A 56767-nucleotide genomic window follows, 5' to 3' on the forward strand; every position below is an offset into this window, starting at 1 on the left:
GGCGCGGCCTCGCCTTCGGGGGATGTGGGAGTCGTGGCAGTGCCGTCGCTCTTCGCCATCTGCAGCCTCAGGAAGCAGCCGTCACGGCCGCGCGGGCCGAGCGGATCGCCGCGCGCACGGCGGCAAGGTCGAAACGCAGGCCACGCGGCTCCATCACGCGCTCGCCGAGCCACACGAGTGCATCGTCGGCATCGGCGAAGGTGCTGGCGGGCACGCCGAAGAGTTTCTCGACATTCATCTTGCGCATTTTCTCGTACTGGTCGGCGGGCACCACGCTCGCCATGCCCATCATATGGCGGCGGATGTCGGCCCCGCGCTCCTGCAGCCACTGCTTGGCGTTCTGTGCGCTGCCCTCGGGATGGACCAGCGCGTCGGCGTCCGCGAACACCCGCAGGGACGCGAAGGGTTCGCCGCGGTCGAGCCAGCGGTTCCAGTCGTCGGTGAAGGCGCGCATGTCTTCGAGTGTCTGAAGCCCCGCCGAAACGCTGATGACGAGAGGCCATTGACTGAGTTCGTGATGGATCATGGAAAGCTCCTTGGAAAAAACCGAACGAAGGCGCGCGCGAAAGCGCACCACCGGCACACGGGCGGCGGGCATGGCGGAACGGAGCCTCAGGTCGTGCGGACGGGCAAGGCGGCGGCGCGAGGCCGCACGCTGACAAGCAGCCCCGCGGCCAGCAGGCCGAAGATGCCGGCGCAGGCCATGGCGGCATGGAAGCCGCCGGCCAGCGCTGCGGCCAGGAGATCGCGAGCGGTGGTTGGATCGAGCGAGGCCAGCGCACCCAGGTCGTGCCGTCCGACCGCGGCAACCGCCGCCTGCCGGGCGTCGTGAAGCCCGGCCTGCGCCAGCGCGTCGGCCAGCAGCGAGGTGGCGCGCGTGCTCATCAGCGTGCCGAGCAGCGCGATGCCGATCAGCATGCCGGCCTGGCGCAGCGCGTTCATCGTGGCCGAGGCCATGCCGGAGCGCTGCGCCGGTACCAGCGCCATCACGGCAGTGCTCGTCGCCGGCACGGCCAGGCCGGTGCCCGCGCCGAGGAACACGAACAGCAACGCCAGGAAGACGTAGGGCGTGCCGGCGGAGAACAGCGTCAGCAGCAGCATCGCGCCGCCGATGAGGCCGTAGCCGGCGATCATCAGCGCGTGCACGTCGAAGCGTCTCGCCAGGCGGCCGAACTGCGAGGCCACGATGCCAGTCGCGACGAACTGCGGCACCAGCCGCCAGCCGGTGTCGCTGGGCGACCAGCCCTGCACCTGCTGCAGGAACAGCGAGAAGAAGAACAGGCTGGCATACGCCGAGAACCCGAGCACGAACGAAGCGAAGTTGGCGGCCGAGAAGCGCGCGTCGCGGAACAGCCCCAGGGGCAGCAGCGGCCGCGCCACGCGCGCCTCCACCATCAGGAACAGCGCCAGGCCGACGGCCGCCGCAACCAGCGCGCTCGCCGCATGCACCGAGCCCCATCCATGCTCGCCGGCGGCGATCAACCCGTAGGTCAGCGCACCGAGCCACAGCACGCTGAGCACCTGCCCGACCGGGTCGAGCGCCGCATGCTCGGGGTGCGAAGTCTCCCGGATGCCCCAGAGGCCCAGCCCCACCGTCAGCACGCCGATCGGGATGTTGATGAGAAAGATGCTCTGCCAGCCCGCGTGGTCCACCAGCAGCCCGCCGAGCAGCGGCCCGAGGATCAGCGACAGCGCCGTGAAGGACGACCACCCGCCGATGACCCGCGCCCGCTCGGCCGGGTCCGGAAACGCATGCGCCAGCAGCGACAGCGCGCCCGGGATCATCAGCGCGCCGGCCACTCCCTGCACCGCCCTGCCCGCCAGCAGCGTCGGCAGGCTACCGGCCATGGCGCACATCGCAGAGCCGAGGGTGAACACGGCCACGCCGGCCAGCCATGCGCGCTTGCGGCCATAGCGATCGCCCAGCGGGCCGGCCGACAGCATGAAGGCCGAGAGGCACAGCGCATAGATGTCGATCACCCACTGCAGGCCGGCGAGGTCGGTGGACAACGCGCGCTGCAGCGTGGGCAGCGCGACGTTGACGATGCTCACGTCGAGCGTGGCGATGAAGCTGCCGAGATACACCGCGGCAACCAGCGCAAGGCGGCGGCGCGGGTCGGCCGCTGCCTGGGCCTGAACAAGGGAGTCCATGGACGCCTTCAAGGTCGTTGAGGAAGGCGCCGATACTGACTTTGAGTCAGTAAATTGTCAATCAGATGAGAATTACTCTTATCTGAAACGTGGATTTCACGCTCCGGTCAAACCTTCAGTCCCCAGGTCGCCCTCGCCCCGAGAGCCACGACGCCCCCCACCACCCAGAACACGCCGGCGATGCCGATCAGCGCGCCGAGCGAGCCGAACAGCATCGGCATCGCCACGCTCGACGCGTTGATGGTCATCAGCCGCAGGCCCAGCGCCTCGCCGTGCCGCGTGTGCGGCGTGATCTGGTGCAGCATGCTCATCACCATCGGCTGCACCGCGCCCAGCGCGAAGCCGAGCACCACCGAGCAGATGCCCATGGTCCAGGCCGAGTCCAGCAGCGGATAGACCGCGAACACCAGCGCCGTGACCGCCGTCGAGATCAGGATCACGTTGCGCTCCGAAGCGCGCGAGGCGATCACCGGCAGGATCACGCGGATCACCGCCGCCGCGATGGCGAAGGCGCCGAGGATCGAGCCGATCACCGAAGCGCTGATGCCCCGGTCGTGCCCGAGGATGGGCAGCACGAAGGCGTGCACGTCCCAGCTCGACGACTGCAGCCAGTTAACGAAGAGCAGCCGGCGGAACATCGGCTCGCGCAGCAGTTCCCAGGCGCGCGTCGGCTTGGCGCCCGCCACGGGCGGAGCGGGCGGCGATTCGTGCGCGCCGCGCGCGAGCATCCAGCAAAGAATGGGCAGCGCCGCCATCACGCCGAAGGAAATGCGGAACGCGAGCATGTCGGCGGGCGTGCGGCCCGCGTGGTCGATCAGCATCCCCGCCAGGAACGGCCCGACGAAGTTGGCCACGGCCGGTGCGATGGCGAGCCAGCTGAACACGCGCTTGAGCTGCGTCGCGTTGGTGGCGGAGCGGCCCACATGCCGCTGCAGCGCGATCACCGTCGCGCCAGTTGCGCCGCCGGTCAGCAGCGCCGCGAGGCACATCACCGGGAACACCGGGAAGATCACCACCAGCCCCGCGCCGACGACTGCAGCGATCACCGAAAGCCAGAGCGGCCGCTTGAAGCCATACCGGTCGGCAAAGCGCCCGGCCGGCAAGGCGAGGAAAACCTGGGTCAGCGCGAACAATGAGATCAGCACGCCGACCGCGGCCGCGCTGTACCCCTGTTGAAGCGCCAGCAGCGGCGTGGCGAGCCGCATGCCGGCCATGGTCGCGTGCAGGCACACCTGGGCGCCGATGACACGCAGCAGTTCGGAACCTTTCACGGGGAGTTTTCGCCCTCTTCTTTCTCGTTGTTGTCGGCTTCGGTGCCGGAGGTGGTGGGTGGCAGCAGCGCCTGAGCCTGCGCCTCGGGCAATGCTTCGACCTTGCGCAGCGCCAGGCGCATCTGCCGGGCGCGCGTGTCGGCCTTGTCGATGGTGTCGGAAGCCTTGGCCACCTGCTCCTTGATGCGGGCGACCCATTCGCCGTAGCGCTCGAATTCGGTCTTCACCGCGCCCAGCACCTTCCAGACCTCGGAGGCCTGGCGTTCCAGCGCCAGCGTGCGGAAGCCCATGTGCAGGCTGTTGAGCATCGCGAGCAAGGTGGTCGGGCCGGCCAGCGTCACGCGGTGCTGGCGCTGCAGCGCGTCCATCAGGCCGGGCCGGCGCAGCACTTCCGCATAGAGGCTTTCCACCGGCAGGAACAGGATCGCGAAATCGGTGGTGTGCGGCGCCGCGAGGTAGTTGTCGGCGATCGACTTGGCCTCGGTGCGGATGCGCGCCTCGAGCGCCTTGGCGGCCAGATCGGCGCCCGCGGCGTCGGCGCGTTCGTGCGCGTCGATGAGTCGCTCGTAGTCGTCGCGCGGAAACTTGGCGTCGATGGGCAGCCACACCGGTGCGCCATCGTCGCCGCGGCCCGGGAAGCGGATGGCGAAATCCACGCGCTGCCCGCTGCGCGGCTTGGTCTCGATCTGCCGGGCGTACTGCTCGGGCGTGAGCACCTGCTCGAGCAGCGCCTCGAGTTGCACTTCGCCGAACAAGCCGCGCGTCTTCACGTTGGTCAGCACGCGCTGCAGGCTGCCGACGCCCACGGCCAGCGTCTGCATTTCGCCCAGGCCCTTGTGCACCTGCTCCAGCCGGTCGGCCACCTGCCTGAAGCTCTCGCCCAGGCGGGCCTCGAGGGTGCTTTGCAGCTTCTCGTCGACGGTCTTGCGCATCTCGTCGAGCTTGGCGGCATTGGTCTGCTGCAGCTGCGCGAGCTGCGTTTCCATCGTGGCGCGCACTTCGGACAGGCGTTGCGCGTTCGATTCGCTCAGGCCCTGCAGCTGGTTGTTGAGGGTGTCGGCCAGCGTCTTCTGCAGCGATGCGAGCTGCAGCGCGAAGGCATCGAGCTGGGCGTTCTGCGTTCGCGTGGCTTCGGCGCCCTGCTGCACCAGCGCCTGCTGGAAGGTGGCGAAAGCCTGCGAGGTCTCCTGTCGGGCGCCGCGCGAGCTTTCAGCGATCTCGCGGCGCAGTTCGCGCTCGGTGCGCTCGTTGGCCGCGCCCAGCGTGGCCAGCATGCGCGACACCTCGCTGAGGTCGGGCGGAGGCTGCCGGCGGGCCAGCAGCCAGATCACCAGCACGAGCTGGATGGCCGCGAGCACGGCCAGTCCGACGAGGATCAGCGAGGCGTCCAAGGTTGCGGTGCTGCCTCTCTGCTTACTTGCTGGCCGCCGGAACCGGCGTCACGGGCGTCAGCGGGCCCTTGCCGCCGAAGTACGCGATGAGGTTGTCGGCCGCGAGGTCGGCCATGGCGCGGCGCGTGGGCACGGTGGCGCTGGCGATGTGCGGCGTCAGCACCACGTTGGGCACGGTCAGCAGGTCGGGATGCACCTTGGGCTCGCCCTCGAACACGTCCAGGCCGGCGGCGGCGATGCGCTTCTCGCGCAGCGCCACGGCCAGCGCCGCGTCGTCGACGATGCCGCCGCGCGCGATGTTGATCAGCGTGGCGGTCGGCTTCATCAGCGCGATCTCGGCCGCGCCGATGGTGTGGTGCGAGGCCGGCGAGTAAGGCACCACCAGCACCACGTGGTCGGCCGTCTTCAGCAGCTCTTCCTTGCCCACGTAGCTGGCCTTGCATTCGGCTTCGAGCGCGGCGTCTAGCCTGGAGCGGTTGTGATAGACCACCTTCATGCCGAAGCCGTGCGCGCCGCGTTTGGCAATGCCCTGCCCGATGCGGCCCATGCCGATGATGCCCAGCGTCGAGCCATGGATGTCGGAGCCAGCGAACATGTCGAAGCTCCACTTCTGCCACTTGCCCGCGCGCAGGAAGTGTTCGCTCTCGGCGATGCGGCGGGCCGTGGCCATCAGCAGCGCGAAGCCGAAATCGGCCGTGGTCTCGGTCAGCACGTCGGGCGCGTTGGTGCCCAGCACGCCGCGCGCGGCCATCGCGTCGACGTCGAAATTGTTGTAGCCCACGGCCATGTTGGCGCAGATCTTCAGGTCGGGGCAGGCGTCGAGCACCGCGGCGTCGATGCGCTCGCTGCCGGTGGTGAAGGCGCCCTGCTTGCCCTGCAGCTTCGCGATCAGCTGCTCCTTGCTCCAGCTCTCGTCCGACTGGTTCGACTCGACCTCGAACTGCTGCGACAGGCGCTCGATGGTCTCGGGAAAGATCGCGCGCGCGACCAGGATCTTGGGCTTGCTCATGATTTGTCTCTCAGCGGAAGAAGAGGAAGGTGGAAAGGACGAACAGCGGAACCAGGATGACGACGGACCACGCCATGTAGCCGAAGAAGCTCGGCATGCGCACGCCGCGGCTTTCGGCGATGGCCTTGACCATCAGGTTGGGCGCGTTGCCGATGTAGGTGTTGGCGCCCATGAACACGGCGCCGGCCGAGATGGCGGCCAGCGTGCTCGCGTAGGTGGTCATCAGCGCCGCCGGGTCGCCGCCCGCGGTGTTGAAGAACACCAGGTAGGTCGGCGCGTTGTCGAGGAAGGAGCTCAGCACGCCGGTGGCCCAGAAGTACATCGCCGGGTCGGGCTGGCCGTCGGCGCGCGTCACGGCCGAGACGATGGCGCCGAACGGCCCCTGCGTGCCCGCCTTGAGCATCGCGATCACCGGGATGATGGTCAGGAAGATGCCCGCGAACAGCTTGGCCACCTCGGCCATCGGGCCCCATTCGAACTGGTTGTCGGCATGCACCTTGGGCGAGGTGAGCTTGTACGAGACCACCGCGATCACCGCCAGCCCCACGTCGCGCACCAGCCCCGGCAGGCCGACCTCGGTGCCGAACACGTCGAAGACCACGGGCGACTTCCAGAAGCCGCTCAGCAGCACCAGCGCGACCACCCCGCCCAGCAGCCAGAAGTTGGCGGCGCCGTCGAAGCCGATGCCCGGCGTGTCGGGCGTGGGGTCGAACGGCAGCACGCCTTCCTTGCGGTAGTAGTGGCGGTCGACCGCGTAGAAGAGCGCGAGCAGCACGGCCAGGATGAAGAGCGTTTCGAACAGGATGTTCTGCGCGGTCCAGAAGAAGCCCACGCCCTTCAGGAAGCCCAGGAACAGCGGCGGATCGCCCAGCGGCGTGAGCGCGCCGCCCGCGTTCGACACGATGAAGATGAAGAACACGATCACGTGCACCTTGTGCACGCGGTTGTCGTTGGCGCGGATCAGCGGCCGGATCAGCAGCATCGACGCCCCCGTGGTGCCCATGAAGCTCGCGAGCACCGCGCCGATGGCGAGGATCGCCGTGTTCAGCCCCGGCGCGCCGCGCAGGTTGCCGCGGATGTGGATGCCGCCCGCCACCGTGAAGAGCGCGGTCAGCAGGATGATGAACGGGATGTATTCGGCCACCAGCGCGTGCACGAACTGCACGCCGGCGAACTGCACGCCGAAGGCCGCCGCGAAGGGCACCAGGAAGGCCAGCGCCCAGGCGGCCGAGACCTTGCCGTAGTGGTGGTGCCAGAACGCCGGTGCCAGCAGCGGCAGCAGCGCGATCGACAGCAGGATGCCCGCGAAGGGCACGCCCCACAGCGGAGAGAGGCTGGCGCCGTCGAACTCGGCGGCCGAAGCCAGGGCGGGGAACAGGAACAGCAACGGCAGCGCGGCCGCCTTCGGTCGGATCTTTTTTTGCATGGGGAGGCCGTACCGTACCAGACAGGTCAGTACAGCCTTCACGCCGGGGGTTGTTCGATCTCGAAGACCTGGCGCAGGTAGGCCAGGTATTTCTCGTCCTCGCACATGTTCTTGGACGGCGTATCCGACAGCTTGGCCACCGGCTGGCCGTTGCACTCGATCATCTTGATGACGATCTGCAGCGGCTCGTAGCCCAGGTCGTTGGTGAGATTGGTGCCGATGCCGAAGGCCAGCTGGCAGCGGCCGCGGAACTGCTGGTAGAGCTCGATGGTGCGCGGCACCGTGAGGCCGTCGCTGAAGATCAGCGTCTTGGTGCGCGGATCGACCCGGTTGGCGATGTAGTGCGCCAGCATGCGCTCGCCCCAGACGAAGGGGTCTCCGCTGTCGTGGCGGGCGCCGTCGAAGAGCTTGCAGAAGTACAGGTCGAAGTCGCGCAGGAAGGCGCTCATGCCGTACACGTCGGACAGCGCGATGCCCAGGTCGCCGCGGTACTCGCGCGCCCAGCTCTCGAAACCGAAGATCTGGCTGTCGCGCAGCCGCGGGCCGAGTGCCTGGCAGGCCTGCAGGTATTCGTGGGCCATGGTGCCCAGCGGGATCATGCCGAGCTTCATGGCGTACAGCACGTTGCTGGTGCCCGCCAGCTGCGGCAGCCGGGCGCCGGGCGGCGCCTGCACCGGCGGCGAGGTGACGGCGCCTAGGCGGGCGGCCGCGGTGCGCAGCACTTCCTCGTGCCAGTCCTTGGAGAAGCGGCGGCGCGTGCCGTAGTCGGCGATCTTCAGGTCGCCGAGGCCGGCTTCCTGCAGCTGGGCGATCTTGGTCTCGAGCCGCCGGCGGCCTTCCTGGAAGTTGGGGTTCTTCTGCGTGTTGCGGAAATAGACCTCGTTGACGATGGCCAGCACCGGGATCTCGAACAGGATGGTGTGCAGCCACGGTCCCTTGATGCGGATCTCGAGCTCGCCCGAGGGCTGGGGAATGATGTTGATGTACTTCTCGTTGAGCCGGAAGAGCCCCAGGAAGTCGACGAAGTCGCTCTTGATGAAGCGCATGGAGCGCAGGTAGGCCAACTCGGCGTCGCGGAACTGCAGCGAGCACAGGCCCCGCACCTCTTCGCGGATCTGCCCGGCGAACTGGGCGAGGTCGACGCCCGGGTTGCGGCACTTGAAGCGGTACTCGACCCTGGCCCCCGGGAAATGATGCAGGACCACCTGCATCATCGTGAACTTGTAGAGGTCGGTGTCGAGCAGGCTGTGAATGATCATGGTGCTGGGCGCGTTGTCTCAATCTTTCGGCGGCCGTTCGATTATCACGGCGCGCGTCGGCCTCTGCCTACGGGGGCCGGACAGCACGTCCTACCGGCAGGGCGAATACCCCGGGCGACAGTGATTTCACGGCGGCGGACGAAGCCCCGCCGAGTCAACAGCCCCAAAGGAGATTCGCATGAACAAGGACACCATCGAAGGCAACTGGAAGCAGCTCAAGGGCAAGGTCAAGGAGCAGTGGGGGAAGCTGACCGACGACGACTTCGACGTCATCGCCGGCAAGCGCGACCAGCTGCTCGGCCGCATCCAGGAGCGCCACGGCATCAGCCGCGACGAAGCCGAGAAGCAGGTCAAGGACTGGGAAACGCGCGACGGCCGCTCGCCGGACGCGCTCTGGTTCGAGCGCTACTGAGCGCCGCCGGACTCTGTCCTGCCGAATCCGATCCGATCCCATCCATCCAATCCCCGAAGGAGAACATCCCATGAAAAAGCACCTTCTCATGCTGGCCCTCGCCTCCACCTGTTTCATCGCGACGCAGGCCAGTGCCATGACCAAGGACGAATACAAGGTCGCCAAGGAAAAGATCGAGGCCGACTACAAGGTCGCCAAGACCCAGTGCGGCACCATGAAGGACAACGCCAAGGACGTCTGCATGAAGGAAGCCAAGGGCAAGGAAGATGTCGCCAAGGCCGAACTCGAGCAGCAATACCAGCCCAGCGACAGCCACGCCCGCAAGGTGGCCGAGGAAAAGGTGAAGGCCACCTACGAAGTCGCGAAGGAAAAGTGCGACGACCAGAAGGGTGAAGCCAAGACCGCTTGCGAGAAGCAGGCCAAGGCTGACGAAGCCCAGGGCAAGGCCGAGATCAAGGCCATGAAGAAGACCATGTAACGGTCTTCCGGGCATTCGCAGCATCGACGGCGCCCTCCGGCGCCGTCTTTCGTTGGAGCCCGAAAACGGGCGGCCCGATCAGGCCTTGAGCGAATCGACCACCTGCTGCAGCGCCTCGGGCAGCGGCACCGGCCGCTGCGTGGCGCGGTCTACATAGACGTGGATGAAGTGGCCCTGGGCCGCGGCGGTATCGGAGCCCTCGGCGAAGAGCGCGATTTCGTACCTGACGCTCGACCGCCCCGCCTGGGCGACCCGCACGCCCGCCTCCACCGTCTGCGGGAACGCGATCGGCGCGAAGTAGTTGCACTGCGTCTCCACCACGAAGCCGATGGTCTGGCCCTGGTGGATGTCGAGCGCGCCGCGCTCGATCAGCAGCGCATTCACCGCCGTGTCGAACCAGCTGTAGTAGACGACGTTGTTGACGTGACCGTACATGTCGTTGTCGGCCCAGCGCGTCGGAATGCTGCGGAATGCGCGATAGCCGCTGCGCGCATGGGGGGTGGGTTTGGTGGTCGGGGCGCTCATCGCGCGGCATTTTGCCAGCGGCTCCCAAGGCGGAAAGCCACCTTGGAGACCGGCCCGGCAACCGAATTTAGATGACGGCTTCTAAATTGCTGCGGAGCAACAAAAACCCCTTGATCGCAAAACCCAGCTGCCTATACTTGAGCCCATGCTGCACCGCAACATTGACGGCGAGACAGCGCAACGTGAACCGACCACCCACCATCCCTTCTTGGAGATCTCAAATGGCCCTGACCGCTGACCAAATCCTCGCCGCTCAAAAAGCAAACCTCGAAACCCTCTTCGGCCTGACCACCAAGGCTTTCGAAGGCGTCGAGAAGCTCGTCGAACTGAACGTGACCGCTTCGAAGGCCGCCCTGGCCGAAGCCCAGAACACCGCCCAGGCCGCCCTGAGCGTGAAGGACGCGCAAGAACTGCTGACGCTGCAAGCCAGCCTGTTCCAGCCCCTGGCCGAGAAGACCGCCGCCTACAGCCGTCACCTGTACGACATCGCCCAAGGCACCGGCGCCGAGTTCACCAAGGCCTTCGAAGCCAAGGCGACCGAAGCCCAGCAAGCCTTCGTCGGCCTGGTCGACAGCGCTTCCAAGAACGCTCCCGCCGGTTCGGAAACCGCCGTTGCCGTCCTGAAGAGCGCCGTGGCTGCCGCCAACAACGCTTTCGAATCGGTCCAGAAGGCCGTCAAGCAAGCGTCGGACGTCGCCGAAGCCAACTTCAACGCCGTGTCGACCCAAGCCGTCGCCGCTGCGAAGACCGCTACCGCTTCGCGCAAGCGCTAAGCAACCGACCACCACCAGTTGTCTCCTTGGGTCCTCACGGATCCAATTCAGGGCCTCATCCTCGGATGAGGCCTTTTTTTTCGCCCCTCGGCGTCTTCGATAATGCAGCGTTCATTCAGGAGACTTCAATGCAGATCGATGGCAAGGTTTTTATCGTGACCGGCGGCGCTTCGGGCCTCGGCGAAGGCACGGCGCGCATGCTGGCGGCCAACGGCGGCAAGGTGGTGATCGCCGACATGCAGGCTGAAAAGGGCGAAGCCGTTGCCAAGGAAATCGGCGGCGTGTTCGTCAAGTGCGACGTGAGCCAGGAAGCCGACGGCCAGGCCGTCGTGGCGGCGGCGCTCAGGCTCGGCAAGCTGGTCGGCCTCGTCAACTGCGCCGGCATCGCGCCCGCCGAGAAAACCGTGGGCAAGAACGGCCCTCACGCGCTGGCCACCTTCAGCAAGACCGTCACGGTCAACCTGATCGGCAGCTTCAACATGATCCGCTTGGCGTCCGACGCCATGGGCAAGAACGAGCCCGAATCCACCGGCGAGCGCGGCGTGCTGATTTCCACCGCTTCCGTCGCCGCCTACGACGGCCAGATCGGGCAGGCTGCCTACAGCGCCTCGAAGGGCGGCGTGGTCGGCATGACGCTGCCCATCGCCCGCGACCTCGCGCGCAGCGGCATCCGCAACATGACCATCGCCCCCGGCATCTTCGGCACGCCCATGCTCTTCGGCATGCCGCAGGAAGTGCAGGACGCGCTGGCCGCCAGCGTGCCCTTCCCTTCGCGCCTTGGTACGCCCGAGGACTACGCCAAGCTCGCCAAGCACATCATCGAGAACGACATGCTCAACGGCGAGGTGATCCGCCTGGACGGAGCGATTCGACTGGCTCCCCGCTGACCCTTTCGGATTCCGGCAGCTTCGTGCTGCCGGTGCGGTCCAGGCGCTCGTACTGTGCGATCACCTGGGCTCCGAGCAGCACGAGCGTCGCGGCGATCTCCAGGCTCAGCAGCACGACGATGGCCGTGGTGAGCGAGCCGTAGACCACATTCACCTGCGACAGCGTCGAGAAGTACCAGATCAGCACCCGCCGCGTGGCCTCCCACAGCAGCGCGGCCGTCACGCCGCCCAGCAGCGCGTGGCGCAGCGACATGCGCCCAGCCGGCATCACGAGGTACAGCGAGGTCAGCATGAAGATCTCGCCGCCCAGCCCCAGCAGGTAAAGCAGCAGCCCCGAGACGCCCGAAAGCGACCAGCTGCGCCCCAGCAGGTCGACGCTTTCCTGCCCTACCAGCTGAAGCGCCCCCGACACCAGCGTGACCAGCAGCAGCCCCACGCACAGGCACAGGATGTAGACGTAGGGCATGGCCACCGACACCAGGAAGTGCCGCTTGTGGTCCGCCTTGCGGTGGTGAAAGATCACCGCCATCGCGCTTTCGAGCACGCTGAAGGCCAGCGAGCTGAAGAAGATCATCGTCACCAGCAGCACCGGCCCGAGCACGTCGCGGTGGTCCAGGAAGCTCGACAGTTCCGCCACGATGGCCTTCGACTGCCCCGGCAGCAGCCATTCGAGGTACCGCCCGATGGTGCGCAGCAGCTCGGCCTGCTCGATGACATGAGACAGCGCGATCACGCTCACGATCAGCAGCGGCACGATGGACAGCAGCGCGTAGTACGCCACCGCGCCCGCGAGCAGCAGGCCCTGGTTGGCGCGGAATTCCTTGAGGGCGTCCCAGAAGAATCTGAGGGGATGGCGCAGCAGCGGCGCGACGTGTTGCAGCGGTTTGGGCGTCGTCATGCGTGGATTCCGGTCGCTTTCAGTATGCCGCCCGGCGGTGAACCTTCGGCTGCTTGCGTATGATTTGCCGCTCTTCGCCTACATGACCATCCCCGCTTCATTCATCCAGGAACTCATCGCGCGCGCCGATGTGGTCGAGATCGTCGGCCGCTATGTGCAGCTCAAGAAGGCCGGCGCCAATTTCATGGGGCTGTGCCCGTTCCACGGCGAGAAATCGCCCTCTTTCTCCGTCAGCCCGACCAAGCAGTTCTATCACTGCTTCGGCTGCGGAGTGCATGGCAACGCCATCGGCTTCCTGATGGAACACGCGGGCATGGGTTTCGTCGAGGCGGTGCACGACCTCGCCGGCCAGTACGGCATGCAGGTGCCCGAGGACGACGTCTCCCCCGCCGAGCGCGCCCGCGCCGCCAGCCAGCGCCAGAAGCAGGCCACGCTGACCGACGTGCTCGAGAAGGCCGGCGACGCCTATCGCAAGCACCTGCGGCAAGCCCCCGGCGCCATCGAATACCTGAAGGGCCGCGGCGTCTCGGGCGAGGTGGCCAAGCAGTTCGGCATCGGCTATGCGCCGGCCGGCTGGCGCGCCCTGGCGAGCGTGTTTCCCGACTACGACGACCCGCTGCTCGCCGAGAGCGGCCTGGTAATCGTCAACAACGAGGAAGGCAAGCTCAGCGAGGAGGAAGCCAAGCGCTACGACCGCTTCCGCGACCGCGTGATGTTCCCCATCCGCAACGTGAAGGGCGAATGCATCGGCTTCGGCGGCCGCGTGCTGGGCGACGAGAAGCCCAAGTACCTGAATTCGCCCGAGACGCCGGTGTTCAGCAAGGGCCGCGAGCTCTACGGCCTCTACGAAGCCCGCTCGGCCTTCCGCGACCGGGGATATGCGCTCGTCACCGAGGGCTACATGGACGTGGTGGCGCTGGCGCAGCTGGGCTTTCCGAACGCCGTGGCCACGCTCGGCACGGCCTGCACGACGGAGCACGTGCAGAAGCTCTTCCGCTTCACCGAGTCGGTGGTGTTCAGCTTCGACGGCGACGCCGCCGGACGCCGCGCCGCCCGCAAGGCCCTCGACGGCGCGCTGCCCTATGCCACCGACGTGCGCAGCATCAAGTTCCTGTTCCTGCCGGCGGAGCACGACCCCGACAGCTTCATCCGCGAGCACGGCGCCGAGGCCTTCGCCCGCTTCGTCAACGAAGCCACGCCGCTGTCGCGCTTCATGATCGAAGCCGCCCGCGAAGGCTGCGACCTGACCACCGCCGAAGGCCGCGCCCACATGACGAGCAACGTGCGCCCGCTCTGGGGCGCGATGCCCGACGGCGCGCTCAAGCGGCAGCTGCTGAGCGAGATCGCGACGCTGGTGCAGCTCGACGCATCCGCGCTGTCGGAGCTGTGGGCCTCCACGCCCGGCCCGCGCAAGGCCGGCGGCGCTCCCGCGCAGCAGCGGCGCCACGACGAGCCCCCGAGCTACGGCGACGCAGGCGGAGACGACTACTACCCGGACATGCCTCCGCCGCAGGACTATGAGCCGCCCCGCTATGAAAGCGATAGCAAGCCCAAGTTCCAGCAGCGCAAGTTCACGGGCAAGGGCGGCAAGCGCTGGGGCGGGAAGTTCGAGGAGCCCATCGAGCCGCTGCGCGGCCGTGGCGCACCGCCGAGCCGTCCTGACGTGGCGGTGCGGCTGCTGCTGTCGAACATGGCCCAGTGGGAAGCGCTGTCGCACGAGCTCCACGTGATGCTGTGCGACCTGCCCGGCCAGCACGGCGCCCTCTTCACCTGGCTCGACAGCCAATTGCACGAGCACGGCGTCCAGCCTTGGGCGGCCTTGCGCGAAGGCCTGCGTGGGCTCGAATTCGAAGCCCTGGCCGAGCGGCTGATGTCCGTCGCCGAAGCCGGCCCCATTCCCGAGGGCGAGGAAGCGCAGCACCTGGCCGACGCCGCCCGGGAGCTCGCCAGCGTGCTCGATTTCATGCTCGAGGAGCTCTTGAAAAAGCAGGAGAACGAGGCAATTGCAGCTTTCGGGAAAGACCCCGACGCACCTGATCGTTTCAGGGCAATCCAGGCGCGGCGGCTCGAATTGCGTGCCCGATTGCGCGCGTCGGGATCAGAAACTGCTTGAAATTTGCGCAACACGCTATAATGTAGGGCTTCGCAACTGGCGAAATTAGGCAAGAGCGACAGCAGCACCTCCGGGCCGGCCCCTAGCGCAACGCACTCCAACGGTAGATTCCGGCGGAAAGGGCCAATAACCGCAAGGACTGCACACCAAATGTTCGCCCGACATCTTGCCTGTTGAGGAATTAATTCCTCTTTCCCAATTGTTTCCAGTCCATGCCTGTGCATGGGCTCGGTGGCGCTGTCCGCGTGACGGTGCGCCTGTGATTCCGCTTGTCTTTTCTTGCCGTAACGAGGTCGTATGCCCAGTTCAAAGAAGCCTGCTCCTTCACTTGCCAAAAGCGTCGCCACCAAGCCCGCAACAGAAAAACCGTTGAAAGCCAGCGCAAAGCCGGCAACCAAGACGGCTGCCGCCGCATCCAAATCGGCCGCCGCTACGAAAGTGAAAACCGTGCCCACGAAATCGACCTCCCTCGAAGATCCCAAGAAAGCAGCCGCTCCGGCAGCCAAGAAGGTCGGCCGCCCGCCCAAGGCCGCCGGCGCCGCCTCGACCACCACCGGCGCCAAGCGCGGCCGCAAGCCCAAGGCCGACAAGGAAGCCCCCGAGAGCGACGTCGACCTGTCGGACATCGAGGACGATCTGGCGGGTGACGAGCCCGCGGCCGCTGCGACCGAGGAAAAGGTCAAGCCGCTTCGCATGAAGATCAGCAAGGCGAAGGAACGCGCCTTGATGAAGGAGTTCGGCCTCGACGAGACCGTGCTCTCCGAAGAAGACCTGGCCAAGCGCCGCTCGCGCCTGAAGACCCTGATCACGCTGGGCAAGACGCGCGGCTACCTGACGCACGGCGAAATCTCCGACCACCTTCCCGACAAGCTGGTCGACGCCGAGACCATGGAAGTCGTGGTCACCATGCTCAACGACATGGGCGTGGCGGTGTACGAGCAGACGCCCGACGCCGAAACCCTGCTGCTGAACAACACCGCGCCCACCGCCACCACGGTGGAAGAAGCCGAGGAAGAAGCCGAAGCCGCGCTCTCCACGGTGGACAGCGAATTCGGCCGCACCACCGACCCGGTGCGCATGTACATGCGCGAGATGGGCACGGTCGAACTGCTGACGCGCGAAGGCGAAATCGAGATCGCCAAGCGCATCGAAGGCGGCCTGATGGCCATGATGGAAGCCATCTCGGCCTCCCCCGCCACCATCGCCGAAATCCTGCGCCTGGCCGGCGAGATCCGTGAAGGCAAGGTCGTCATCTCGACCATCGTCGACGGCTTCTCGAACCCCAACGAGGCCGACGACTACGTGGCCGAGGAAGACTTCGACGAATTCGACGAGGAAGACGACGACGACGGCAAGGGCGGCTCCAAGGCCCTGACCAAGAAGCTCGAGGAACTCAAGAACGAGGCCCTCTCGCGCTTCGACCGCATCGCCGAACTGTTCGAGAAGATCCACAAGATCTACGAGAAGGAAGGCTACGGCACGCCGGCGTACGCCAAGGCCCAGCAGGCCGTGTCCGACGAGCTGATGACCATCCGCTTCACCGCCCGCACCATCGAGAAGCTGTGCGACCTGGTGCGCACGCAGGTGGACGACGTCCGCAAGAAGGAGCGCGAGCTGCGCCGCATCATCGTGGACAAGTGCGGCTTCCCGCAGGACGAGTTCATCCGCGACTTCAGCGGCTACGACAAGAACGGCAACCGCATCGCCTCCAACCTGCTGAACCTGAAGTGGGTCGAGAAGCAGGCCGCCGCCGGCAAGCCCTGGAGCATGGTGCTGTCGCGCAACATCCCGCCGGTGCAGGAACTGCAGCAGAAGCTCGCCGACATCCAGTCGCGCGTGGTGGTGCCGCTGTCGGAGCTGAAGGACATCAACAAGCGCATGAACGAGGGCGAATCGTCCTCGCGCGACGCCAAGAAGGAAATGATCGAGGCCAACCTGCGCCTCGTGATCTCCATCGCCAAGAAGTACACGAACCGCGGCCTGCAGTTCCTCGACCTGATCCAGGAAGGCAACATCGGCCTGATGAAGGCGGTCGACAAGTTCGAATACCGTCGCGGCTACAAGTTCTCGACCTACGCGACGTGGTGGATCCGCCAGGCCATCACCCGCTCGATCGCCGACCAGGCGCGCACCATCCGCATCCCGGTGCACATGATCGAGACGATCAACAAGATGAACCGCATCTCGCGCCAGCATCTGCAGGAGTTCGGCTTCGAGCCCGACGCGGGCATCCTGGCCGCGAAGATGGAGATCCCGGAAGACAAGATCCGCAAGATCATGAAGATCGCGAAGGAGCCGATCTCGATGGAAACCCCCATCGGCGACGACGACGATTCGCACCTGGGCGACTTCATCGAGGACAGCAGCAACACGGCTCCCATCGAAGCCGCGATGCAGGCCGGCCTGCGCGACGTGGTCAAGGACATCCTCGACTCCCTCACGCCACGCGAAGCCAAGGTGCTGCGCATGCGCTTCGGCATCGAGATGAGCACGGACCACACGCTGGAAGAAGTCGGCAAGCAGTTCGACGTGACCCGCGAGCGCATCCGCCAGATCGAGGCGAAGGCCCTGCGCAAACTCAAGCATCCGTCGCGTTCGGACAAGCTGCGCAGCTTTATTGATACGCTCTGATCCGGTCTCCCGGTATTTCCCCGACGAGGAGGCGCCCGCAAGGGCGCTTTCTTTTTTGGTACTCGCAAGACTCGCATAAGAAGAATGGAGCAAACCTCACCATGAATCCCGATGCAGACAAACTCTGGCAGGCCCCGCGCTGGGCGCTTGCCGTGCTGCTCGCGGTGCTCGGCATGCTCGGGCCCTTCTCCATCGATACCTACATCCCGGCCTTCTCGGGCATCGCGCAATCCATCGGCGCGACGCCGGCCGAGATGCAGCAGACGCTCTCGGCCTACCTGTTCGGCTTCGCGTTCATGAACCTGTTCCACGGCGCGCTGTCCGACAGCTTCGGCCGTCGCCCAGTGGTGCTGTGGGGCCTGGCGGTGTTCACGCTGGCATCGCTGGGCTGCGCGCTCTCGCAGAACATCACGCAGCTGGTGCTCTTCCGCGGCCTGCAGGGGCTGTCGACCGGCGCCGGCATCGTGGTCTCGCGCGCGGTGATCCGCGACATGTTCCCGCCCGCCGAGGCGCAGCGGGTGATGAGCCAGGTCACGATCTACTTCGGCGTGGCTCCGGCCATCGCGCCCATCGTGGGCGGTTTTCTCTTCGTGCACGCGGGCTGGCACGCGGTGTTCTGGTTCCTGGTGGCGGTGGGCGTGGTGCTGTTCGCGGCCAACTACAAGCTGCTGCCCGAGACGCTGCACAAGGACCACCGCCAGCCTTTCCAGGTGCGGCACCTGATGCGCGGCTACTGGGACCTGTGCTCCGACCCGCGCTTCCTGCTGCTGGCCTTCGCCAGCGGCGTGCCCTTCAACGGCATGTTCCTCTACGTGCTGGCCGCGCCCGCATTCCTCGGCGACCACCTCGCGCTGCAGCCGCAGCAGTTCTTCTGGTTCTTCCTGCTGACCATCGGCGGCATCATGCTCGGCGCGCGCGCCAGCGGGCGCATGGCCGGCAAGGTGGCGCCCAAGCGGCAGATCCGCGACGGCTTCGTGATCATGCTGGTCACCTCGGTGGTCAACGTGGTGGCCAACACCTTCTTCCAGGCGCACGTGGCATGGGCGCTGTGGCCGCTGGCGGTGTTCGCCTTCGGCTGGGCGCTGATGGTGCCGGTGGTCACGCTGCTGGTGCTCGACCTGCACCCCGAGCGCCGCGGCATGGCCTCGTCGCTGCAGGCCGTGATCGGCTCCACCGCCAACGGCATCGTGGCCGGCGCAGTGGCGCCGCTGGTGATGCATTCCACGCTCGCGCTGGCGCTCACCTCCATGGGCATGCTCGGCATCGGGCTGGTCGCCTGGGTGTGGCTGCACGACCGCTGGCCCGACATCGGGCGCAAGGTGGCGCACGAAGGCTGAGGCAGACATGGCGATGCGCTTCCCGGCAATCCTGACCCACGCGCGCGCCTGGCTGCCGGCGCGCACCACCGTCGATGCCCGTGAGCGGCTGCGCGCCGTCATGGGTGCGGGCATCGGCCTGCTGTTCACCGCGCTGCTGTGCCGGTGGCTGGCCGGTCCGCTGGCCGCCTCGGTCTGGCTGATCGCGCCGCTGGGGGCCAGCGCAGTGCTGGTGTTCGCGGTGCCGGCCAGTCCGCTGGCACAGCCGTGGTCGGTCATCGGCGGCAACACGCTGTCGGCGGTGGTCGGCATCGCGGCCGCCAACTGGATTCCCGACCCCGCGCTGGCCGCCGCCGTCGCGGTGGCTGGCGCCATCGGCCTGATGTTCAGCGCGCGCTGCCTGCATCCGCCCGGCGGCGCCGCGGCACTGCTCGCGGTGCTGACGCACACCACGCATTTCTCGTCGGCCCTCTTCCCCTTCTTCACCAATTCGCTGCTGCTGGTGCTGGCGGGCGTGGCCTACAACACGCTCACGGGTCGCCGCTATCCGCACGTACAGGTGGCGCAGCGACCGCCCGGCTCGGACGCACGCTTCAGCCAGGCCGACATCGACGCGGTGCTGGCCCGCTACAACCAGGTGCTCGACATCAGCCGCGACGACCTCGAGTCGCTGATCCGCGAGACCGAGCTCGAGTCGTACAAGCGCCGCCTCGGCACGCTGAGCTGCGCGGACATCATGTCCAGGGTGCCGATCTCGGTGGAGTTCGGCACGCCGCTGCAGGAAGCCTGGGCGCTGATGCACGAGCGCCGCATCAAGGCCCTGCCCATTACCGACCGCACGCGCCGCGTGGTGGGCATCGTCACGCAGGCCGACTTCTTCCGACAGCTCGACCTGCAGCACCACGAGGGCATCGCGGCCAAGCTGCGCGACCTGATCCGCGCCACCCGCACGGTGATGTCGAACAAGCCCGAGGTGGTGGGCCAGATCATGACGCGCCAGGTGCGCGTGGCCAGCGCCGACCGGCCCGTGGTCGACCTGGTGCCGCTGTTCTCCGAGGGCGGCCACCACCATATCCCCATCATCGACGCTGAAAAGCGGCTGGCCGGCATGATCACCCAGTCGGATTTCGTGCGCGCCCTCTACCGTGCCGTGCGGCCGGAAAGCTAGAGAGAACCTTTCATCCAAGGAGAAGGAGCGCACATGGCGTGGATCGTGTTGTTCATCGCAGGCCTGCTCGAGATGGGCTGGGCCATCGGCCTCAAGTACACCGAAGGCTTCACCAGGCTCTGGCCGTCGATCGGCACCGCGATCTCGATGGTGCTCAGCGTGGTGCTGCTGGGCTGGGCGATGCGCACGCTGCCGGTGGGCACGGCCTACGCGGTGTGGACCGGCATCGGCGCGGTCGGCACCGTGGCGCTGGGCATCGTGCTGTTCGACGAGCCCGCGAACGCCGCGCGGCTGGTGTGCGTGGGGCTGATCATCGCGGGCATCCTGGGGCTCAAGTTCACGAGCGCGGCCTGAGCCTGCGCTATTCCAGCGTCACGTTCGCCTTCTTCACCAGCGCGGCATAGCGCGCTGCCTCGCTGCGGAAGAAGCTCGCGGCCTGCTCCGGCGTCGTGGGCCTGATGACATTGCCCTGCCTGTCCATCGCCTCGCGCACCTCCGCGCTGCCGAACGCGGCAACCACGGCGCCGTGCACGCGCTGGACATCGGCCGCCTGCATCTTCGCCGGCCCGATCACCGCGAACCAGCCCTCGACAGCGTAGTTGGGCAGCCCCTGCTCGGCGATGGTCGGGATGTCGGGCGCGGCCGGCGAGCGTTGCGCGCCGCACAGGCCGATGGCGCGCAGCGCGCCGCTCTTGATGTGCTGCTGCACGGCCGGCAGCGCGATCACGCCCATCTCGACCTGCCCGCCGATCATGTCGGTCATCATCGGCCCGGTGCCCTTGTAGGGAATGTGCCGCGCCTTCACGCCCGCCTCGTCCAGGAACATCTCGTCGGCCAGGTGCAGGATGGTGCCGTTGCCCGACGAGGCGTAGTTGTAGCCGCCCGGCTTCGCGCGCAGCAGCGCGATCAGTTCCTGGACGTTCTTCGCGGGCAGCTTCGGGTTGGCCACCAGCACCAGCGGCGTGGCGCCGATCACGCTGATCGGCGTGACATCGTTGATCGCATCGAAGGGCATCTTCCTGAACACCGCCGGATTGATGACGTGGTTGTTCGACACCATGCCCAGCGTGAGGCCGTCCGGCGCGGCCTTGACGATGGCCGCCGCACCGGTGATGCCGCCTGCGCCCGGCAGGTTCTCGATCACCACCGGCTGGCCGAAGGCCTTGCCGAGCGCCGGCGCGGCCGCGCGCACGATGGCGTCGACGCCCGAGCCCGCGCTGATCGGCAGGATGAAGCGGATGGGCTTGTCCGAGCCCTGCGCGAGCGCGGGGCATGCGGCCATCGCGGCGGCGCATGCGCCGAGGCCGAGCAGCGCGCGGCGGTTCATCTTCAGGGGAAGTGCGTTCGTCATGGTCTTGTCTCTCTTCTTTATGGTTCTGGGAAATAAGTGCGTCGCTCAGGCCACGGCCGATCCGGCGTGCAGCGCATCGATCTCCTCGTGCGCATAGCCCAGCCCGGCCAGCAGCTCGCGGGTGTGCTCGCCCAGCATCGGCGGATGCAGCCTCACGCCGAGGCGCTCGCCGTCGAGCGTGATCGGGAACAGCGTGGTCTGCGCCATCTCCCCGGCACGCTCGCCGTCGGGCAGGCGTATGTCGGCGAGCCCGCCCGTGGCCTTCAGGTGCGGATCGGCGTACAGGTCCTCGGGCCGGGTGATGGGCGCGAACGGCAGTCCGCTGGCCTCGAAGATCGCCGACAGCTCCGCCGCCGAGCGCTGCGCGAGGCGCTCGCGCAAATCGGCCAGCAGCGTGGGCCGCAGGCGCACGCGGTCGTTGTTGGTGCGCAGGGCCGGGTCGGCCTTCAGGTCATCGAAGCCCAGCGCCTCGCAGAAGGTCTTCCACTGCGCATCGCTCACGGCAGCGAGGAAGATCTGCTCGCCGTCCTTCACGGTGAACACGTCGTACAGCGCCCAGGCCGAGATGCGCTCGGGCATCGGCGCCGCCGCCTGTCCGGTGATCGCGTACTGCAGCATGTGCTGGCCGACCAGGAACACGTTGTTCTCGAACAGCGCCGACTTCACCTCCTGGCCCTTGCCGGTCTCGGTGCGCTGCATGAGCGCGGCGATCGCGCCGATGGCGCCGAACATGCCGCCCATGATGTCGTTCACGCTGGTGCCCGCGCGCAGCGGATCGCCGGGGCGGCCCGTCATGTAGGCCAGCCCGCCCATCATCTGCACCACCTCGTCGAGCGCGGTGCGGTGCTCGTAGGGACCGGGCAGGAAGCCCGTGTGGTTCACGTACACGAGCCGTGGATTGAGCTTGCCCAGCGCGGCGTAGCCCAGGCCGTACTTGTCCATGGTGCCGGGCTTGAAGTTCTGCGCCACCACGTCGGCGGTAACGCACAGCCGCAGCGCGGCCTCCACGCCCTGCGGATGCCGCAGGTCGAGCGCGATGCTCTTCTTGTTGCGGTTGAACATCGGGAAGAAGCCCGCGCCCGCGCCCAGCAGGTGCCGCGTGCGGTCACCCTCGATGGGCTCGACCTTGATGACCTCGGCGCCAAGGTCCGCCAGCACCATGCCGCAGGTCGGCCCCATCACCATGTGCGTGAACTCGACCACACGGATGCCGGCGAGCGGCAGGCGCTTTTCTTCGGTGCCTGCCGTGCTCATGCCGCGACGCCTTCCATGGCTGTGAAGGTCTTCGGAAAGCCCGCTCGCCACACCGTGCCCTGCAGGGTCTCGCCCTCGAGCCAGCCCGCCACGCGGCGGCGCAGGTCGAGCAGCTTCGGCAGGTCGACGCCGGTGGCGACACCCATGCTCTCCAGCATGAAGACCAGATCTTCGGTGTCGACATTGCCGCTGGCGCCCGGCGCATGCGGACAGCCGCCGATGCCGGCCAGGCATGCGTCGAAGCGCGTGATGCCGACTTCGAGCGCCGCATACGCATTCGCGAGCCCCATGCCGCGCGTGTCGTGGAAATGGCCGCACCAGAGCCGGTCGCCCGCGATGCGCAGCGCGCGCTCGAACAGGCTGCGCACCATCGCCGGATCGGCGTAGCCGACAGTGTCGGCAAGGCTCACGCGGTCGGCGCCTGCGTCGAGCAGCGCCTGCATCAGCCGCAGCACCTCTTCGGCGTCGACGTGGCCTTGCAGCGTGCAGCCGAAGGCCGTGCCCACGCCGCCGTCGATCAGCGTCTTCGAGCCCGCCGCGTCGCGCGCCGCGCGGATGCGGCCGACCTCGGCCACCACCTCATCGGGCGTCTTGCGCAGGTTGGCGAGGCTGTGCGCGTGACTCGCCGAGAGCGGCACGATCATCAGGTCGGCCCCGCCGGCGATGGCCCGCTCGGCCCCCTTGAGGTTGGGCACCAGCACCGAGGCGAAGAGCCCCGGCAGCGTCTTCGCATAGGCCAGCAGCTCGGCCGTGTCGGCCAGCTGCGGCAGCAGGTGCGCGGGCACGAAGGAGCCGACCTCGATCTCGCGCTGCCCGGCGGCGTGCGCGTCGCGGATCCATTCGAGCTTGCGTTCGGTGGGAAGCACGCGCGCGATGCTCTGGAGGCCGTCGCGCAGGCCCACTTCGCGGACGACCGCGCGCGGCGGCAGGAAAGCGTGAATCAAGTCTTGTCTCCGTCGTGAGTGAAAGTACCTGACGGATGGTAGAAGTTCCGAATCGATCCAGAAGCTATATTTTGGAAGTCATCTGATTCCAGAACGGAACACCATGAGAGACCTCGACCTGACCACCCTGCGCCTCTTCGTCGCCGTCTGCGAAACGCGCAGCATCGCGCGCGCCGGCGAGCAGGCCAGCATCGTCGGCTCGGCCATCAGCAAGCGGCTGGCCCAGCTGGAAGAAACCGTCGGCACGCCGCTGCTGCTGCGCAAGCGCCGGGGCGTGGTGCCGACGCCGGCGGGCGAAACCCTGCTGGAACACGCCCGCGCGATGCTCGGCAGCGTGAACCGCATCGAGCGCGACATGGCGGCGTACGCCGGCGGCGTGCGCGGGCACGTGCGCATCCTGGCCTCGGCCTCGGTCATGGCCGAGTCGCTGGCCGAGGACGTGGCCGACTTCCTGCAGGACCCGGCGCACCGCAACATCCGCGTCGACATGGAGGAGCGCGTGAGCCCGGAGATCGTGCGCGGTATCCGCGAGGGCACCGCCTCCATCGGCCTGTGCTGGGACGCGGCCGACCTCGAAGGCCTGGAGCGGCGCGACTACCGCAGCGACCATCTCGCCATCGTGGCGCATCCGTCCCACCCGGTGGCGCAGTGCGAGAGCGTGCGCTTCGAGCAGGTGCTCGACCACGAATTCGTCGGCATGCCTGCGCTGAGCGCGGTGCAGCTCATGCTCGCGCGCGAGGCGGCCGTGGCGGGCAAGCCGCTGGTGTACCGGGTGCTGGTGTCCAACTTCGACGCGGCGCTGCGCGTGGTGCGCGCCGGGCTGGCGATCAGCGTGGTGCCTGCCGAGGTGGCCCGGCCCTTCGCCGAGGCCTTCGGGCTGCGGCTGATGCCGCTGACAGACCCGTGGGCGCGGCGGCGGTTCGCGATCTGCTTCCGGGGCGACACGGAGCTTTCGCCCTCGGCGCAGCTGCTGGTGGCGCATCTGGAGCGGCGTGCCAGCGACTGATTCGTCCGAATTCGTCTAGATTCGTCCGGATTTGGAAACTATCCGTTGTGGATCGTCGGGTTTTTGTTTCGATTCGCGCAACCTAATATTCGAGGCATTCAGCGCTGTCACCCATCCACCCCGAGTCGAACCACGCACAGAAAGATCGCCGCCATGTTCCGCAGAGCCCTCCTCTCCTCCGCCCTCGCCGTCAGCTTCGGCCTCGTCGCACCGCTCGCTGCCCAGGCCGCGCAGCCGCTCAAGCTCGACGTGTACAACCCCGGCGCGAAGTCGATGTTCCCGGTCTCCTCGGAGATCGTCACCGGCCAGACCGATGCCGTGCTGATCGACGCCCAGTTCCAGCGCAACGACGCCGAGGCGCTGGTGCAGAAGATCAAGGCCACGGGCAAGAAGCTCACCACGGTCTACATCAGCCACAGCGACCCCGACTACTACTTCGGCCTCGACGTGATCCAGGCCGCATTCCCCGACGCGAAGATCGTCGCCACGCCGCAGACCGTGGCCGCCATTCAGGCCTCGAAGGACGGCAAGCTCGCGCACTGGGGTCCGATCCTGAAGGACAACGCGCCCAAGGCGCTGGTGGTGCCGCAGCCGCTGGCCGGCGACAGCATCGAGCTCGAGGGCCGCAAGATCCAGGTCGTCGGCCTCGACGGCCCCACGCCCGAGCGCAGCTTCGCGTGGATTCCCTCGCTGAAGGCGGTGGTCGGCGGCATCCCCGTATCGGCCAACATCCACGTGTGGGTGGCCGACACGCAGACGCCCGAATCGCGCCGCGACTGGATCAGGACATTGGGCCGCATCGAGGCGCTGCATCCGAAGACCGTGGTGCCCGGCCACTACCTGCCGAACGCGAACGGCAGCGCGCCCTACTCGCTCGCGTCGGTGAAGTTCACGCGCGACTACCTCAAGGCCTTCGAAGTCGAAGCGACCAAGGCCAAGGACTCGGCCGCGCTCATCGCCGCGATGAAGAAGCGCTACCCGAAGCTGGAAGACGCCTCGTCGCTGGAACTCGGCGCCAAGGTCATCAAGGGAGAGATGAAATGGCCGCAATGAACGACGCCGTGAGCAACGGCGCCACGCTGCACTACATCTTCGATCCGCTGTGCGGCTGGTGCTACGCGGCCGCGCCGCTGGTCGACGCGGCGCGCGAAGTGCCGGGCCTGAAGGTCGAGTTCCACGGCGGCGGCATGATGACCGGCGCCAACCGCCGCTCGATCACGCCCCAATGGCGCGACTACGTGATGCCGCACGATCACCGCATCGCCGAGATGACGGGCCAGCCCTTCGGCGAGCGCTACTTCGAGGGACTGCTGCGCGACACCGGCGCGGTGATGGATTCCGAACCGCCGACCACCGCCATCCTCGCGGCCGACTCGCTGCGCACCGGCGGCGGGCTGGACATGATTCATCGCCTGCAGCAGGCGCACTACGTCGAGGGCCGCCGCATCGCCGACGTGGAAGTGCTGAAGGCGATCGCCGCCGAACTCGGCTTCGATGCCACGGCCTTCGCATCGGCCTTCGATAGCCAGTCGGGGGAAGCGACCGCACGGCACATCGCGCAGAGCCGTCAGTTCCTGCAACGCGCGGGCGGCCAGGGCTTTCCGACCTTCGTGCTCGCGCAACCCGATGGCAGCGCGAGCCGCGTCGACATCGGCCCGTGGCTCGGCCGCGCGAACGAGTGGAAGGCTCAGCTCGGCGCGTTCGTTGCGCCGCCGCAGTCGCCCTCCGCGGAGCCGAACGCGTGCGGGCCGGACGGCTGCGCGATCTGACTCGTCAGAAGCTTCGCGCTACCTGCTGCACTGGAAGCTCGCTGCCTGCGTGGCATCGCCGCTCACGTAGCGCGGCCACATCGGCCACTCGCACAGCGGACGCGCACGCGTGACCTTGAACGGCGGCTGCACTTCCTGCTCCACCAGCTGCAGGCCGCCCGGCGCCTTGCCGCGCTCGACCCAGTCGGCCAGCGCGCCGAGCATGTCGACATTGGCCGGAGCGCCGCTTCCCACGTGGTCGACGCCGGGCGCGGTGTACAGGCGCATGAAGCGGTCCACGTTGTCGCGGCCCAGGCGCGCGACCACCGACTCGTAGTAGCGAATGCCGGCGAACGGGCTCTGCGCGTAATCGGCCATGTGCTCCAGCATCAGCAGCTTGCCGCCGCGGGCGTTGAATGCGCTCAGGTCGGGGTTGGTCGAATCCATGAGCTGCGACACCGTGGCGATGCGCGCGGCATAGTCTTCCGCGCGGTAGTTGCGCACGTCGAGCGAAGGATTGCGTGCATAGAAATACTGCAGCGCGCCGCTGCCGTAGAACCAGGCGATGCCGTTACTGGGCTGCGGCGGCACCGTCGGCGCGGCGGTGCCGGTCCACCATGCGTTCCAGCCCCCCATCGAGGCGAAGGCCGGCGTCGCCTCGCCGCCGATGCCCCAGCCGGGGTATTCGTTGATGCCGTTGGCCAGCGGCACCGGCGCGCGCCACGGCGTGCGCAGCGTGCGCATCGCCTGCACCTGCGCATCGTTGAGGCAGTTGTCGCCGCTCGTGCCCGCTGCGCAGCGCAGCGTGGCCGGATCGAAGCGCTGCAGGCAGGCCACCGGGTTCGACACGATGCGGTCGGCCACGCCGTCCGCCGCGTCGCACGACGCGAGCACCGCGTCGTGCACCAGCTGCACCTGCGCCGGCCGCAGCCAGCCCTCGCCGAAGGTGGCGATGCCGTTGCGCGTGCCGGCGTGCTGCAGCCCCGTCCAGTTGATCACCGGCACGCGGCTGAAGATGCCGTCGAAGTCCTGCGGATAGCGCTGCGCCATCGTGAGCGCCTCGCGTCCGCCTTCGGAGCTGCCCATGAAGTACAGCTTCTGCGGCGCCTGCCCGTAGGCGCGCTGCATCAGAGCCACGGCCACGTCGCGCACCTTCTTGTACGAGGCGTGCGCGAAGTTGGCCAGCGCCTCGTCGTTGAGCGCGAAGGCCTGCGGCGGCTGGCCCGCCACGCTCTGGTGGCCGGAGTCGGTGCCGTAGGTCACGTAGCCCTGCGCCAGCGGCGTGGGCAGGTCGAAGCGCGCGGCCGGCACCAGCGAGAGGCCGGTGATCAGCACGCCGTTGAAGCCGCCCCCGCCGTACTGCACGCTGCGCCCGTTCCACGCGAGCGGCAGGTTGACCTGGAACAGGATGGGCGGGGCGCTGGCATCGACAGGCGCGATGCGGCCCAGCACCTTGCAGTACGAGGGCATCGCCGGCGTGATGCGTGCCGCGGGGCTGGGCCCGCGCTCGGCCACCGCGAGCGCGGAGGCCGGCACCAGCGTCGCGGAATCGATGGTCGCCGCGCCGCTCGGCAGGCCTATCGCCGACGCAGCGACCGGCGCGACAAGCGCCGCGCAGGCCGTCGCCGGATTGCCGCCGAGCGAGAAGCTCTTCGGGCCGGTGGTGGTGCCGCACGCGGCGAGCAACAACGCGGCGGTCGCCAGCATGGCGCCCCCGCTGAACACTGTCTTCGGGGTCGCCATCTGTCTGTCTCCTTTTTTGGTTTGTCGTGTCTGTCTGCTACCGCGCCACGCCCAGCAGCCGGTCGAGCACCTGCGGCTGGCTGCGCAGCGCGGCCGCGCTGTCGGTGTGGACGATGGTGCCGTGGTCGAGCACCACCGCCTCGTCGGAGATCGCGAGGATCGCCTGTGGATGCTGCTCCACGATGATCGCGGCCAGCCCCTCGTCCTGCGTGATGCGGCGGATGGCGCGCAGCAGCTCTTCCACGATGATGGGCGCGAGGCCTTCGAGCGGCTCGTCGAGCAGCAGCAGCTTGGGGTTGAGCACCAGCGCGCGGCCCACGGCCAGCATCTGCTGCTCGCCGCCCGAGAGCTGCGTACCGAGGTTGGTCTTGCGCTCGGCAAGGCGCGGGAACATCTCGTACACGCGCTGCGGATTCCACTTGCCGGGCCGCTCCACCGCGGTGAGGTTCTCATGCACCGTCAGCGACTTGAAGATGTTGCGCTCCTGCGGCACCCAACCGATGCCGGCCGCCGCACGCAGATGCGGCGCCAGCTTGTGCAGCGCCTGGCCGCCCAGCGAGATGCTGCCGCCGTGCTGGCGCGTTGCGCCTGCGAGCGTGTTGATCAGCGTGGTCTTGCCCGTGCCATTGCGGCCCAGCAGCGCGAGCGTCTGTCCCTCGCCGAGCGCGAATGCCACGTCGTGCAGCACCACGGCCTCGCCGTAGCCGGCACTCAGGTTCTCGATGCGCAAAAGCTCAGACATGCGCGCTCTCCCCGTGGCCCAGATAGACCTCCTTCACCTTCGGATCGTTGGCGATGGTCTCAGGGTCGCCTTCGGTCAGCAGGGTGCCGTTGACCAGCACCGTCATGCGGTCGGCGAAGCTGAACACCAGGTCCATGTCGTGCTCGATCAGCAGCACCGACACGTCGGCCGGCAGCGCGGCCACGGTCTGCAGCAGCTCCTCGCGCTCGCCTGCGGGCACGCCCGCCACCGGCTCGTCGAGCAGCAGCACGCGCGGCTCGCAGGCCAGCGCGATGGCGATTTCAAGCAGGCGGCGCTTGCCGTAGGCCAGGTGCTTCACCTGCTGTTGCGCCACGTCACTGAGGTGGAACTGCTCCAGCAACTGCGCCGCACGCTCGGCAATGGCCTTGCTCGAACCCAGCGGCTTCCACCACTGCGCGCCGATGCCCTGGTGCTGCGACACCACGAGCGCCAGCGTTTCGAGCGGCGTCATCGAGTCGAACAGCTGGTTGATCTGGAAGGTGCGCACCAGCCCGCGCGCCACGCGCTTGTGCGGTGCGAGCGAGGTGATGTCCTCGCCCATCAGCGTGATGCGGCCCTCGGTGGGCGTGAGCACGCCCGTGAGCTGGTTGATGAGCGTGGTCTTGCCCGCGCCGTTCGGGCCGATGAGCGCATGGCGTGCGCCGCGCCTGAGCTCCATCGTCACGTTGTTGGTGGCCGTGATGCCGCCGAAGCGCATCACCAGGCCGTGGGTGGAAAGCACGGTGTCGGTCATACCGCACCGCCCTTCTTGCCCTTGCTCGCGCCGAACCACGCCCACGGCTTGAGCAGGCGGTCGCGCCCGACGAGCACCAGCAGCACGAGGATCAGGCCGATCCAGAACATCCAGTACTGCGGCGTCACGGCCGACAGCCAGGTCTGCAGCAGCTTGAAGACGATGGCACCCGCCACGCCGCCGTAGAGCCAGCCCACGCCGCCGATGACCAGCATCAGCAGCACGTCGGCCGAGCGATCGAAGGCCAGCACGTCGAGCGAGGCGAAGCCGGTGGTCTGCGCCAGCAGCGCGCCGGCAGCGCCGGCGATGCCCGCCGCCACCGTGTAGATCACCACCAGACGCGACACCACCGGGATGCCGATGGCCATGGCGCGCAACCGGTTGTCGCGAATGGCCTTCAGCGTGGCTCCGAAGGGCGAATGCACGAGGCGGCGCATCACGAGGAACAGCACCAGCATCACCGCCAGCGAATACCAGGCTGCCGTGCGGCCGTACAGGTCGAACTCGAACATGCCGAGCACCGGCCCCATCACCACGCCCTGCAGGCCGTCGGCGCCGCCGGTGAGCCAGTCGAGCTTGTTGGCGAGTTCGAGCAGCAGCAGCGCGGTGCCCAGCGTGACCATCAGCCGCGTGAGGTCGCTGCCGCGCAGGATCGTCACGCTGGCCACCAGGCCCAGCAGCGCGGCCAGCACGGTCGCGAACAGCAGGCCCACGGTCGGGTCGGGCATCACGAGCTTGGCGAAGAGTGCCGCCGCATAAGCTCCGAAGCCGAAGAAGGCCGCATGGCCCAGCGACACGATGCCGGTGTAGCCCAGGATCAGGTCCAGCGACATCGCGAACAGCGCGACGATGGCGATCTCGTTGACCAGCAGCGAGTGCGATGGCATCACGAGCGGCAGCGCGAAGGCCGCGGCCCAGACGACGAACTCGAGCGGACGCCAGCGCGCCTTGCGCAGCAGGGCCGACTGGAAATCGGCAACGACGGGAGGCGTGCTCATTCAGCGGCCCCCTTTGCGCGTGAACAGGCCCTGCGGGCGCCACATCAGGATCAGGATCATCAGCAGGTAGACGGTGAACGCGCCCATCTTCGGAATGAAGTACTTGCCCGCCACGTCGGCGATGCCCAGCAGCAGCGCCGCGGCGAGCGGCCCGGTGATCGACGAGGTGCCGCCGACCGAGACCACGATCAGGAAATAGATCATGTACTTGAGCGGGAAGGTCGGGTCGAGCCCGAGGATCTCCGCGCCCAGCGCGCCACCCAGCCCCGCGAGCCCGGAGCCCACGGCGAAGGTCAGCAGGAACACGACGTTCACGTTGATGCCCAGCCCCGCCGCCACGCGCGGGTCGTCGACCGCGGCGCGCAGCCGGCTGCCGAAGCGCGTCTTCGAAAGAATGAGCTGCAGCACCACCGTGAGCACCGCGCACACGCCGATGATGAAGAGCCGGTAGTGCCCCATGCCCAGCAGCAGCGCGCCGTCACCGATCTCGGTGCGACCGCGCAGCCATTCGGGCAGCTGCACGTTCTGCTGCGACGAGCCCACGAAGTAGTCGACGGCAGCCACGGCCATGAAGGCCAGGCCGATGGAAAAGAGCACCTGGTCGAGGTGCGGCTTGCCGTACATCGGTCGGTAGAGCGTTCGCTCCAGCAGCGCGCCGGCCAGCGCGACGACGATGAACGCGAGCGGCAGGCAGGCCAGGAACGGCACGCCCAGCTTCTGCATCGCGAACACCGTGAGATAGCCGCCCGCCATGGCGAAGGCGCCGTGCGCGAGGTTGATGAAATTCATCAGCCCCAGCGTCACGGCCAGCCCGACGGCGAGCACGAAGAGCAGCATGCCGTAGGCGATGCCGTCGAAAAGGATGGTCAACATATGAGCGACTCAGCAGCTTGCCGCACGGCGCGACTCCTTCGGGAAACACCCAGGAACCGGCTTTGCCGGGCCTGCGGTGTTGCCCCCGGTAGGGGGTTGGCGAAGCGACACGAAGTGCGCGCAGCCTGGGGGCGAGCTATTTTTTTATTTTGCTTTGCCCGGGTCCTTCACGCCCTTGATCACGTCGAACTCGACGTTGTAGAGCTGCCCGTCCTTCTTCTCGACCTTGCGCAGGTACACGTCCTGCACGATGTCGCGCGTCTGCGCGTCGATCAGCACCTGGCCGCGCGGGCTCTCGAAGACCTGGCCCTTCATGGCCGCCAGCAGCGCCTCGCCGCCGCCCTGGCCCTTGGTGGCCTTGAGCGCCTCGTAGATCACGCGCATGCCGTCATAGCCGCCCACGGCCATGAAGTTGGGGCGCATCTTGGGGTTGGCCTTCTCGAAGGCCTCGACGAACTTCTTGTTCATCGCCGAGGGGTGCGCCGCCGAGTAGTGGTGCGAGGTGACCACGCCAAGCGCGCCGTCGCCCATGTCGTTGAGCTGGTCGTCGTCGGTCACGTCGCCGGTGGCGATCATGCGGATGCCGGCCTTGTCCATGCCGCGCTCCAGGAACTGCTTCATCACCGCCGCGCCCGCGCCCGAGGGCACGAAGACGAAGAGCGCATCGGGCTTCACGTCGCGCACCTTCTGCAGGAAGGGAGCGAAGTCGGGGTTGCGCAGCGGCACGCGCAGCTTGTCGAGCACCTTGCCGCCGTTGAGCTGGAAGCGCTCGGTGAAGAACTTCTCGGCGTCGTTGCCCGGGCCGTAGTCGGCCACCAGCGTCACGACCGTCTTCACGCCGTTCTTCGGAGCCCAGTCGCCCATGGCCACCGACACCTGCGGCAGCGTGAAGCTCGAGCGGATGATGTAGGGCGATGCCTCGGTGATGCTCGACGTGGCTGCTGCCATCACCACCTCGGGCGTCTTCGACTGGGTGGCGATGGGCGCCACCGCGAGGGCCAGCGGCGTCAGGCCGAAGCCGGCCAGCACGTTGACCTTGTCGTTCACCACCAGCTCCTGCGCGAGGCGCTTGGTCACGTCGGGCAGGCCGGTGTCGTCCTTGACGATCAGCTCCACCTTCTTGCCGGCCACGGTGTCGCCGTTCTGGGCCATGTACAGGCGCGCGGCGGCTTCGATCTGACGGCCCGTGGAGGCCGACTGGCCCGTCATCGGAAGGATCAGGCCGATCTTGAACTTGTTGTCCTGGGCGCTGGCCAGCGACATCGAAAGCGCAAGAGCCGACAGGGCGGCGGTCTGGATGAGATGGCGTCTTTGCATGTTTTTTCCTTTGAGGGGCTGAACGCGAACCGGGGCTATTTTGAACACTTTGCAACATCCGGCGGGGCAGGCAATCACCTAGCCGGTCGCCGTCGCCGGCCTTTGTTGCGCGATTGACAAATTAACTGCGCGATCATCGCGCAGGGTGTATTCCGAGGCGAACGGATCAGCTGTCGACGCGATAGGCGGAGTCGAGCGTGAGCGTACCCACGGCGCGTGACACGCAGGCGCAGATGCGCGTGACCGACTTCTTCTCGTGCTCGCTGAGGAACACGTCGCGATGGTCGATCTCGCCGTCGACGGAGATCACGTCCATGGCGCACAGACCGCATTCGCCGCGCTTGCAGTCGGAAAGCGTCTGCACGCCCGCCGCGTCGAGCGCCTCGAGCAGCGTGCAGTCGGCCGGCACGGTGATGGCCAGGTCGTGCCGTGGAATGCGCACCTGGAAGGGCTGCGTGGCCAGGCGGCCGCTGCTGCCGAAGGTCTCGAAGCGCAGGTCCTCGATGGCACGCCCGGCAGCGTGCCACGCGCGCTTGACGGCTTCGAGCATCGGCACCGGGCCGCAGGTGTAGAGCTGGCCGCCAGTTGGCAGCGCGGCGATGGCGGCGGCGAAGTCGATCGGCGTCGCGCCTTCGTGGGCTTCGACACCGCTCTCGCCCAGCGCCTCGCGCAGGTGCGGCAGGTAGCCGAACTCGCCCGCATTGCGCGCGCCATAGAGCATCTTCACCGGCACGCCGGTGCGCTTCGCATGCGCGCCCAGCCGCTGCGCCATCAGCACCAGCGGCGTGATGCCGATGCCGCCGGCCACCAGCAAATAGCCCGGCGCGGAGAGGTCGAGCGGAAAGTGGTTCTGCGGCGCGCTCACCTGCAGGCGATCGCCCACCGCGAGCCGCCACATCGCGAGCGAGCCGCCGCGGCCGTCGTCGAGCCGCTTGACGGCGATGCGCCAGCACTTGCCGTCGCCCTCGCCTACCAGCGAGTACGAGCGGGTCTGCACGCGCCCCTGCGCCGTCATCACCTGCACCTGCAGATGGGCGCCGGGTTCATGGGCGGCGGCGAATCCGCTCTCGGGGCGCAGTTCGAACTCGCGCACGGTGGGCGTCACGTCGCGCAGCGCGACGACCTGCGCCTGCATCCATTGAAGATCGCTTTTCATCGGGGAACAACAGGAAGGAGAAATGGGAGAAAGATGGAATCAGCCGCGCCTGCGGATCAGCTGCACGCCCGGCAGCGGACGCTGTTCCGCCGTAGGCGTGCCATGCAGCGCCTCGCGCAGGTTGCGTCGCGCGATGCGGCTGTGCTCGCGCATCAGCGCCTCGGCGCGCGAGCCTTCGCCGGACTCGATGGCGTCGAGCACCTGCACGTGCTGGTCCTGCGCGACCACGAGCATGTCGCGCGCGGCCGGCGAGTTGGCCTGCACCACGACGAAGCCCGAGGGCGAGGCGAACGGCAGGTTGACCACGCGCTCCAGCTGCTGCGCGATGACGGGGCTGCCCGCCATCTCGCACAGCAGCGCATGGAAGCGCTCGTTGTGCGTCACGTAGCGCGAGAAGGCCGCGTCGTCGAGCGCGGGCTCGCGCAGCAGTTCATCGATGCGCTGCAGGCAGGCGCGCGCCTCGCGCAGCACCACCGGCGCCGCGCCGCGCTCGGCTGCGAGCCGGGCCACCAGGCCTTCGAGCGTGCCGCGCAGCTCGATGGCATCGGCCACGTCGCGCTCGGAGAAAGTGCGCACTGCATAGCCGCCGTTGGGCAGCGCCTCGAGCAGGCCTTCCTGTTCCAGCCGCATGAGCGCGGTGCGCACCGGCGTGCGCGACACGCCGAGCTGCTCGGAGATGGCCACCTCGGCAATGCGCGCACCGCCGGGCAGCTCGCCCGCGAGGATCATCTCGCGCAGCCTCAGCTGCGCCTTCACGGCCTGCGAACTGCCGCTGTCGCCAGGCTCGGCGGCGTTGGACACTGCCGCGACCTTCACGCGGTTCACGCGGCCTCCTTCTCTACCGGCCGGATCGGGATCGCCGCGCGCGCGGGCTTCTCCTTCTCGACCATGCGGTCGATCAGCTTGCGCGCCCACATCGAGCCTGCGTCGATGTTGAGGTTGTAGAACTGGTGGTCGGGGTGCTCGTCGATGGCCTTCTGCTGCGCCTCGAGCACGAGCTCGTCCTCGCGGAAGATGCCCGACACGCCCTCGCGCAGCTCGTGCGTGAGGCGCTGCTCGCCCAGGCAGTAGTTGCGCGCGAAGGCCCAGAAGTAGAGACACGTCTTGTCGGTCTCGGGCGTGATGGTGTTGAGCACGTAGCCGTTCACGCCCTTGCTGCGGTCGCCGGGGTTGCCGTCGGCCGGCACCGCGCCGCTGCCGGCCTCGGCCACGCCGACGTCGATGTTCACTGTGCACGGACCTTCGAAGCGGATGATCTGCCAGCGGTCGACCTTGCCGGTGTAGCCACGCGCATGGCGGATCTGGCTGCCCCAGAACGGCGGCGGATCGATGTTCTCCATCCAGCGCGTGACGGTGGCCGAGCGGTCGCCGTGCGTGGCGACGAAGGGGGCCTCGGCGACTTCGCGGTTGCCGATGGAGGAGCCGTGCACGAAGGTCTCGTGCGTCAGGTCCATGAGGTTGTCGACCACGAGGCGGTAGTCGCAGTTGACGCGGATCATCTTGCCGTCGCCGGCCCAGGCGGGGTCGTCGTTCCAGTGCATGTCGGGAATGAGCGCCGGGTCGGCCTTGGCCGGGTCGCCGGGCCAGATCCACACGAAGCGGTGCTTCTCCGCCACCGGAAAGCTTCGCACGCAGGCCGAGGGGTTCAGCGTTTCCTGGCTGGGCATGTGCGTACAGCGGCCCTGGCTGTTGTAGACGAGGCCGTGATAGCCGCAGACCAGTTCGTCGCCCTCCAGGCGACCCAGCGACAGCGGCATCAGCCTGTGCCAGCAGGCGTCCTCGAGCACGGCGACCTGCCCGTCGGTACGGCGGAACAGCACCACTTTCTGGTTGCAGATGGTGCGAGGCAGCAGTGCATGGCGCACTTCGACGTCGTAGGCGGCTGCGTACCAGGCGTTCAGGGGAAAGGCGGTCGTGGGCGTTTTCATGAATACTCAATGTATACAGAAAACAGGAAATTTCCAGCCTTTCAGGACATTTCGAGGGTAAACACCGAGATACCTGTATACAGCAATCACCTTTTCGAAGGCGATACGATGTTCCGCTCATTCCCCAAAGAATCCCGACGGAGTCATCCATGACACAGCACGCCGCCTTGCCTGCCCGCTACGACCACGTGGGCAGTTTCCTGCGTCCCAAGTACCTGCTCGAAGCCCGCGAGCAGAAGGCCAAGGGCGAGATCACGCCCGAGCAGCTTCGCCTCGTCGAGGACAAGGCGATCACCGAGATCGTCCGGTTCCAGGAAGACATCGGCCTGAAGAGCATCACCGACGGCGAGTTCCGCCGCACGTACTTCCACATCGACTTCCTCGACCAGCTCGGCGGCGTGAAGACCGATATTCCGGTCACCATCCGCAAGCCCGACGGCACCGAGGAGCTGGCGCCGCCCGCGATGCGCGTGATCGACAAGGTCCGCCACGTCAAGGACATCCAGCTCGCCGACTTCCAGTACCTCAAGAGCCAGGTTTCCGCAGGCCGCACGCCCAAGGTGACGATCCCCTCGCCGACCATGCTGCACTTCCGCGGCGGCCGCGCCGGCATCAGCAAGGACGCCTACCCCGAGCTCGACCCCACGTTCTACGACGACGTGGCCAAGGCCTACGGCGACGAGCTGCGCTCGCTGGCCGCCGCCGGCTGCACCTACGTGCAGATGGACGACACCAACCTCGCCTACCTGTGCGACGAGCACATGCGCGAAGCCGCCCGCAAGCGCGGCGACGATCCGAACGAACTGCCGCACCGCTACGCCGCCTTCATCAACAAGGTGGTGGCGCAGAAGCCGCCGGGCATGCTGCTGGCCATGCACCTGTGCCGCGGCAACTTCAAGAGCACGCACGCGGCTGCCGGCAACTACGAGCCCGTTGCCGAGGCGCTGCTCAAGGAGATGGACCTCGACGCCTACTTCATGGAATACGACGACGCCCGCTCGGGCGACTTCAAGCCGCTGCGCTACCTGCCCAAGGGCAAGACCGTGGTGCTCGGCCTCGTGACCACCAAGTTCGGCGAGATGGAAGACAAGGACGAGCTCAAGCGCCGCATCGAGGACGCGAGCAAGTACGCCTCGCTCGACCAGCTCGCGCTGTCGCCGCAGTGCGGCTTCTCCAGCACCGTGCACGGCAACAACATCGCGGTGGAAGCGCAGCGCAACAAGCTGCGCCTGGTGGTCGAGACGGCGCAGGAGGTGTGGGGCTCGACCTGAGGCCCGGTTTCTGTTGAAGTCGGGGACCATGACGACTCACATCTACTCCGGTCCCCTCAGCATGTTCGGCGCCAAGGTCGAGATCGCGGCACGCGAGAAAGGCGTGCCCTTCGAACTGGTCATGGTGCCCTTCGCCAAGGGCGACCACTACGAGCCCAAGCACCCCGAGGTGCTTCGGGTCAATCCCGTCAAGCAGCAAGTGCCGGTGCTGGTCGACGACGAGGTGTCGCTCTTCGACTCGACGCAGATCTTCGAGTACCTGGAAGACCGTTATCCCAGCCCAGCGCTGTGGCCCGAGGGCATTGCCGAGCGGGCCCGCGCGCGGCAGCTGGAGCAGAAGTCGGACGAGGTCTTCTTCCCCAACGTCATCAAGCTCTTCGGCCTGCAGGAGGCCATGCAGAGCGCCCCGGCGATCGCGGCCTGCGCCGGCTGCGCGCGCTTCTACGACGAGATGGAAGGCCTGCTCGCCACGCGCGAGTACATCGCCGGCCCCTACTCCTTCGCCGACATCGCCTTCTACATGGCCTGCATCTTCGCCGACCGCAAGGGCGCGGGCATGACCGGCGCCACGCCCCGCCTGCTGGCCTGGCGCACGCGCGTGGGAAACCGGCCCGCGGTGCGCGCGGTGGTCGACCCGATGATGCGGTTCCTCGCCTCGGAAGGACGCGAGGTGCCCGCCTTCCTGCAACGCTGAAGGGACACTGAAGGCACGGCAGACGACGCTGAGGCATCATCGATCCATGCCGACCAAAGAGTTCGACTGGCTGCCCTCTCCCTCGCAGCATTTCCTCGTCGTCACTTTCGCGCTGCTGGTCTACGTGCTGACCACGCGAGCGCGCCGCGAGCAGCGCGCTCCCACCACCGCCATCGCCTGGGTCATGGGGCTGGTGCTGATGCCCTACTTCATCCTTCCGATGTACCTGCTGTTCGGCCAGCGCAAGCTGCGCCCGGCAGGTTCGCCCCGCCCGCCGCGCTCGGTGCCGCCGGGCCACTGGGCGGCCGACCTGATCGAGAGCTTCGGCCTCGCGCCGCCGGGGCGCTGCGCGATCCGCATGCATGCCGACGGCGAGGCCGCGCGCGACGCGCTGTGGGAGGTGATCGACGGCGCGCGCGAGCGCATCGACGTGTGCACCTTCATCATCGGCGACGATCCGCTCGGGCATGCGGTGCTCGACCGGCTGGCCCGGCGGGCACGCGAAGGCATCAAGGTGCGGGTGCTGCTCGACGGCTTCGGTGCGCTCTCGCTGCCGCGCCATCACTTCGACCGGCTGCGCGCGGCGGGCGGCGAGGTGGCGGTGTTCCGCCCCTTCTTCAGCCTGCGCCGCATCGGCCCGCGCAACCTGCGCAACCACCGCAAGTTCACCATCGCCGACGACCGCTGGCTGTGGTCGGGCGGGCGCAACCTCGCGGGCGAATACTTCACCGGCAACGACAAGCATCCCGAGGCCTGGCGCGACCTTTCGTTCGACCTGCGCGGCAGCGTGGCGGCCGCGGCGGCGCGGCAGTTCGACCACGACTGGGCCTCGGTGCGCAGCCGCAAGGCGCGCGCCATCACCGCTCCCGATGCCGCAGGCCCGGGCACGGCCATGGCGCAGTTCCTGCCGAGCGGCCCCGACCAGACGGAGGACACGGCGCACGCGCTGCTGATCGACGCCTGCTTCCGTGCCGAGCACCGCATCCTGGCGATCACGCCCTACTTCGTGCCCGGCGACGGCCTGCGCGACGCACTGCGGCTGGCCGCGCGGCGCGGCGTGCAGGTGACCATCGCGATGCCCGCGCAATCCAACCACCGGCTGGCCGACTTCGTGCGCGCACGCGCCATGCGCGACCTGGCGCGCGCAGGCGTGAGCTTTCGCATGCTGCCCTTCATGGCGCACGCCAAGGCGGTGGTGGTGGACGAGGAGCTCGCGATGTGCGGTTCGATCAACCTCGACCTGCGCAGCCTGCTGCTGAACCACGAGGCGGCCGTGGTGTTCTACGGCCACGACCACATCGAGTGGCTGGCCGAGTGGATCGAGACCACCGCTTCGGCCGGCGAGCCTTATCGCGCGCGCAGGCCGGGGCTGGTGCGCGACGTGGCGGAAGGCCTGCTGCTCACCGTCGCTTTCCAGCTTTAGGCGGCGGCTCGGCGGCCTTTGCCACCGCGTCGAGCCCTGCAAGCACGTAGCGCACGACTTCGTCGGCCAGGGCCTGCGTGTCCTTCAGCGCCGGCAGCACCTTGCTGCTCAGATCCTTGGGCGCCACCGTCATCACCAGGCAAGGGAGCACCGTGAGCAGCAGGCTGCGCTGCACCGAGGGATGGTCGTCGGGCAGGCCCATGATCTCGCCGACGATGCCGCGCAGCAGCTTGGCCTTAGGGAGCACAGCGCGCTGGATCAGCGCCGGCATGGCCGGCGACGGCGACAGCGCCTCGCGCAGCACCACGCGAAAGCCCCAGGGTGCCTTCGGCTGCGCGCTCATCTCGACCATGTGCGTGAGAAAGGCACGCAGCTTCTGGCGCGGATCGCTCGACTCCACCGACAGCGCCATCAGCTCGTCGAGGCTCACCAGTTGCCTGTGCGCATCGATCAGCACCGCCTCGTAGAGGCCGTCGCGGCCGCCGAAGTGGTAGTTGATGGCCGCCATGTTGGTGCCGGCGCGGGTGCAGATTTCCTTGCTGGTGCTTTCCGCGAAGCCTTGCGCCGCGAACAGCTGTCCGGCGGTTTCGAGGATGTGCAGGCGCGTTGCGTTGCCGTCGGTGCGCGGAGTGCGGGTTGCCATGCCCCGAGGCTAACCCAAACAAAAAAATACTTCAAATTCAAATTTCAATTTGATAACATCGCGCCGACTCCCGGGCAGCAGCCCCGCCAGGAAACACGCCATGAACAGGAAACCCCTCATCGCCGTCGCCGTCGTGGCCATCGCCGCCGCGGTGGGCGGCTGGTGGTACGCGAACCGCTCCGCCACGCCCTCCGACCAGCTCGTGCTGTACGGCAACGTCGACCTGCGACAGGTCTCGCTGGCCTTCAACGCCAACGACCGCATCGCCGAGCTGACGGTGCGCGAGGGCGACCGCGTGCGCGCCGGGCAGGTGCTCGGCCGGCTCGACACCCGCTCGCTGGTGCTGCGCGTGGCGCAGTCGCAGGCGCGCATCGGCGTGCAGGAACAGGCCCTGCTGCGCCTGAAGACCGGCAGCCGTCCCGAGGAAGTGGCGCAGGCAGGCGCCCAGGTGGCCGCCGCGCAGGCCGATGCCGAACTGGCGCAGCAGCAGCTCGCTCGCCTGCAGGCCATCGGCACCACCACCGCCGGCCGGGCCGTGAGCCAGCAGGATCTCGACAGCGCGCAGGCCCGGCGCAAGGTGGCGCTGGCGCAGCTCGACAACGCACGCAAGGCGCAGCAACTCGTGGTGACCGGCCCGCGCAAGGAAGACATCGGACAGGCGCAGGCCCAGCTCGAATCGGCCCGCGCCGAGCTCGCGCTCATGAACCACCAGTTGACCGAGGCCGAGCTCAAGGCGCCGATCGACGCCATCGTGCGCGCCCGCCTGCTCGAGCCCGGCGACATGGCCTCTCCGCAGCGCCCGGCCTTCACGCTCGCCATCACCGATCCCAAGTGGGTGCGGACCTACGTGGCTGAACCAGACCTCGGCCGCGTGCGCGCCGGGCAGGAAGCCCGCGTGAGCACCGACAGCCAGCCCGGCGAGACCATCGCGGGCAAGGTCGGCTACATCTCGTCGGTGGCCGAGTTCACGCCCAAGACCGTGCAGACCGAGGAGCTGCGCAGCAGCCTGGTCTACGAAGTCCGCGTGATGGTCGACGACCCGCAGGACCGGCTTCGCCTCGGCATGCCGGCCACCGTGCGGCTGCAGCTGTCGCCACCGCCCTCTTCCGGTTCTTCCTCCACTGCCACCGGCAAGCCCTGATGACCGCCACCGGGCCGGCCGTGGCCGGACGCTCGCTGCACAAGCGCTTCGTGCCGAAGCCGCCGGCCGCGGCCGTGCATGCGCTCGACGACGTGTCGCTCGAAATCCCCGCCAGCACGCTCACCGCGCTGGTCGGCCCCGACGGCGCCGGCAAGACCACGCTGCTGCGCCTCATGGCCGGCCTGATGCGCGCCGACGAAGGCGAGCTGCGCGTGCTCGGCATCGACGTGTCGGCCGACCCGCAGTCGGTGCAGGACCGCATCAGCTACATGCCGCAGCGCTTCGGCCTCTACGACGACCTCAGCGTGCAGGAGAACCTCGACCTCTACGCCGACCTGCACGGCGTGCCCCGCGACAGGCGGCGCGAGCGCTACGCGCGGCTGATGGAGATGACCGATCTCGGCCGCTTCACCGACCGCCCGGCAGGCAAGCTCTCGGGGGGCATGAAGCAGAAGCTCGGGCTGGCCTGCACGCTGGTGCGTTCGCCCGACCTCCTGCTGCTCGACGAGCCGACCGTGGGCGTCGACCCGCTCTCGCGCCGCGAGCTGTGGGAGATCGTGCAGCAGCTGGTGGACGAGGAAAGGCTCTCCGTCATCGTCAGCACCGCCTACCTCGACGAGGCCGAGCGCTGCAGCCATGTGTTCGTGCTGCACGGCGGCAAGCTGCTGGCGCAGGGAGCGCCGGCCGAGCTGCGCGACCGGGCGGACGGCTTGTGCTTCATAGCCACGCCGCCCGACAACGAGCCGCCGCGGCTGCTGCAGGCTCGCCTGCTCGATGCGCGGCAGGAGATCGTCGATGCGGTGCCCCAGGGCGGCGAGGTGCGATTCATCCGTCGCGAGGCAACGGGCGAAGCGCGGCTCGACGAACTGCTGGACGGCGCACACGCCGAGCCCGTCGCGCCGCGCCTCGAAGACGGCTTCATGACGCTGCTGCGCACCCAGGCCTCGCATGAAGACACCACGCCGGCGGCCATGCCAGCCACGCCGCGGCAAGACGCCGGCCAGCCCGGCGAAGTGGTCATCGAAGTGAAGGACCTCGTGCGCCGCTTCGGCGATTTCGTCGCGGTGGCCAGCACCAGCTTCTCGGTGCGTCGCGGCGAGATCTTCGGCCTGCTCGGCCCCAACGGCGCGGGCAAGACGACCACCTTCCGCATGCTGTGCGGCCTGCTGCCGGCCAGCGGCGGGCAACTGCGCGTGGCCGGCGTCGACCTTCGGCATGCCCGTGCGCAGGCGCGGCAGCGCATCGGCTACGTCTCGCAGAAGTTCGCGCTCTACGGCAACCTCACGGTGCGCGAGAACCTCTCGTTCTTCGGCGGCGCCTACGGCCTGCGCGGAGCGAAGCTGCGCGAGCGCATGGACACGGTGCTGCGCCAGTTCGACCTCGCCCACTCACTCGACTCGCCCAGCGGCCAGCTGCCCGGCGGCTACAAGCAGCGCCTGGCCATGGCCACGGGCCTGCTGCACGAGCCCGAGATCCTGTTCCTCGACGAGCCCACCAGCGGTGCCGACCCGCTCGCGCGCCGCGAGTTCTGGCGGCGCATCACCGCGCTGGCCGAAGGCGGCACCACGGTCGTCATCACCACGCACTTCATGGAAGAGGCCGAGTACTGCGACCGCATCGTGATCCAGGACGCGGGCAAGGTGCTGGCCATCGGCACGCCGCAGGAGGTGCGCGCGCAGGCACTCGGCGACGACAGGGAAAAGCGCATCGACATGGAACAGGCCTTCATCGGCATCGTCGAGAAGGCGCGGCGCAAGGTCCGCGCAGAGGTACCGGCATGAGCGGCTTCTGGTCCCGCCTGCTCTCCCTCACGCGCAAGGAGTTCCGCCAGCTGCTGCGCGACCGCAGCAACCTGGCCATCGGCATCCTGCTGCCGATGGTGCTGATCCTGATCTTCGGCTACGGCATGTCGCTCGACGTGAAGAACGCGCCCGTGGCGGTGGTGATGGAAGACGCCTCGCCCACCGCGCACGAAGTTATCGCCGGGCTGGAGCTCTCGCCCACCATCGCGCCTGTGCTGCTGGGCTCGATGCACGACGCCGAGGAGCTCATGCGCGAGCGCAAGGTCGACGGCATCGTGCGCGTGCCCTCCGACTTCTCGCTCTCGCTCGCCGCGGGCAATGCGCGCGTGCAGCTCATCGTGCACGGCTCCGACGCGGGGCGCGCGAGCATCATCCAGGCCTACGTGACGGGTGCGCTCATGCAGTCGTCGGTGCGGCGGCTCGACCGGGGCGGCAACAGCACCGGCGCCGACGCACCGCCCACCGGCAGCGTCACGGTCGAGCAGCGCATGTGGTTCAACGCGGCGAACACCAGCACCTGGTACCTGGTGCCGGGGCTCATCGTGCTCATCATGACGCTGGTGGGCGCCTTCCTCACCGCGCTGGTGATGGCGCGCGAGTGGGAGCGCGGCACGCTGGAGGCGCTCTTCGTCACGCCGGTGCGGCCGGTGGAGATCCTGCTGGCGAAGATCATTCCGTACTTCGCGGTCGGCATGCTGGGCCTCGCGCTGTGCCTGCTGTCGGCGCGCTACCTGTTCACGGTGCCGATGTACGGCTCGCTCGTCGTGGTGGTTTTCGCCTCGATGCTCTACCTGATCGTGGCGGTGAGCCTGGGCCTGGTGATCTCCTCGGTCACGCGCAACCAGTTCCTCGCGAGCCAGGTGGCACTGATCGCGACCTTCATGCCCTCGATGATGCTGTCGGGCTTTCTCTTCGACCTGCGCAACGTGCCCACCGCCGTGTGGGTGATCGGCCACCTGCTGCCGGCGACCTATTTCATGGACCTCATCAAGACGCTGTTCCTCGCGGGCGACGTCTGGCCGCTGGTGTGGCGCAACTGCGCGATCCTGCTGGCGTACGCGGTGGGCCTGCTGCTGGTGGCCCGTGCGGTGACGCGAAAGAGCCTCGACTGAAAGCACGGCCATGAACGCCCTCATCGACTTCTTTCTTCGCGTGGCCAACCTCTGCCGCAAGGAGCTTCTGACCATCCTCAAGGACCCTGCCACGCGCGCCATCCTGGTGGCGCCGGCGATCATGCAGAGCCTGGTCTTCGGCTACGGCGCCACCTACGACCTCAACGACGTGCCCTATGCGCTGCTCGACCAGAGCCGCAACGGCGCATCGTCGGAACTGATCGCACACCTCGACAGCACGGGCGTGTTCCATCGCGTCGCCACGCTGCGCTCGCAGGCCGACATCCGCGAAGTGATCGATACAGAGAAGGCGCTGCTCGTCATCCAGATTCCCGCGAACTTCGAGCAGCAGCTCAGCGCGGGGCAGACGGCGGCCATCCAGCTGATCCTGGATGCGCGCAACTCCAATACCGCCGGCTCGGCGGCGGGTTACGTGAGCGCGGTGGTCGAGCGCTACAACGCCGAACTGCGCATGCGCGCAGGCGCGCCGCCGCCTTCGCTGACCGTCGAATCGCGCGCGTGGTTCAACCCGAATCTCGAGACGCGATGGAACCTGCTGCCCGGCATGATCGCCGCGCTCAGCATGCTGCAGACGCTGCTGCTTACGGCGCTTTCAGTAGCGCGCGAACGTGAACAGGGCACCTTCGACCAGCTGCTGGTGACGCCGATGTCGCCGCTCGAAATCATGATCGGCAAGGCGCTGCCGCCGGTGCTGGTGGGGCTGGTGCAGTCCTCGCTGATCCTGCTGGTGGCGCTCTTCTGGTTCCGCATTCCGATGGCGGGCTCGCTCGTCACGCTCTACACGGGGCTCTTGTTCTTCACGGTGGCGAGCGTGGGCATCGGCCTGTCGATCTCCGCCGTGTCGGCCAACATGCAGCAGGCCATGCTCTACGCCTTCGTGCTGCTGATGCCGCTGATGCTGCTGTCGGGCCTGACCACGCCGGTGCGCAACATGCCGCACGCGCTGCAGGTGGCGACGCTGGCCAATCCGCTGCGCTTCGCCATCGACCTGGTGCAGCGCGTGTACCTCGAAGGCGTCGGGCTGGCCACGGTCTGGCACAACCTGATTCCGCTGGCCGTCATCGCCGCCGTCACGCTGCCGCTGGCGGCGTGGCTGTTCCGCAATCGCCTTGTCTGAAAACGGGAGCACGCCATGTCCCATCCTCTTTCTTCCCTTGCCTGCGCCGCTGCATCGCTCTCGCTCGCCCTCGCTCTTGCCGGCTGTGCCGTGGGGCCCGATCACCAGTCGCCAAAGACCGATGCGCCCGCCGACTGGTCCACATGGCATGGCGGTTCGCCCACGCTGCTCGGCGCGGAACGGCAGAGCGCCGCGGGCACCGGCATCGCATCGGGCGACTGGAAGGCCTTCGGCGATCCGGTGCTGGACCGCCTCGAAGCCATGGTGCTCGCCAGCAACCCCGATCTGCAGACGGCCGCGCTGCGCTTCGCGCAAAGCCGCGTGCAGCGCACCACCACCGCCGCGCAGCAGGGGCCGCAGCTGAACGCGAGCGCCGGCGTCACCCGGCAGCGCCAGAGCGAGACCGGCGCCGCCACGCGGATGATCGACGCGCTGGGCTCGTCGGTCTCCAACCGCGACCAGCTCATCCGCACGCTCAGCGAGCCCTACAACCTCTACCAGGCCGGCTTCGATGCCTCGTGGGAAATCGACCTGTGGGGCCGCGTGCGCCGCGCCATCGAGGCGGCCGATGCCGACGCAGGCGCCTCGGCCGCGCTGCTGCGGCAGGCCCGGCTCAGCGTGCAGGCCGAGCTGGCGCGCAACTACTTCGAGCTGCGCGGCACGCAGCGCGAACTGCGCATCGCGCGTGCCGACAACGCGGCGGCCTCCGAATCGCTCGAGCTGGTTCAGGCGCGCGCCGACGGCGGCCTCGTGACCGACCTGGACCCGGCGCGCCAGCGCGCGCTGCTTGCCGAACTGCGCGCACGCATTCCCGCGCTGCTGCAGCAGGAGGCCGACGCAATGAACCGCATCACGCTGCTGGCCGGCGCCGCGCCGGGCACGCTGAACGCCGAACTGGCCGACACCGCCGCCGGTGACGCACTCGATACCCCCACGCTGCCCGCGCTCGCGCTGGGCCAGCCGGGCGAACTCGCGCGCCGCCGACCCGACATCGCGGCCGCCGAGGCGCAACTGCACGCGGCCACAGCCCGCGTCGGCGTGGCGGTGGCCGACCTCTATCCGCGCGTGACGCTGGGCGCCGGCTTCGGCTATGAATCGGTGGGCAGCGAGCGCTTCGGCGAATGGGGCAGCAGGCAATGGCACGTGGGGCCGTCGATCAGTCTGCCGATCTTCGACGGCGGCCGTCGCCGCGGCACCGTCGAGCTGCGCGAGCTGCAGCAACAGGAAGCGGCCGTGGCCTTCCAGCAGACCGTGCTCAAGGCCTGGCACGAGATCGATTCGGCCCTCACCGCCTACGCCGCCGAGCGGCAACGGCAAGCCGAACTGGCCGAGCGCGAGCGCCGCAGCCGCGACGCGCTGGTGCTAGCGTCGGCGCGCTACAAAGGCGGGCTCACCGACTTCGGCGTGGAGCTCGACGCGCGCCGCACCCTGCTGCAGGCGCGGCGCGACCAGGCACAAAGCTCCAGCCGGCTGGCGGTGGGCCTGGTGGCGGTCTACAAGGCGCTGGGCGGCGAAGCTGTGGCGCCGGAAGCACAAATGCAACACAATTGAAACCAATTGAACATGTAGACTAAAATACCTACCGGTTTCGGGGATTGACAGGCTTGCCCAGCCACCGGTTCGCCATCGGAAGGGCTCGAACGGATCTCCCTGCACCCCCTGCGTAGCGGGGTAGCCCGCTTGGGCACGGCCTCCCGCGGGGCCGACCGAAGCGCCGTCCGTCCGAGTCCTGCGCCCCGGCCTCCGGGGAAAACCGATGCGAGCTTTCTTCTCGCTGCGCACCCTGGCCAATCTGGCGTTTGCTGCCATACCAACGGTATTCGCACTGTCTGGAATCGCGACGCCCGCCTTCGCCGCCATGGACGAGGTCGGCCGGGCCGCCCCCAGCACTCATCGCCTGAAGTTCATCGTCGACCCCGAGCTCGCCGCCGACATCGGACCCGCCGAGGCGGGCCGCCGGCTCGCCCAGTACGTGGCCGACGTCAACACCGTGTTCACGCGCGAAACGGTGCGCAGCTTCGCCTTCGACCCCGCTGCCGACCTGCAGCTGCTCGCGCCCGCGAACGCGCCGCAGTGCAGCTACAACGGGCTGGTCAACGGCGAGGTGGTGGTGTGCGTCTCGAAGTCCACGCGCGGCTACAGCCACGGCGGGCTGTCGATGAGCTGGACCTTTCCGCAGAAGGGCGTGGCCTGGAACCTGAACTGGATCGCCATTCACGACCCGCTGCGCCTCTCGCGCGCGCCCACGCCGGGCGCGCCCGAATCCACCGAGAAGGACTACCTGGGCCGCCAGCTCAAGACGCTGATGCACGAGCTGGAGCATGTGTTCGGCGCCGGCGCGGGCGAGTACTACAACGGCATCGCCGTCGCCGACACCACCGGCGTCGCGCCAGTCACCGATCTGGCGCTGGCCAACGATGCCGACCGCTACTGGTGGACCCGTCAGCACTGGCGGCTCGACCCCCTTCTGGGCACCGTCTTCGAGCAGCGCCGCGATCCGGCGGCCAACCGCGTCGCCACGCTCGAGCTGATCCGCTTTACCGAAGGCACCAAGGCCAACATCAACACCGACTGGACCGACTGGCCCAAGCTCGGCAGCTCGAAGTTCATGGCCGGCACCACCGCCACCCAGGTGCGCGTGACCGATCGCGACACCGGCACCGCCCTGCCCGGCGCGCAGGTCTCGGTGTGGCGCAACCCGGGAGCCGGCAAGCCGCTGGTGATGCTGGTGACCGGCGTGGCCGACGCCTCCGGCCGCTTCGTGTTCGACTGGGACTGCGGCTTCAGCTGCTTCGCCACCGGCAAGACGACGCTGCTCGTCAAGGCCCGCGCCGCCAACCGCGCGCCCGGCGCGAGCTGGTTCACCATCTTCGATGCCTTCGAGCAGAAGGCGGTGCAGGGCCAGCAGATGTTCACCATCGACCTGGCGCTCGGCGGTGCCGACACCGCGCCGCCCACCGTGTCGGTGGCCGCGCCCTCCATGGCCACCGTCGGGCAACTCACGGTCATCGCGCCGGCCGTGGTGGACAACGCCGGCGTGTGGGGCGTCAAGGTGCTGGGCAGGGACAGCATCCCGATCTGTACCTTCACCGCCCCGCCCTACACCTGCAGCTGGACGCCGAGCGCGCCGGGCGTTCAGACGATCCGCGTGGTCGCCGTCGACGCGGCGGGCAACTCGGCCGTGGCCTCGGCCAACGTGATCGTCAATCCGCCCTCGGACACGGTGCCGCCCACCGTGGCGCTCTCCGCGCCCGCGAGCGTCGCGACCGGCATTGCGGCAAGGCTCACCGCCACTGCTTCCGACAACGTGGCCGTGGCCGAGCTGAAGTTCATCGTCGACGGCAAGACCGCGTGCACGCTGCGCGCCGCGCCGTACGTGTGCGCGTGGACGCCGAAGAGGCCCGGCGCCGTGAACATCGAGGCGCGTGTGGCCGATGCGGCGGGAAACGTTGCCTCAGTCTCCGCAAGCGTGCGCATCGAAGGATTGCGGGCCGAGGACCTGTAGCCGCGGCCGCTCGTCACCCAAGCGCATCGCGCGGCTCCTTCCTGTTCGTGAAAGTTTCACACCTCCGCAAGCAAGGAGTGAAATCTTGCGGTTTATTCGGAGTAATGAGGCCACCAGAATCCGTCGCTTCACAAGCTTCGCAGAGGCAACCGGAATGAGCACCCAGCCCCTTACTCCTGCCGCCGAGGCCTCCACGAGCCCGACATCGGCCGGCGCTTCGCCCCGCGTGTTCTCGCTGTTCTGCCTCGGCGGCTACCTGCTATCGATGTCCTATGGCACGACCTTCCTGCTGGCCTTGCTGGTCGCCTCGCGCGGCGGCAACGAGGGCGACACCGGTCTGATCATCTCGACGGCCATCGTCAGCACGATCGTGGCGGTGATCCTGTCGGGCCATGCCAGCGACGCCGTGGGGGCACCGCGCGCGGTGGGTGTGTCCGGCCTGATCCTGTCCGCCAGTTGCCTGGGTTTTGCCCTCGTGCCGGGCGTGGGCCAGAGCATGCGGATCTGCGGTCTTCTGCTGGGCTGCGGCTGGGGGGCGTTCTACACGCTCGGGCCGATCATCGTGGCTGCCATCGTTGAACCGGCACGGCGCATCCGGTACTTCGCGCTGCTGTCCGGCAGCATGATGAGCGGCATCGGCAGCGGGCCGATCCTGGGCCGGGGTGCGAAGCTTCTGGGCTGGCCGCTGGAAGCCACATATTGGCTTGCCGCGGCAACGAGCCTGTGCGGCGCATTGATCTTCTTCTTCCTGCACGAGCCGATCCGCCGCATCACGGCCACCCAGGGCGCGGCCAGGGCCACCCGGCTGTCCTGGGCAAGCCTCTTGCGGGTACTGCAGGCGAAGGCGGTCTTTCCAATCGCGATGGTGGGGCTCGGGGGCGCCATCTTCGGGGGCCTGTCGAGTTTTCAGACCGCCTACGCCGCAGCCAAGGGACTGGACTTCTCGATCTTCTTCATCGGCTTCATGGGTGCGGCCATCGGTTGCCGCATGCTGCTTTCAGGCATCGTCGTCCGCCAGAACCCCCACCTCGCAGCTGCCGTCCTCACCTTCCTTGTCGTCCTGTCGATCGCGATGTTCCGGTTTCTCGTGAGCGACTGGCCCAGCTATCTGCTCGCCTCGGTGACGCTGGGCGTGGGCTACGGCCTGACCTATTCGGTCATCAACGGACTGGCCGCCAACGAAGCGCCGCAGGGCGAGACGCCACAGGCGCTGCTGTTGTTCAGCCTGTCCTACTTCATCGGCGTGTTCGGCTATCCCCTGCTCGCCGGCCACCTGATCGTGGCCCAGGGCATTCCGGCCCTGCTGTCGGCCACGATGCTTATTGCGCTCGGCAACTTCGCCATCGCGCTGGGCCGCCTGCTGCCACGGCTGCGGGCCATGGCAAGACAGACGACGGGCTGACATCAGTCCCTGTTGGTGAAGCTCGCGTTGCCGAGCCCGGTGCCGATGGTCAGCACGCCCCAGTGCCGCACGTCGCGCATGAAAGGCAACTCGCTCAGGCCCTGCACCACCGCGTCGTTGTGCATCAGCACCAGCGTCGGGCCGGAGCCCATCATCGGCATACGGCGCCACAGCTGGCTGGGCAGGTGGAAGGCGTGGCCCTCCCAGTCGCCCGGCAGGTTCTGCGCTCCGCGGGCGATGGAGCCGTCGGGCCGGATCAGCCCCGGGCAGCCGATGCCGACGAAGGGCGCGAGCCGGATCTTCTTGCGCTCGCTGTAGCGCACCATGTCCTCGAGCATGCCGGCGATGTGGTCGACCATGCCGCCGCGGTTCGGGCCCTCGTCCGCGTGGCGCCACTTCTCGCGCCGAACCACCTTCGCCAGCGAGAAGTCGGGCGCCTTGCGGTGGCGCGTCTTCACGATGCCGCAGCGCACGTTGGTGCCGCCTATGTCCACGGCGAGGATCGCGTCGTGGCCCTTCAGCATGGCGGGCGGCACGAGGTGCGCCCAGCCGATCAGGCCGCCGTCGTCCACGTCGTGCGACAGGCGGGCGATCTGCACGTGCGGGCCAAGCTCCTCGAGGATGGCGGCGGCCTGCAGGATGGCGCGCTCGCCCACGTCGCTCTCGGGAAAGCCGCCGCCGATCACGATGCGCTCGACCTTCTTCCACGAGGGCTGGCGCATGAAGCGCTGGATCACGGAGGCCAGTTCCTGCGCGAACTCCTCGATGGCCACATGCATCAGGTCGGTGGCTTCGGACGCCTTCTTCTCCTGCAGCACGCGGTCGAGCTCCTTCTTGGCGAGGTCGCGCGAATGCGATTTGCCCAGCGGATCCTTGCCCTTCCTGCGGCGGCGCTTGCGCCAGTGTTCGAGCAGTTCGCGAAATGCGGTCTGGCTGGCCTGGTCGCCGACGAAGCCGTCCTTGTCGCGCAACTGCAGGCTGTAGCCGTCGACCTGCAGGCCTGGCAGTTCGCGCAAGCCGTGGACGTCGGGGCCGGGAAGGTCGACTTCTTCTTTCGCGGGCTTGGTCTTCTTCATCGCACCCGACTGTGAGCCTCGCCAGCCGCCTGCCCCATCGGCTCGGCGCACCATGGCGTGTAGGAGATTGGCGGGTACGCCGAACGGGGCGTTGTCTATACACTGGCCCGGATGCACCTGCCCCGCAGCCTCCTGCGCGCCGCCCTGCTCTTCGCCCTCGCCTGGCTTGCCGTCTGCGGCATCGCGCGGGCGGCGGACGAGACGCTGCGCGTCGGGTCCAAGCGCTTCACCGAGTCGTACATCCTGGCCGAGTTGCTGGCGCAGACGGCGGCACCGCACACGGCCACGCCGCCCGTCGTGCGGCAGGGGCTGGGCAACACGGCCATCGTGTACGAGGCGCTGCGCTCGGGCGCCATCGACCTGTACGCCGAATACACCGGCACCATCGCGCTCGAGATCCTCAAGGGCGCACCGGCCGACACGCGCGAAGCGATGAACGCCGCGCTCGCGCCGATGGGCCTGGGCGTGGCGATCCCGCTGGGCTTCAACGACGGCTATGCGCTCGCGGTGCGCGCCGCCGACGCCGAGCGGCTGGGCCTCCGAACGCTGAGCGACCTGGCGAAGCACCCCGAGCTGAAGTTCGGCCTGTCGAACGAATTCATCGGCCGCGCCGACGGCTGGAAGGGCCTGGCCGGACGCTACGGCTTCACGCAGACGCCCACCGGCCTCGATCACGGGCTGGCCTACGACGCGGTGGCCGCGAAGCAGATCGACGTGATCGACATCTACACCACCGACGCCAAGATCGACCACCTCGGCCTGCGCGTGCTGGAGGACGACAGGAAGTACTTTCCGCGCTACGACGCGGTGGTGCTCTACAAGCTCGACCTGCCCACGCGGCTGCCCAAGGCCTGGGCTGCGCTGCAGGCGCTGGAAGGCAAGGTCGACGAGCACGCCATGATCGCGATGAATGCACGCGCCGAACTGCAGAGCGTGCCCTTCGACGTGATCGCTCGCGACTTTCTCGCGAGCACGGGCAGCAAGGATGCGAAGGCGCAGCCGAAGGAAGAACGCCGGGGTTTCATGGCCAAGCTGTTCGGGCCGGACCTGTGGAAGCTCGCGCGCCAGCACCTGCTGCTGGTGGCGCTGTCGGTGGGCATCGCCGTCCTCGTCGGCGTGCCGATCGCAATCCTGGTGTTCCCTCATGTGCGGCTGCGCGCGGTGGTGCTGGGCTTCGCGAGCCTGCTGCAGACCGTGCCCTCGCTGGCGCTGCTGGCCGTGCTGATCTCGATGCTGGGCGCCATCGGCGCGCTGCCGGCGCTGATCGCGCTCACGCTCTATTCGCTGCTGCCGATCATGCGCAACACGGTGACGGGGCTGACCGAAGTGCCTAACGGCCTGCGCTTGGCGGGCACGGCACTTGGCATGACGCCGCCGCAGAGCCTCCGGCTGGTGCTGCTGCCGCTCGCGCTGCCCACGCTGCTGGCGGGCGTGCGCACGGCCACGGCGATCGCCATCGGCACGGCGACCATCGCGGCCTTCATCGGCGCGGGTGGATTCGGCGAGCGCATCGTGACGGGGCTGGCGCTCAACGACCGCGAGCTGCTGGTGGCGGGCGCGCTGCCTGCAGCCGCGCTGGCACTGCTGAGCGAAGGCGTGTTCGAGCTCGTCGAATACATCATGCGAAGACGCCGCCGCGCGCCGCCGTCTTCGCTTCCGCCCGCCTGAAGACCGGTCAGGCCAGCGTGTAGGCCGTCTTCACCGTCGTGAAGAACTCCTGGGCGTAGCGACCCTGCTCGCGCGGGCCGTAGCTGCTGCCCTTGCGACCGCCGAAGGGCACGTGGTAGTCGACACCCGCCGTCGGCAGGTTGACCATCACCATGCCGGCCTGGCTGTGGCGCTTGAAGTGCGTGGCGTACTTCAGCGAGGTGGTGGCGATGCCGGCCGAGAGCCCGAACTCGGTGTCGTTGGCCGTGGCCAGTGCTTCCTCGTAGTTCTTCACGCGGATCACGCTGGCCACCGGGCCGAAGATCTCTTCCTTGTTGATGCGCATCGCGGCGGACGATTCGCTGAAGAGTGCGGGCGACATGTAGTAGCCGTCGGTCTCCAGCTTCAGCAGCTCGCCGCCAGCGGCCAGCGTGGCGCCCTCGCCCTTGCCGATGGCGACGTATTCCATGTCCTGGTCGAGCTGCGACTTCGACGAGACCGGGCCCATGTCGGTGCCCTGCGCGAGCGCGTCGCCCACCTTGATCTTCGCCATGCGTTCCTTCATGGCGGCGATGAACTTCGGATAGATGCCTTCGGTGACGATGAGCCGGCTCGATGCGGTGCAGCGCTGGCCGGTCGAGTAGAAGGCGCTCTGCACGCTCAGCTCCACGGCCTGCGCGAGGTCGGCGTCGTCGAGCACCACCTGCGGGTTCTTGCCGCCCATCTCGAGCTGCACCTTCTTGTGGTTGGTGACGCACTGCACCGCGATGTTGCGCCCCACGCCCACCGAGCCGGTGAAGCTGATCGCATGGATGCCGGGGTGGTTGACCAGCGCATTGCCGATCACGCTGCCGCGCCCCATCACGAGGTTGAACACGCCCGCCGGAATGCCCGAGCGGCTGATGATCTCCGCGATCGCCCAGGCGCAGCCCGGCACGAGGTCGGCGGGCTTCAGCACCACGCAATTGCCGAAGGCCAGTGCAGGCGCGATCTTCCAGGCCGGAATGGCAATCGGAAAGTTCCATGGCGTGATGAGGCCGACCACGCCGACAGGCTCGCGCGTGATCTCCACGCCGATGTTGGGCCGCACCGAAGGCAGCACCTCGCCCGACAGGCGCAGGCACTCGCCCGCGAAGAACTTGAAGATGTAGCCCGCGCGCGCGGCCTCGCCGATGCCCTCGGCCTTGGTCTTGCCTTCTTCGCGCGCCAGCAGCGTGCCCAGCTCTTCCTTGCGCGCGAGGATCTCGTTGCCGATCTTGTCGAGCGCGTCGGAGCGCGCCTGCACGCTGCCCGTGGCCCAGGCCGGGAAGGCCGCGGTGGCGGCGGCCACTGCCGCGTCGACGTGCGAGGCATCGCCTTGCGTGTACTGGCCGATCACGTCCGACAGGTTGCTCGGATTGACGTTCGGGCTGTAGCCCGCGCCGGCACGCCATTCGCCGCCGATGAGGTTGTCGAAGTTCTGCATGTTGGGTTCCTTGCTGCTCGATGGATGAAAAGAAAGAAGCCGGAGCGAGGGCTCCGGCTGCGGGAATGATGAGAAACGGAGACTACGCCTTTACCTGACCATGCAGGGCTTCTTGTTGTCGAAGGTCCATCCCGGAATCAGGTACTGCATGGCCTGCGCGTCGTTGCGCGCGCCTAGGCCGTGCTTCAGGTACAGCTGGTGCGCCTTCTCGACTTCGTCCATGTCGAGTTCCACGCCCAGACCGCCGCGCGTGGGCACCTTCACGAAGCCTTCCTCGATCTGCAGCGGTGCCTTGGTCAGGCGCTGGCCGTCCTGCCAGATCCAGTGCGTGTCGATGGCGGTCACCTTGCCCGGCGCCGCAGCGGCCACGTGGGTGAACATCGCGAGCGACACGTCGAAGTGGTTGTTCGAGTGCGAGCCCCAGGTCAGGCCCCAGGCCTGGCACAGCTGCGCCACGCGCACCGAGCCCTGCATGGTCCAGAAATGCGGATCGGCCAGCGGGATGTCGACCGACTGCAGCGAGAGGCTGTGCACCATCTCGCGCCAGTCGGTGGCGACCATGTTGGTCGCGGTCGGCAGCCCGGTGGCGCGGCGGAACTCGGCCATCACCTCGCGGCCCGAGAACACGCCCTCGGCGCCGCACGGGTCTTCGGCATAGGCCATCACGCCGTGCAGGTCGCGGCACAGGCGGATCGCGTCCTGCAGCAGCCAGCCGCCGTTGGGGTCGAGCGTGACGCGGGCATTCGGAAAGCGCTCGTGCAGCGCACGGATCGCCTCGACTTCTTCCTCGCCGCGCAGCACGCCGCCCTTGAGCTTGAAGTCGGTGAAACCGTAGCGCGCATGCGTGGCCTCGGCCAGGCGCACGATGGCCTCGGGCGTCATGGCTTCCTCGTGGCGCAGGCGCAACCAGTCGTTGTCGGCGTCGGGGTCGCTCTCGTAAGGCAGATCGGTCTTCCTGCGATCGCCCACGTAGAAGAGATAGCCAAGCATCTGCACCGCGTCGCGCTGCTGGCCTTCGCCGAGCAGGGCCGCCACGGGCACTTCGAGGAACTGGCCCAGCAGGTCGAGCAGCGCGGCTTCGACGGCGGTGACCGCATGGATGGTCACGCGCAGGTCGAAGGTCTGCAGGCCGCGCCCGCCGCTGTCGCGGCCGGCAAAAGCGCTGCGCATGCTGTTGAGGATCGCGTTGTGACGGCCGATGGGTTGGCCGACGATGAGATCGCGCGCGTCTTCCAGCGTCTGGCGGATCTTCTCGCCGCCGGGCACTTCGCCCACGCCGGTGTGGCCGGCGCTGTCGGTCAGGATCAGCAGGTTGCGCGTGAAGAACGGGCCGTGCGCGCCGCTGAGGTTCATCAGCATGCTGTCGTGGCCCGCGACGGGGACCACGCGCATGCCGGTGACGACGGGGACGCCTGTCACGGCTTTGGAAACAACGGATTCAGGGCTTGTCATCTTCGGGCTGCGTGCTTCAGTCTGCGGTGATGTGGCGGGTGTCGATCAATGTCTTCCAACGCGTCCATTCGCGCAACTGGAAGGCGGTGAATTCATCGGGGGTGCTGGCGACGATTTCCAGGCCCTGGTCGAGCATGCGTTTCTTCGTCTCAGGGTCTTGCATGGCGGCGATGACCGCGTCGCTCAGCTTCTTCTTCACGGCGGGCGGCAGGCCCTTGGGCGCAGCCATGCCCTGCCACGAATAGACCTCGGCCCCCCTCACGCCGGCCTCGGCCAGCGTGGGCACGTCAGGCAGCACGGGCGAGCGCTTGTCGCCAGTGACGGCAATAGCGCGCAGCTTGCCGGCCCGGATGTGCGGCAGCACGGCATTGACGTTCTGGAACGAGAAGTCGACCTGGTTGCCCAGCAGGTCGTTGACCGCCGGCGCCCCGCCCTTGTAGGGCACGTGCACGCCTTCGGTCTTCGTCTGCTGCCAGAAGAGCTCGGCAGAGAGATGGTCGGACGAGCCGTTGCCCGAGCTCGCGAACGAGACCTTGCCCGGCGTCTTGCGCAGCAGCGTCAGCACGTCGGCCACCGTGTGCTCGGGCCGCGCGATATTCGCGACCAGCACGTTGGGCGCCTGCACGGGCACGCTGATGTAGTCGAAGTCTTTCGTCGCGTCGTAGGGCACGCTCTTCTGCAGGTGCGGCGTGACGACGAAGGCGCCGAGCGAGGACACCAGCAGCGTGTAGCCGTCGGGCGCAGCGCGCTTGACCTGGCCCGTGCCGATGGTGCCGGTGGCGCCGGGCCGGTTGTCGACGACGAAGCTTCCGCCGAGCCTGGTCTGCAGCTGCAGCGCGATGGCGCGCGCGACCATGTCGGTGGAGCCGCCGGCCGGGAACGGCACGACGATGGTCACCGGCTTCTGCTGCGGCCATGCATCGGACTGCGCCGAGGCGACCTGGGGCAGCAGCACCGCCGAGGCAGCCGCGAGGGCCGCCCCAAGAAGAACTCTCTTCTTCATTCGACCTAGATCCTCACAGCCTGCCGGGCCAACAGCTTCCAGCTGCCGCCCTGCTTCTGCCAGACGCCCAGGATCTTCAACGCCACCTTGCCGGGCTTGCCCGAGTCGTTGGTGTCCGCCGTGAGGGTGTGGCGCACGATGGCGGTGTTGCCGTCGACCACCTTGACGGTCTGGTCGGTGATGGCGATGGTCACGAAGTCGGACTTGCCGTCGAGCAGGTCGGCGATGAAGCTGGTCTTGGTGTCGACCTTGCCGCCGGAGTGGCCGTAGCTGAGGTCGTCGGCCACCAGCGCGCCCAATGCGGGAGCGGTGGGGTCGATCATCGCGATGCGCAGGCGCTCGGCGGCGGCGGCCACTTCGGGCGCGGCCGACGCGGCATTGCCCGAGGGCATCACCGAGCAGGCCGAGAACAGGGCTGCCGAGGCGGCGACCAGGAAGAGCTTCTTGAGGAACATGTTGTCTTGTCTCCGT

The 56767-nt window shown here is 68.1% G+C and carries 50 protein-coding genes and 1 pseudogene (1 of these 51 only partly in view); 23 read left to right on the plus strand and 28 right to left on the minus strand.

Annotated elements, in window-relative coordinates:
- The 8 genes from BMY35_RS21425 to pncB all read right to left on the minus strand — a co-directional run.
- Window positions 1-59, minus strand: the 5' portion of a protein-coding gene (locus BMY35_RS21425; protein ID WP_093203423.1) for a TetR/AcrR family transcriptional regulator. The gene continues 607 nt to the left of window position 1, outside the view; only the first 59 of its 666 coding nucleotides appear in the window; it begins with the start codon at window positions 57-59; its stop codon lies off the left edge, out of view.
- Window positions 60-67: 8 nt separating this feature from the next.
- Window positions 68-526 carry a hypothetical protein gene (locus tag BMY35_RS21430; protein WP_093203424.1) on the minus strand — a complete coding sequence of 153 codons (459 nt, stop codon included), beginning with the start codon at window positions 524-526 and terminating at the stop codon, window positions 68-70.
- Window positions 527-612: 86 nt separating this feature from the next.
- A complete protein-coding gene (locus BMY35_RS21435; protein WP_093203426.1) occupies window positions 613-2151 on the minus strand; it encodes an MFS transporter in 1539 nt (512 codons plus the stop codon).
- A 107-nt stretch (window positions 2152-2258) separates the two neighbouring features.
- Complete coding sequence (locus tag BMY35_RS21440; protein ID WP_093203428.1) at window positions 2259-3422, minus strand: MFS transporter; 1164 nt, start codon at window positions 3420-3422, stop codon at window positions 2259-2261.
- A complete protein-coding gene (locus BMY35_RS21445) occupies window positions 3419-4813 on the minus strand; it encodes a DNA recombination protein RmuC (RefSeq protein WP_093203429.1) in 1395 nt (464 codons plus the stop codon). The genes BMY35_RS21440 and BMY35_RS21445 overlap by 4 nt, the downstream gene beginning before the upstream one ends.
- Before the next feature lie 22 nt (window positions 4814-4835).
- On the minus strand, window positions 4836-5822 hold the full coding sequence (locus BMY35_RS21450; RefSeq protein WP_093203431.1) for a 2-hydroxyacid dehydrogenase: 987 nt from the start codon (window positions 5820-5822) through the stop codon (window positions 4836-4838).
- A 10-nt stretch (window positions 5823-5832) separates the two neighbouring features.
- Window positions 5833-7248 carry a sodium:proton antiporter gene (locus tag BMY35_RS21455; protein WP_093203433.1) on the minus strand — a complete coding sequence of 472 codons (1416 nt, stop codon included), beginning with the start codon at window positions 7246-7248 and terminating at the stop codon, window positions 5833-5835.
- Between the two features lie 38 nt (window positions 7249-7286).
- Entirely contained in the window at window positions 7287-8507 is a 1221-nt protein-coding gene (pncB, locus tag BMY35_RS21460) for a nicotinate phosphoribosyltransferase (RefSeq protein WP_093203434.1), read from the minus strand.
- Between the two features lie 178 nt (window positions 8508-8685).
- On the opposite strand from pncB, the gene BMY35_RS21465 reads away from it, so the two are divergent.
- Together BMY35_RS21465 and BMY35_RS21470 are read left to right on the plus strand one after the other, a co-directional pair.
- Window positions 8686-8919 (plus strand): CsbD family protein, encoded by a 234-nt coding sequence (locus tag BMY35_RS21465; protein WP_093203436.1) that lies wholly within the window; start codon window positions 8686-8688, stop codon window positions 8917-8919.
- 70 nt (window positions 8920-8989) lie between these two features.
- Window positions 8990-9397 carry a hypothetical protein gene (locus BMY35_RS21470; RefSeq protein WP_093203438.1) on the plus strand — a complete coding sequence of 136 codons (408 nt, stop codon included), beginning with the start codon at window positions 8990-8992 and terminating at the stop codon, window positions 9395-9397.
- A gap of 78 nt (window positions 9398-9475) precedes the next feature.
- Here the strand turns inward: BMY35_RS21470 and BMY35_RS21475 are convergent, their stop codons facing one another.
- Complete coding sequence (locus BMY35_RS21475) at window positions 9476-9922, minus strand: acyl-CoA thioesterase (protein ID WP_093203439.1); 447 nt, start codon at window positions 9920-9922, stop codon at window positions 9476-9478.
- 221 nt (window positions 9923-10143) lie between these two features.
- Here BMY35_RS21475 and BMY35_RS21480 point away from each other — a divergent pair, with 221 nt between their 5' ends.
- Both BMY35_RS21480 and BMY35_RS21485 read left to right on the plus strand, forming a co-directional pair.
- Entirely contained in the window at window positions 10144-10695 is a 552-nt protein-coding gene (locus BMY35_RS21480) for a phasin family protein (RefSeq protein WP_093203441.1), read from the plus strand.
- Window positions 10696-10823: 128 nt separating this feature from the next.
- Entirely contained in the window at window positions 10824-11582 is a 759-nt protein-coding gene (locus tag BMY35_RS21485; RefSeq protein WP_093203442.1) for a 3-hydroxyacyl-CoA dehydrogenase, read from the plus strand.
- Here BMY35_RS21485 and BMY35_RS21490 read toward each other — a convergent pair.
- Window positions 11530-12480, minus strand: coding sequence for a YihY/virulence factor BrkB family protein (locus tag BMY35_RS21490; protein ID WP_093203444.1), 951 nt, complete (start codon window positions 12478-12480; stop codon window positions 11530-11532). The genes BMY35_RS21485 and BMY35_RS21490 overlap by 53 nt on opposite strands.
- Window positions 12481-12562: 82 nt before the next feature.
- Between BMY35_RS21490 and dnaG the strand changes: the two genes are divergently transcribed.
- From dnaG to sugE, 5 genes are all read left to right on the plus strand, one after another.
- Window positions 12563-14593: a DNA primase gene (gene dnaG, locus BMY35_RS21495; protein ID WP_093203604.1), complete on the plus strand. Its 2031-nt coding sequence runs from the start codon at window positions 12563-12565 to the stop codon at window positions 14591-14593.
- Between the two features lie 297 nt (window positions 14594-14890).
- Window positions 14891-17224, plus strand: coding sequence for an RNA polymerase sigma factor RpoD (gene rpoD, locus BMY35_RS21500; protein ID WP_093203445.1), 2334 nt, complete (start codon window positions 14891-14893; stop codon window positions 17222-17224).
- Window positions 17225-17325: 101 nt separating this feature from the next.
- Window positions 17326-18561 carry a multidrug effflux MFS transporter gene (locus BMY35_RS21505; protein ID WP_093203447.1) on the plus strand — a complete coding sequence of 412 codons (1236 nt, stop codon included), beginning with the start codon at window positions 17326-17328 and terminating at the stop codon, window positions 18559-18561.
- 13 nt (window positions 18562-18574) lie between these two features.
- On the plus strand, window positions 18575-19708 hold the full coding sequence (locus BMY35_RS21510; protein WP_093203606.1) for an HPP family protein: 1134 nt from the start codon (window positions 18575-18577) through the stop codon (window positions 19706-19708).
- Between the two features lie 33 nt (window positions 19709-19741).
- Window positions 19742-20062 carry a quaternary ammonium compound efflux SMR transporter SugE gene (gene sugE, locus BMY35_RS21515; protein WP_093203449.1) on the plus strand — a complete coding sequence of 107 codons (321 nt, stop codon included), beginning with the start codon at window positions 19742-19744 and terminating at the stop codon, window positions 20060-20062.
- Between the two features lie 7 nt (window positions 20063-20069).
- Here sugE and BMY35_RS21520 read toward each other — a convergent pair whose 3' ends face one another.
- The 3 genes from BMY35_RS21520 to BMY35_RS21530 form a co-directional block, all read right to left on the minus strand.
- Window positions 20070-21035, minus strand: a complete 966-nt coding sequence (locus tag BMY35_RS21520; RefSeq protein WP_093203608.1) for a tripartite tricarboxylate transporter substrate binding protein — start codon at window positions 21033-21035, stop codon at window positions 20070-20072.
- A gap of 69 nt (window positions 21036-21104) precedes the next feature.
- Complete coding sequence (locus BMY35_RS21525; RefSeq protein ID WP_093203450.1) at window positions 21105-22313, minus strand: CaiB/BaiF CoA transferase family protein; 1209 nt, start codon at window positions 22311-22313, stop codon at window positions 21105-21107.
- Window positions 22310-23257 carry a hydroxymethylglutaryl-CoA lyase gene (locus BMY35_RS21530; protein WP_093203452.1) on the minus strand — a complete coding sequence of 316 codons (948 nt, stop codon included), beginning with the start codon at window positions 23255-23257 and terminating at the stop codon, window positions 22310-22312. Before BMY35_RS21530 ends, BMY35_RS21525 begins: the two co-directional genes overlap by 4 nt.
- A 103-nt stretch (window positions 23258-23360) precedes the next feature.
- Here BMY35_RS21530 and BMY35_RS21535 point away from each other — a divergent pair, with 103 nt between their 5' ends.
- The 3 genes and pseudogenes from BMY35_RS21535 (at window position 23361) to BMY35_RS21545 (ending at window position 26032) form a co-directional block, all read left to right on the plus strand.
- The gene (locus BMY35_RS21535) at window positions 23361-24263 is read left to right on the plus strand and encodes a LysR family transcriptional regulator (RefSeq protein WP_093203453.1); all 903 of its coding nucleotides are present in this window, start codon (window positions 23361-23363) and stop codon (window positions 24261-24263) included.
- Window positions 24264-24416: 153 nt separating this feature from the next.
- A pseudogene (locus tag BMY35_RS21540) lies at window positions 24417-25310 on the plus strand (MBL fold metallo-hydrolase); the annotation flags it as partial.
- Window positions 25304-26032, plus strand: coding sequence for a DsbA family protein (locus BMY35_RS21545; protein ID WP_093203456.1), 729 nt, complete (start codon window positions 25304-25306; stop codon window positions 26030-26032). The pseudogene BMY35_RS21540 and the gene BMY35_RS21545, both read left to right, overlap by 7 nt.
- An 18-nt stretch (window positions 26033-26050) precedes the next feature.
- Here BMY35_RS21545 and BMY35_RS21550 read toward each other — a convergent pair whose 3' ends face one another.
- From BMY35_RS21550 to BMY35_RS21590, 9 genes are all read right to left on the minus strand, one after another.
- On the minus strand, window positions 26051-27754 hold the full coding sequence (locus tag BMY35_RS21550) for a tannase/feruloyl esterase family alpha/beta hydrolase (protein WP_093203458.1): 1704 nt from the start codon (window positions 27752-27754) through the stop codon (window positions 26051-26053).
- 37 nt (window positions 27755-27791) lie between these two features.
- Window positions 27792-28496, minus strand: a complete 705-nt coding sequence (locus BMY35_RS21555) for an ABC transporter ATP-binding protein (protein ID WP_093203459.1) — start codon at window positions 28494-28496, stop codon at window positions 27792-27794.
- A complete protein-coding gene (locus BMY35_RS21560) occupies window positions 28489-29250 on the minus strand; it encodes an ABC transporter ATP-binding protein (protein WP_093203461.1) in 762 nt (253 codons plus the stop codon). Before BMY35_RS21560 ends, BMY35_RS21555 begins: the two co-directional genes overlap by 8 nt.
- Window positions 29247-30248 (minus strand): branched-chain amino acid ABC transporter permease, encoded by a 1002-nt coding sequence (locus BMY35_RS21565; RefSeq protein ID WP_093203462.1) that lies wholly within the window; start codon window positions 30246-30248, stop codon window positions 29247-29249. Before BMY35_RS21565 ends, BMY35_RS21560 begins: the two co-directional genes overlap by 4 nt.
- The gene (locus tag BMY35_RS21570) at window positions 30249-31121 is read right to left on the minus strand and encodes a branched-chain amino acid ABC transporter permease (protein WP_019655845.1); all 873 of its coding nucleotides are present in this window, start codon (window positions 31119-31121) and stop codon (window positions 30249-30251) included.
- Window positions 31122-31265: 144 nt separating this feature from the next.
- On the minus strand, window positions 31266-32438 hold the full coding sequence (locus BMY35_RS21575) for an ABC transporter substrate-binding protein (RefSeq protein WP_093203464.1): 1173 nt from the start codon (window positions 32436-32438) through the stop codon (window positions 31266-31268).
- Window positions 32439-32604: 166 nt separating this feature from the next.
- Window positions 32605-33594, minus strand: coding sequence for a PDR/VanB family oxidoreductase (locus tag BMY35_RS21580; RefSeq protein WP_093203465.1), 990 nt, complete (start codon window positions 33592-33594; stop codon window positions 32605-32607).
- A gap of 39 nt (window positions 33595-33633) precedes the next feature.
- The gene (locus BMY35_RS21585; protein ID WP_176947532.1) at window positions 33634-34410 is read right to left on the minus strand and encodes a GntR family transcriptional regulator; all 777 of its coding nucleotides are present in this window, start codon (window positions 34408-34410) and stop codon (window positions 33634-33636) included.
- Between the two features lie 5 nt (window positions 34411-34415).
- Window positions 34416-35522 carry an aromatic ring-hydroxylating dioxygenase subunit alpha gene (locus BMY35_RS21590; RefSeq protein WP_093203467.1) on the minus strand — a complete coding sequence of 369 codons (1107 nt, stop codon included), beginning with the start codon at window positions 35520-35522 and terminating at the stop codon, window positions 34416-34418.
- A gap of 149 nt (window positions 35523-35671) precedes the next feature.
- Between BMY35_RS21590 and BMY35_RS21595 the strand changes: the two genes are divergently transcribed.
- The 3 genes from BMY35_RS21595 to BMY35_RS21605 are packed head-to-tail and all read left to right on the plus strand — an operon-like array spanning window position 35672 to window position 38910.
- Entirely contained in the window at window positions 35672-36793 is a 1122-nt protein-coding gene (locus BMY35_RS21595; RefSeq protein WP_093203469.1) for a 5-methyltetrahydropteroyltriglutamate--homocysteine S-methyltransferase, read from the plus strand.
- A gap of 28 nt (window positions 36794-36821) precedes the next feature.
- Window positions 36822-37487 (plus strand): glutathione S-transferase family protein, encoded by a 666-nt coding sequence (locus BMY35_RS21600; protein WP_093203614.1) that lies wholly within the window; start codon window positions 36822-36824, stop codon window positions 37485-37487.
- Window positions 37488-37533: 46 nt separating this feature from the next.
- Complete coding sequence (locus BMY35_RS21605) at window positions 37534-38910, plus strand: phospholipase D-like domain-containing protein (protein WP_093203470.1); 1377 nt, start codon at window positions 37534-37536, stop codon at window positions 38908-38910.
- Here the strand turns inward: BMY35_RS21605 and BMY35_RS21610 are convergent.
- Window positions 38888-39553: a TetR/AcrR family transcriptional regulator gene (locus BMY35_RS21610; protein WP_093203472.1), complete on the minus strand. Its 666-nt coding sequence runs from the start codon at window positions 39551-39553 to the stop codon at window positions 38888-38890. The genes BMY35_RS21605 and BMY35_RS21610 overlap by 23 nt on opposite strands.
- 100 nt (window positions 39554-39653) lie before the next feature.
- Between BMY35_RS21610 and BMY35_RS21615 the strand changes: the two genes are divergently transcribed.
- The 7 genes from BMY35_RS21615 to BMY35_RS21645 all read left to right on the plus strand — a co-directional run bounded on the left by BMY35_RS21615 (window position 39654) and on the right by BMY35_RS21645 (window position 49653).
- Window positions 39654-40694, plus strand: coding sequence for an HlyD family secretion protein (locus BMY35_RS21615; RefSeq protein ID WP_093203474.1), 1041 nt, complete (start codon window positions 39654-39656; stop codon window positions 40692-40694).
- Entirely contained in the window at window positions 40694-42475 is a 1782-nt protein-coding gene (locus tag BMY35_RS21620; RefSeq protein ID WP_093203477.1) for an ATP-binding cassette domain-containing protein, read from the plus strand. The genes BMY35_RS21615 and BMY35_RS21620 overlap by 1 nt, the downstream gene beginning before the upstream one ends.
- Window positions 42472-43608, plus strand: a complete 1137-nt coding sequence (locus BMY35_RS21625; protein WP_093203479.1) for an ABC transporter permease — start codon at window positions 42472-42474, stop codon at window positions 43606-43608. Before BMY35_RS21620 ends, BMY35_RS21625 begins: the two co-directional genes overlap by 4 nt.
- A gap of 10 nt (window positions 43609-43618) precedes the next feature.
- Entirely contained in the window at window positions 43619-44746 is a 1128-nt protein-coding gene (locus tag BMY35_RS21630) for an ABC transporter permease (protein ID WP_093203482.1), read from the plus strand.
- A 15-nt stretch (window positions 44747-44761) separates the two neighbouring features.
- Complete coding sequence (locus tag BMY35_RS21635) at window positions 44762-46297, plus strand: efflux transporter outer membrane subunit (protein ID WP_093203485.1); 1536 nt, start codon at window positions 44762-44764, stop codon at window positions 46295-46297.
- A gap of 307 nt (window positions 46298-46604) precedes the next feature.
- Window positions 46605-48251 (plus strand): Ig-like domain-containing protein, encoded by a 1647-nt coding sequence (locus tag BMY35_RS21640; protein WP_256229126.1) that lies wholly within the window; start codon window positions 46605-46607, stop codon window positions 48249-48251.
- Between the two features lie 226 nt (window positions 48252-48477).
- Window positions 48478-49653 (plus strand): MFS transporter, encoded by a 1176-nt coding sequence (locus tag BMY35_RS21645; protein WP_206169379.1) that lies wholly within the window; start codon window positions 48478-48480, stop codon window positions 49651-49653.
- Between the two features lie 2 nt (window positions 49654-49655).
- Here the strand turns inward: BMY35_RS21645 and BMY35_RS21650 are convergent, their stop codons facing one another.
- Complete coding sequence (locus tag BMY35_RS21650) at window positions 49656-50729, minus strand: ROK family protein (RefSeq protein ID WP_093203492.1); 1074 nt, start codon at window positions 50727-50729, stop codon at window positions 49656-49658.
- Window positions 50730-50840: 111 nt separating this feature from the next.
- Between BMY35_RS21650 and BMY35_RS21655 the strand changes: the two genes are divergently transcribed.
- Window positions 50841-52397, plus strand: a complete 1557-nt coding sequence (locus BMY35_RS21655) for an ABC transporter permease/substrate-binding protein (RefSeq protein WP_093203495.1) — start codon at window positions 50841-50843, stop codon at window positions 52395-52397.
- A gap of 7 nt (window positions 52398-52404) precedes the next feature.
- Here the strand turns inward: BMY35_RS21655 and BMY35_RS21660 are convergent, their stop codons facing one another.
- The 4 genes from BMY35_RS21660 to BMY35_RS21675 form a co-directional block, all read right to left on the minus strand.
- The gene (locus BMY35_RS21660; RefSeq protein ID WP_093203497.1) at window positions 52405-53841 is read right to left on the minus strand and encodes an aldehyde dehydrogenase family protein; all 1437 of its coding nucleotides are present in this window, start codon (window positions 53839-53841) and stop codon (window positions 52405-52407) included.
- A gap of 90 nt (window positions 53842-53931) precedes the next feature.
- Complete coding sequence (gene gudD, locus BMY35_RS21665; RefSeq protein WP_093203500.1) at window positions 53932-55293, minus strand: glucarate dehydratase; 1362 nt, start codon at window positions 55291-55293, stop codon at window positions 53932-53934.
- Window positions 55294-55309: 16 nt separating this feature from the next.
- Window positions 55310-56296, minus strand: coding sequence for a Bug family tripartite tricarboxylate transporter substrate binding protein (locus BMY35_RS21670; RefSeq protein WP_093203503.1), 987 nt, complete (start codon window positions 56294-56296; stop codon window positions 55310-55312).
- Window positions 56297-56301: 5 nt separating this feature from the next.
- Window positions 56302-56751 (minus strand): nuclear transport factor 2 family protein, encoded by a 450-nt coding sequence (locus BMY35_RS21675; protein ID WP_093203506.1) that lies wholly within the window; start codon window positions 56749-56751, stop codon window positions 56302-56304.
- Window positions 56752-56767: the final 16 nt, after the last annotated feature.

The sequence above is a fragment of the Variovorax sp. YR750 genome, assembly GCF_900109805.1.
GTDB classification, from domain to species: domain Bacteria; phylum Pseudomonadota; class Gammaproteobacteria; order Burkholderiales; family Burkholderiaceae_C; genus Variovorax; species Variovorax gossypii.

Coding starts and splice junctions, on each gene's coding strand:
- BMY35_RS21430 (WP_093203424.1), bottom strand. CDS start 526: ATGATCCATCACGAACTCAGTCAATGGCCTCTCGTCATCAGCGTTTCG.
- BMY35_RS21435 (WP_093203426.1), bottom strand. CDS start 2,151: ATGGACTCCCTTGTTCAGGCCCAGGCAGCGGCCGACCCGCGCCGCCGC.
- BMY35_RS21450 (WP_093203431.1), bottom strand. CDS start 5,822: ATGAGCAAGCCCAAGATCCTGGTCGCGCGCGCGATCTTTCCCGAGACC.
- BMY35_RS21455 (WP_093203433.1), bottom strand. CDS start 7,248: ATGCAAAAAAAGATCCGACCGAAGGCGGCCGCGCTGCCGTTGCTGTTC.
- pncB (WP_093203434.1), bottom strand. CDS start 8,507: ATGATCATTCACAGCCTGCTCGACACCGACCTCTACAAGTTCACGATG.
- BMY35_RS21465 (WP_093203436.1), top strand. CDS start 8,686: ATGAACAAGGACACCATCGAAGGCAACTGGAAGCAGCTCAAGGGCAAG.
- BMY35_RS21470 (WP_093203438.1), top strand. CDS start 8,990: ATGAAAAAGCACCTTCTCATGCTGGCCCTCGCCTCCACCTGTTTCATC.
- BMY35_RS21475 (WP_093203439.1), bottom strand. CDS start 9,922: ATGAGCGCCCCGACCACCAAACCCACCCCCCATGCGCGCAGCGGCTAT.
- BMY35_RS21480 (WP_093203441.1), top strand. CDS start 10,144: ATGGCCCTGACCGCTGACCAAATCCTCGCCGCTCAAAAAGCAAACCTC.
- BMY35_RS21485 (WP_093203442.1), top strand. CDS start 10,824: ATGCAGATCGATGGCAAGGTTTTTATCGTGACCGGCGGCGCTTCGGGC.
- BMY35_RS21490 (WP_093203444.1), bottom strand. CDS start 12,480: ATGACGACGCCCAAACCGCTGCAACACGTCGCGCCGCTGCTGCGCCAT.
- dnaG (WP_093203604.1), top strand. CDS start 12,563: ATGACCATCCCCGCTTCATTCATCCAGGAACTCATCGCGCGCGCCGAT.
- rpoD (WP_093203445.1), top strand. CDS start 14,891: ATGCCCAGTTCAAAGAAGCCTGCTCCTTCACTTGCCAAAAGCGTCGCC.
- BMY35_RS21505 (WP_093203447.1), top strand. CDS start 17,326: ATGAATCCCGATGCAGACAAACTCTGGCAGGCCCCGCGCTGGGCGCTT.
- BMY35_RS21510 (WP_093203606.1), top strand. CDS start 18,575: ATGCGCTTCCCGGCAATCCTGACCCACGCGCGCGCCTGGCTGCCGGCG.
- sugE (WP_093203449.1), top strand. CDS start 19,742: ATGGCGTGGATCGTGTTGTTCATCGCAGGCCTGCTCGAGATGGGCTGG.
- BMY35_RS21520 (WP_093203608.1), bottom strand. CDS start 21,035: ATGAACCGCCGCGCGCTGCTCGGCCTCGGCGCATGCGCCGCCGCGATG.
- BMY35_RS21525 (WP_093203450.1), bottom strand. CDS start 22,313: ATGAGCACGGCAGGCACCGAAGAAAAGCGCCTGCCGCTCGCCGGCATC.
- BMY35_RS21535 (WP_093203453.1), top strand. CDS start 23,361: ATGAGAGACCTCGACCTGACCACCCTGCGCCTCTTCGTCGCCGTCTGC.
- BMY35_RS21545 (WP_093203456.1), top strand. CDS start 25,304: ATGGCCGCAATGAACGACGCCGTGAGCAACGGCGCCACGCTGCACTAC.
- BMY35_RS21550 (WP_093203458.1), bottom strand. CDS start 27,754: ATGGCGACCCCGAAGACAGTGTTCAGCGGGGGCGCCATGCTGGCGACC.
- BMY35_RS21555 (WP_093203459.1), bottom strand. CDS start 28,496: ATGTCTGAGCTTTTGCGCATCGAGAACCTGAGTGCCGGCTACGGCGAG.
- BMY35_RS21560 (WP_093203461.1), bottom strand. CDS start 29,250: ATGACCGACACCGTGCTTTCCACCCACGGCCTGGTGATGCGCTTCGGC.
- BMY35_RS21565 (WP_093203462.1), bottom strand. CDS start 30,248: ATGAGCACGCCTCCCGTCGTTGCCGATTTCCAGTCGGCCCTGCTGCGC.
- BMY35_RS21570 (WP_019655845.1), bottom strand. CDS start 31,121: ATGTTGACCATCCTTTTCGACGGCATCGCCTACGGCATGCTGCTCTTC.
- BMY35_RS21575 (WP_093203464.1), bottom strand. CDS start 32,438: ATGCAAAGACGCCATCTCATCCAGACCGCCGCCCTGTCGGCTCTTGCG.
- BMY35_RS21580 (WP_093203465.1), bottom strand. CDS start 33,594: ATGAAAAGCGATCTTCAATGGATGCAGGCGCAGGTCGTCGCGCTGCGC.
- BMY35_RS21590 (WP_093203467.1), bottom strand. CDS start 35,522: ATGAAAACGCCCACGACCGCCTTTCCCCTGAACGCCTGGTACGCAGCC.
- BMY35_RS21595 (WP_093203469.1), top strand. CDS start 35,672: ATGACACAGCACGCCGCCTTGCCTGCCCGCTACGACCACGTGGGCAGT.
- BMY35_RS21600 (WP_093203614.1), top strand. CDS start 36,822: ATGACGACTCACATCTACTCCGGTCCCCTCAGCATGTTCGGCGCCAAG.
- BMY35_RS21605 (WP_093203470.1), top strand. CDS start 37,534: ATGCCGACCAAAGAGTTCGACTGGCTGCCCTCTCCCTCGCAGCATTTC.
- BMY35_RS21610 (WP_093203472.1), bottom strand. CDS start 39,553: ATGGCAACCCGCACTCCGCGCACCGACGGCAACGCAACGCGCCTGCAC.
- BMY35_RS21615 (WP_093203474.1), top strand. CDS start 39,654: ATGAACAGGAAACCCCTCATCGCCGTCGCCGTCGTGGCCATCGCCGCC.
- BMY35_RS21620 (WP_093203477.1), top strand. CDS start 40,694: ATGACCGCCACCGGGCCGGCCGTGGCCGGACGCTCGCTGCACAAGCGC.
- BMY35_RS21625 (WP_093203479.1), top strand. CDS start 42,472: ATGAGCGGCTTCTGGTCCCGCCTGCTCTCCCTCACGCGCAAGGAGTTC.
- BMY35_RS21630 (WP_093203482.1), top strand. CDS start 43,619: ATGAACGCCCTCATCGACTTCTTTCTTCGCGTGGCCAACCTCTGCCGC.
- BMY35_RS21635 (WP_093203485.1), top strand. CDS start 44,762: ATGTCCCATCCTCTTTCTTCCCTTGCCTGCGCCGCTGCATCGCTCTCG.
- BMY35_RS21640 (WP_256229126.1), top strand. CDS start 46,605: ATGGACGAGGTCGGCCGGGCCGCCCCCAGCACTCATCGCCTGAAGTTC.
- BMY35_RS21650 (WP_093203492.1), bottom strand. CDS start 50,729: ATGAAGAAGACCAAGCCCGCGAAAGAAGAAGTCGACCTTCCCGGCCCC.
- BMY35_RS21655 (WP_093203495.1), top strand. CDS start 50,841: ATGCACCTGCCCCGCAGCCTCCTGCGCGCCGCCCTGCTCTTCGCCCTC.
- BMY35_RS21660 (WP_093203497.1), bottom strand. CDS start 53,841: ATGCAGAACTTCGACAACCTCATCGGCGGCGAATGGCGTGCCGGCGCG.
- gudD (WP_093203500.1), bottom strand. CDS start 55,293: ATGACAAGCCCTGAATCCGTTGTTTCCAAAGCCGTGACAGGCGTCCCC.
- BMY35_RS21670 (WP_093203503.1), bottom strand. CDS start 56,296: ATGAAGAAGAGAGTTCTTCTTGGGGCGGCCCTCGCGGCTGCCTCGGCG.
- BMY35_RS21675 (WP_093203506.1), bottom strand. CDS start 56,751: ATGTTCCTCAAGAAGCTCTTCCTGGTCGCCGCCTCGGCAGCCCTGTTC.